The sequence below is a fragment of the Methylobacterium carpenticola genome (assembly GCF_042748905.1).
GTDB lineage: Bacteria > Pseudomonadota > Alphaproteobacteria > Rhizobiales > Beijerinckiaceae > Methylobacterium > Methylobacterium carpenticola.
The window spans coordinates 6,676,430-6,730,838 of sequence record NZ_JBHZEO010000001.1; the positions used below are offsets into that span (position 1 = coordinate 6,676,430).

Consider the following 54,409-nt stretch of genomic DNA (forward strand, 5'->3'; position numbering starts at 1 on the left):
CTGCGCACCCTGTTCTACGAGACCGAGGTGGTGCTCTCGGGGGGCCATTCCGAGATCGCCCGCACCGACCGCGTCCGCCTGCTGCAGATGCGCCTGCGCGAGCAGCTCGCCGACTGGAGCGCCGAGGAGTTCGACGCCTACGCGACCCGGCTCTACGCGCCCTACTGGCTCAAGGTCGACGCGGCCCGCCAGATCAAGAACGCCCGCTTCATCCGCCAGGCCCTGGCGGAGGAGCGCGAGGTCGCCACCCATTTCGAGACGGACGCCTCGCGGGGCATCACCGAACTCACCGTCTACTCGCCGGACCACCCGCGGCTGCTCGCCATCCTCACCGGGGCCTGCGCGGCGGCGGGCGGCAACATCGTGGACGCGCAGATCTTCACCACCGCCGACGGCTTCGTCCTCGACACGATCACCCTCTCGCGCGCCTTCGACCAGGACGAGGACGAGATGCGCCGGGCCGGCCGCATCGCCACGGCGATCGAACGGGCGCTCAAGGGCGAGATCCGCATCGCCGACCTCGTCGCCGACCGCCATCCGCGCAAGGACCGGCCGCGCACCTTCCAGGTCGCGCCCGACCTCTCGATCGACAACGCCCTGTCCTCCCGCGAGACGGTGCTGGAGATCTCGGGCCTCGACCGGCCGGGCCTGCTCTACGACCTCACCACGGTGCTGAGCCGGCTCAACCTCAACATCACCTCGGCGCATGTGGCGACCTTCGGCGAGCGGGCGGTGGACGTGTTCTACGTGACCGACCTCACCGGCACCAAGATCACCCAGCCCGACCGGCAGGCGACGATCCGACGGGCGGTGATGGGCGTGTTCGAGGGCGATGGCGCCTCCGGCCGGACGCCGCAGAAGCGGGCCGGACCGGCCCGCCCGAAGGCCGCGGCCGGCGGCGAAGCTTGATTTCGGGCTTGCCAGACCTGATATCAGCGCCTTCCCAATCCCTCGTTGTGGAACGACGATGACGCCGAACGACACGGAGACTGCCGCGCGCCCGCTGCCCGAGGGGGCCGCGGACCCGGCCCAGGATGCGGCCGGCGCGCCCGACACCCCTGCCCGCTCCTCGCAGGCGGATGCGCTGGCGGCCCTCGAAGCCGAGAAGCTCGACCTCAAGGACAAGCTTCTGCGCACGCTCGCCGACATGGAGAACCTGCGCCGCCGCACGGAGCGCGAGGTGGCGGATGCCCGCACCTACGCGGTGACGAACTTCGCCCGCGACATGCTCAACGTGGCCGACAACGTGCGCCGCGCCCTCGACAGCGTGCCGGCCGACCAGCGCGAGACGGCCGAGGGCGCCCTGAAGGCGCTCCTCGACGGGATCGAGCTCACCGGCCGCGACCTCGCCAAGTCCCTGGAGCGCCACGGCGTGCGCCCGGTGGAGCCGCAGGGCCAGCGCTTCGACCCGAACCTGCATCAGGCGATGTTCGAGGTGCCCAACCCCGACGTCGCCAACGGCACCGTCGTCCAGGTGGTGCAGACCGGCTACGTGATCGGCGACCGCGTGCTGCGACCGGCCCTGGTCGGCGTCTCGAAGGGCGGCCCCAAGGAAACCGCCAAGGACGGTCCGAAGCCCGCCGAGGCGTGAGCCCCGCCGGCGCGGCCGGTGGCCGCGCTTCGGCGCCGCGTTGCGGCCGGTCGGCCGGTCCGCTAACACCCGGTCGATCATCGGTGAGGCCGCTCGGGGCGGAGAGGCCGGCACGGTGGAAGCGAGAGAGCGCCCCGTTTGACGTCGTCCTCCGTCCTGCCGCCCCGGGCCGAATCGGTCCCGGTCTTCTCCCGGTTGGCGCGCCTGTTCGGCCGCGCCCGACCGCGGCCGGCCGTGGACGGGACCGCCGAGGCCCTCGGCGGCGCCGGCATCCTGGCGGTCCACGGCCTGCGCAAGAGCTACGGCGCCCGCACCGTGGTGCACGAGGCGGGCCTGTCCGTCCAGACCGGCGAGGCGGTGGGGCTGCTCGGGCCGAACGGCGCGGGCAAGACCACGATCTTCTACATGATCACCGGCCTCGTCTCGGCGGACCGGGGCATCATCAGCCTCGATGGGCGCGAGATCACGCGCCTGCCGATGTATCAGCGGGCGCGGCTCGGCATCGGCTACCTGCCGCAGGAGGCCTCGATCTTCCGCGGCCTCAACGTCGAGGACAACATCCGGGCGGTGCTGGAGGTGGTGGAGCCCGACCGCAAGACCCGCGAGCGGCGCCTCGACGCGCTGCTCGAGGAATTCACCATCACCCGACTGCGCAAGTCGCCCGCGATCGCCCTGTCGGGCGGCGAGCGGCGGCGGCTCGAGATCGCCCGGGCGCTGGCCTCCTCGCCCTCCTTCGTGCTGCTCGACGAGCCCTTCGCGGGCATCGACCCGATCGCGGTGGGCGACATCCAGGATCTCGTGATGCACCTCAAGGGCCGCGGCATCGGGGTGCTGATCACCGACCACAACGTGCGCGAGACGCTGGGCCTCATCGACCGCGCCTATATCGTCCATTCCGGACGCATCCTCACCGAGGGCACGCCCGACGAGATCGTCGCCAACGACGATGTCCGCCGCCTGTATCTCGGCGAGGATTTCCGCCTGTAATCCCCTGCCTTAACGTCATCATCGGCATGGTGACGGTGGCGCCCCGCCGCGGGCGGGCGCATTCTCGCGTCGTGCGATCGGCGGTGGATGGGGAAAACCGTCTGCTTTGACGGACACGCACGATCGGTTTAAACCTGCATAGACGAATCGAAGCAAAAATCGTGCCGAACCCGGATGTAACCCGGGGCGCACCACCGGGGCAGGCAGATGGGATTGTTGCAACGGCTCGAGATGCGTCAGGGCCAGGCCCTGGTGATGACGCCGCAGCTCCTGCAGGCGATCAAGCTGTTGCAGCTCTCCCACCTCGACCTCGCCGCCTACGTCGATGCCGAACTCGAACGCAATCCGCTCCTGGAGCGGGCGGAGGTCGAGGAGTCCCGGGGCGAGGCGACCGAGGCGCCGGCCGCGGAATCCTTCGACGGCGAAGGCGGGTTCGAGGGCGAGGCGGCGGAGAGCTGGCTGGCTCAGGACCTCAACCCGAGCCGGGGGGAGATCGAGAGCGACCTCGGCACCCGTCTCGACAACGTCTTTCCCGACGACGGCCCGGCGGCCCGCGAATTGCCCTCCGGCGACAGCCTATCGCTCACCCCGGCGCCCTGGGGCAATGCGGGCGGCAGCTTCGACGGGGAGAGCCCGGATTTCGAGGCGACGCTCACCAGCGAATCGTCCCTGCACGACCACCTCGCCTCCCAGCTCGACCTCGCGACGCGCGATCCGGTGGAGCGTCTGGTCGGCGGCTTCCTGATCGACGCCGTGGACGAGGCCGGCTACCTGCGCGAGGATCTCGGCGGTCTCGCCGAGCGGCTCGGCGTCGGGCTCGCCTTGGTCGAGCGGGTGCTCGGCATCGTGCAGGGCTTCGATCCCTCGGGCATCTGCGCCCGCGACCTCGCCGAGTGCCTGAGCATCCAGCTGCGCGAGCGCGACCGCTTCGACCCGGCCATGCAGGCGCTGGTCTCGCGCCTCGACCTCGTGGCCAAGCGCGACCTCGCGGCCCTGCGGCGCCTCTGCGGCGTCGACGACGAGGATCTCGCCGAGATGCTCGCCGAGCTGCGCCAGCTCGACCCGAAGCCCGGCCGGGCCTTCGGCGGCGGACCCGTCGAGGTGCTGGTGCCGGACGTGTTCGTGCGGCCGGCCCCGGACGGGTCCTGGCTGGTGGAGCTGAACAGCGAGGCGCTGCCGCGCGTCCTCGTCAACCAGAGCTACTACGCCACCGTGTCGCGCGGGGCGAAGAACGACACCGACAAGGCCTTCCTGTCGGATTGCCTGCAGACCGCCAACTGGCTCACCCGCAGCCTGGAGCAGCGCGCCCGCACCATCCTGAAGGTGGCGAGCGAGATCGTGCGCCAGCAGGACGGGTTCTTCCTCAACGGGGTGGCGCATCTGCGCCCGCTCAACCTGAAGACGGTGGCCGACGCGATCGGCATGCACGAATCCACGGTCTCGCGGGTGACCTCGAACAAGTCGATCGGCACCAGCCGCGGCACCTTCGAGATGAAGTACTTCTTCACCGCGGCGATTCCCGGCGCGGCCGGCGCGGCGGCCCATTCCTCGGAGGCGGTGCGCCACCGCATCAAGCAGCTCATCGACGCGGAGGCGGACGACGTGCTGTCGGACGACGCGCTCGTGCAGCGCCTGCGCGGCGAGGGCGTCGACATCGCCCGCCGCACGGTGGCGAAGTACCGGGAATCCCTGCGCATTCCCTCCTCCATCGAGCGCCGCCGCGAGCGGGCCGCGATGGCGCGCTGAGGCGGGCCCCGGAGGCGGCGGGCTGACGCCGGCGAGATGGTCGTGGTCCCCGTCCCGGCCTGCCCCCCGGCGCAGAAGCCCGCGACGACACCCGGACCATCCGCCGGACGTGAGGAGGGCGGTCCCCGAGGATCAGAGCACGGCCGCGGCCGGGGGCTGCGTCCGGGCGTTGCGGGCCGCCTCGGCGGTGTCGAGCAGATGCGCGAGTTCCGTCGCCGCCGCCGTCACCCGGGCGGCGACGCGCTCGTCCGTCACCACGCCGTCCTGGATCTCCGCCTCGCCCGCATAGACCGCGGTCGGCGCCACGTGGGCGGTGAAGAAGCCGAAGAGCGGGCGCAGCTGGTGCTCCACCATCAGCGCGTGGCGCGGACCACCGCCGGTCGCGGCGATCGCCACCGGCTTGCCGGCCAGGGCCTCGGGCGCCAGGAAATCGACCACGTGCTTGAACAGGCCCGAATAGGAGCCCTTGTAGACCGGCGAGCCCATGATCAGCCCGTCCGCGCCCTCGATCGCCTCGATGATCCGGGCGGCCGGCAGGGGCAGCGCGTCGCGACTCGTCACGCCGATGCCGGGGCCGGCATCCACGAGGTCGAAGACCTTGAGGTCGATGCGCCGCTGGCGCGCGAGATCCGCGGCGATCGCTTCGACCAGCACCCGGGTCCGGGACGGGCGGCCGGTATTGCCGGAGAAGGCGACGATGCGGGGAAGTCTCACGGCGTGGCTCCGTTCGCCGGGCGAGCCGGCGCTGGCAGGACAGGGGGCAACACGGCCCGGCCCCTCGGGTTCGGCAATCTGGACCGTCACGCCCCTCCCCGATGGCCTCGGGCCCGGCGGGGAGCGGGTGGCGCTGATGCCGAGATGTTGACGGCGGCCCGTTAAGTCAACCGGACCGCCGCGCCGACGCCCGGGGGCATGGAGAACGGATCCTTGCGGCAGGGCATGGTATCCGGCGCGTCAGGCCGCGATGAGATCCGGCAGGCGCCGGAAATCCTCGAAGACGAGGGCGGCGCCCGCCGCCAGGAGATCCGCCGCCGCGCGGTCGTGCCGCCAGTGCCCACCGCCGGAGAAGCCGAGCACCCGCATGCCCGCCGCCCGCGCCGCGCGCACGCCCGGCACGCTGTCCTCCACGACGAGGCAGGCGGCGGGATCCGCCCCCATCCGCTCGGCCGCGTAGAGGAAGAGGTCCGGGAACGGCTTGCCCCGCGCCACCATGCTGGCGCTGAACACGTGGCCGCCGAAGAGCGGCAGGAGCCCGGTGAGGGTCAGGGCGTGCGACAGCCGGGCCGGATCGCTGCTCGACGCCACGCAGCGCCGGTCCGGCAGGATCGCGAGCACCTCCGCGGCCCCCGCGATCGCGGTGAGTTCCGCCTCGAAGGCCCGCAGGGTGTCGGCCCGGACCTCGTCCACGAAGCCGGACGGCGCCGTCACGCCGTAATCGGTGGCGACATGGGCCATGATCGAGGTCATGCTGGTGCCGGTGAAGCGGCGCGCCACCGTGTCGAGGTCGATCGGCACCCCGATCCGGTTGAGGTTGTCCGTCAGCCGCGCGAGGCTGATCGGCTCGCTGTCGATCAGCACCCCGTCGCAATCGAAGATCACCAGGTCCGGCCGCCCGGCCGGCCTCTCGCCATCGCTCATGCGCGCTCCCGGCTCGGCCCCGCTTCGCGGCCTGCCCTGGCACGCGCGGGCGGTGCCGATCAAGGCCGCGCGGCGTCACGCTTGCGCGCCGCGCGTCGGCTCACTACTCCGGTTCGCGCCAGACGAGAGCCGTGCATGATCCGCTTCCTGGCCCGTATCCTCGGGCTCCTGTTCCTCGCCGCGGGCTTCGTCGGCTGCGTCTATGACGGGGCGCGGTCGATCGCCAACAACGCGCTGCTCGTCACCTCGGTGAGCGACCTCGCCCTCGCCCTGCTGAAGGACCGGGCCGCGAGCCTCCAGGCGGCGGCGGAGGGCAGCCAGCCGGCCCTGTGGAAGATGCTCGGCCTGCCGCTCACCCTCTCCCCGGCCGCCCCCATCGCGCTCGCGATCGGGCTGATGTTCCTGTGGCTCGGCCAGCCGCGGCGCACCGGGATCGGGACGCTGGTGCGGCCCTGATGGTTTAGCCCCGGCCCTGGAGCCGCAGCGCCCGCGTAACCATATCCCGTCCGTTGCCGAACATGACGACACACGTTCGAGACGGAGCGAGCCGATGCTGTTCTTCCGCAAGCGCGCCGAGATGCCGGCGCCCGACCAGATCCTGCCCGGCCGCCCGACGCCGCTCCCGACCGCCGAGCGCCACTTCGTCAACGGGCGCCCGCTGAAGGGCCCCTATCCGGAGGGGATCGAGACCGTCGTGTTCGGCCTCGGCTGCTTCTGGGGCGCCGAGCGCAAGTTCTGGCAGCGCGGCGACGGGATCTGGGTCACGGCGGTGGGCTATGCCGCCGGCACGACCCCGAACCCGACCTACGAGGAGGTCTGCACCGGCCTCACCGGTCACAACGAGGTGGTGCTCGTCGCCTACGATCCGGCCACGCTGCCCTTCGCCGAGCTGCTCAAGACCTTCTGGGAGAGCCACGACCCGACGCAGGGCATGCGCCAGGGCAACGATGTCGGCACGCAATACCGCTCGGGGATCTACCTCGCCGATGCGGAGCGCCGGGCGCAGGCCGAGGCCTCGCGCGACGCCTACGCGGAAGCCCTGCGGGCGCAGGGCTACGGGCCGATCACCACCGAGATCCGCGATCCCGGCCCGTTCTACTTCGCGGAGGCCTACCATCAGCAATACCTCGCCAAGAACCCGGCGGGCTATTGCGGCCTCGGCGGCACCGGCGTCGCCTGCCCGGTCGGCACCGGCGTGCGCAGCGCCGCGGAGTAAATCCCCTCCCCCGCTCGGCGAACGATGCTCAGCGCGCCTTCAGCACCGCCCGGCAGGCATCCGGCAGGGCCGCCAGGGTCATCGGCGGGCGCGGCTTGCCCTTCGGGCCCGGCTTGGGGTTCAGCACTGCGTCGCTGAACCAGTAATCGAGCTCGGACCCGCAGCCGTCGCCCGCGGGCGGCGGGTCCTGGTCCTTGCAGGCATGCTCGCCCGAGGGGCATTCGAGCCGGATATGGAAGTGGTAGTTGTGGCCGTACATCGGCCGCACCTTGGTGAGCCAGCGCCGGTCCGATCCCGCCTCGCGGCAGAGGGCGAGCTTGATCGCCGGGTTGACGAAGATCCGGGCCACCTCCGGCTGCTCGGCCACCATCCGGATCAGCCGGCCGTGCTCGGGCCGCCAGACCGACGGGTCGATGTCGCGCCGATCCGTCCGCACCACGTTGGTCGCCGACATCTCCTCGCGCTCGGCCCGGGTCAGGCGGCGGTCCGGCATCGGGGTGAGCCAGACATCGGCGTCGAGGCCGAGCTGGTGCGAGGCGTGGCCGGTGAGCATCGGGCCGCCCCGCGGCTGCGACATGTCGCCGACGAGGAGGCCGGGCCAGCCCGCGCGGGCCGGGGCCTTGGCGGCGACCCGCTCGAGGAAGGCGACGAGGCGCGGGTGCCCCCAGTTCCGGTTGCGGGACAGGCGCATCACCTGCCAGCTCGGCCCGTCGATCGGCAGCGCCTCGGCGCCCGCCACGCAGCCGCGGGCGTAGGAGCCGATCGATTGCGGCGGCAGGCTCGCCGGCGTGGTGGCGCGCCCGAACAGGGCCTTGGCGGGCGTCGACGGATCGTCGGGATTGGCGAGCGGCGGCAGCGGCTTGGGGTCGAGGGTGCCGCGATCCTGGGCGCGGGCGGGCAGAGCCAAGAGGGCGAGGGACGCCGGGGCGAGGTGCGCCAGGGCGAGGGCCGTCAGGGCGAGGGCGAGCGGGCGAATCGGCATGGGAGAAGGCTAGACCGGGGCGCGCGGCGGCGAAACCGGCGGGACGTCGCGGCCAAGCAGCCGGGAACCGGCCCGGCCCGGAACAGCCCGGCCGGCGCGGCGTTGCTCGGGCAATGATGGAGACCCCGAGGAGACTCCCGATGACCACCGTTGCACCGACCGTGGGCGACCGCTCCGACATGGGCAGCACCACCACCAACGAGACGAGCACGCTGATCGCGAGCGACCGCGTCGAGGGCACCGCCGTGCGCCGCCCCAACGGCGACAGCCTCGGGCGGATCGAGCGCCTGATGATCGAGAAGACCTCCGGCCGCGTCGTCTACGCGGTGATGAGCTTCGGAGGCTTCCTGGGGATCGGCGAGGGCTACTACACGATCCCGTGGAGCGCCCTGCACTTCAACCCGGAGATGGACGCCTACCAGATCGACCTCAGCGAGGAGCAGCTGCGGGGCGCCCCCCAGCGCTCGGCCGAGGGGCAGGACCCGTCCTCCGACCGCGCCTGGGAGGAGCACGTGCACCGCTATTACAACGCGCATCCCTACTGGATGGCCTGAGACTTCAGCGCTCCTCCGTCCAGCGGCAGACGCTGCTGTCCTTGACCTTCAGGCAGAGATAGGGCGTGCCGCCGATCGTGACCCGGTCGTCCACGCCCGCGATGCGGTCGGCAGGAGTCATCGCGCAGCCGAGGTGATCGGCCTGCGGCTGCGCGAACAGGGCGGCCACGAGGGCGGGATCGCCCTTGGTGTCGTGCAGGAGGATGCGCAGATTGGCGAGCGCGAGGCAGGTCAGCACCGGCTCGGCCGTGCGGCGCGGCGCGGGCTTCGCCTTCTGGGCGAGCGCTCCGGGCGACAGGCCGATGGCGAGAAGCACCGCCACGGCCGCACGGCGCAGGGACCCGCTCGCCCTCACAATCCCCCCATCGCCCGGATCAGGGCCCATTCGCCGTCGGTCACCGGCTGCACCGAGAGCCGGGAATTGTTCACCAGCACCATGTCCTTGAGGCGCGGCTCGGCCTTGATGGCGTCGAGCGTCACGGGCCGCGGCAGGGCCTCCACGGCCTTCACGTCGACCATGCCGAAGCGGCCCGACGCGTCGGTATGGTCCGGGTAGTAGCTCCGGATCACCGCGACGATGCCGACGACCGCCTTGCCCTCGTTCGAATGATAGAAGAAGCCCTGCTCGCCGACCTGCATCGCCTGCAGCTGCTTCTTGGCGAGGTGGTTGCGCACCCCGTTCCAGAACGTGCCGGCCTCGCCCGCCGCCACCTGCTGGTCCCAGCTCCAGGTGGACGGCTCGGACTTGAAGAGCCAATGCGCCATCGCGGCCGATCTCCCTGACGATCCTCGATTCGAGCCGACGCTACGCCACCGCCCGTTTCCAGAACGCGACGCTCTCGCGGTTCACGGGGTGGCCGGCCGCCGCATCCCGCGCGAGCACGGCCGCGAGGAAGGCCTCGGCCTCCTCCGGCCCCAGGAGGTCGCCGAGCGCGGTGAGGATGCGGGTGATGCGCAGGTGGTTGTGGTCGCGGGCGGTGAGCCAGCCATCGGTCCTGGCGTAGAACAGCCGCATCCGGTCGCGCGCCGCCGCGAGCCCCGCCCGCGCCGCGGGATCGGCGCGGATCGCATCGGCCTCCCCGGCTCCGAGCACCGGCGCGCCCGGCACCGCCCGGCTGGCCTCGCGGAGCGGGAAGCACCACTGGATGAAGTCGTGCACGGCCTCGATGCGCAGGTCGTCGAAGGCGAGCACCTCGGCGAGGAGGCGCCCGCGCCCGTCGCGGCCCTGCCCGGCGAGGAAGGCGTGGATCGGTCCCATGGAACTCACCCGTCCGAGAGGGGGTGGAGGTCGCGCACCATGCTCTTCAGGCGCTCGTCGAGCACGTGGGTGTAGATCTGCGTCGTCGAGATGTCGGCATGGCCGAGCAGCTCCTGCACCACCCGCAGGTCGGCGCCGTTCTGGAGCAGGTGGCTGGCGAAGGCGTGGCGCAGGACGTGCGGGCTCACCCGGTCCGCCCGGATGCCGGCCGCGGCGGCCACCCCCTTGAGGTCGCGCGCGAAGGCCTGCCGGGTGAGGTGGCCGCTCTCGCTGTCGGCGGGGAACAGCCAGGGGCCGGGCGCCGTGAGATGCGCCAGATGCGCGCTCATCGCCGCGCGCGCCACCTCGGTGAGCGGCACCAGCCGCTCGCGCCCGCCCTTGCCGCGCACCATCAGGTAGCGCTCCTTGGTGAGGGCGGCGCTGCGCGGCAGGGAGACGAGTTCCGAGACGCGCAGGCCCGTGGCGTAGAGGAGTTCGAGCAGGCAGAGCAGGCGCTGGGCCCGGGCCGCCTCGCCGGCATGGGGCGCCTGCGCCACCGCGTCCTTGGCGACGGCGAGCAGCCGGTCGACCTCCGCCACGGAGAGCACCTTGGGCAGGGCCTGCCCGCGCTTCGGCCCCGAGACGGGGGCGGTCGGATCCGTGGGGGCGTAGCCCTCGGCATAGAGGAAGCGGTGGAAGCCGCGGATGCAGGAGAGGCGCCGCGCCGCCGAGGAGGCCTTGAGGCCCCGCGCGTCGAGATCCGCCATGTAGGCCCGCACCACGGGCGGCTCGACCGCGGCCGGATCGAGCCCCTCCGCCCCCAGATGGGCGAGATAGTCGTCGAGGTCGCGTCGGTAGGCCGCCAGGGTGTTCGGCGAGGCGCCGCGCTCGGCCGCCAGCATGTCGAGATAGGGCTGCATCAGCCCCGCGCGGGCTTGCGCGCCCCGGCTCATCGGTTACCGGGCTGGAGCTTCGAACTCGGGATCGTCACGGTGATCTCCCGGGGCGTCGGTTCGACGAAGGTCGCCAGCGCGAACATCGCCGCGAAGACGATCCCGGCCAGGATCGCCACGATGGCCAGGAAACGGAAGAGGGTCGGCACGTCGGGCGGGCCTCGCAGGGTCGGGCGGCGGAGCGCGGGAGATGCGTCTTCGCGGGTGCAGTGCCGCACGGTTCGACCATGCACCCGCCCGCGAGGCAAGGGACGCGGTGGCGCGGCCGGCGGAAACGCGGCGGCTGTTGCGCCCGCGCCCGCGTGCCGGTGGATGACGGCCCAAAATCCATCCGCGGCCGGCCACCTCCCGCGTTTCCCGCCGCATGGAAAACAGGCTAAGAACGCCGCATGATTGACCCTTCTCCCCCGGACGAGACGATCGAGACTCGCGTACGGCGCGGACTCGGCCAGCGCTCCATCGTCCTCGTCGGGCTGATGGGGGCGGGCAAGAGCACGGTCGGGCGGCGGCTCGCCGGCCGTCTCGGCATGATCTTCATGGACGCCGACCACGAGATCGAGGCCGCGGCGGGCCTCACCATCGCGGACATCTTCGCGATCTACGGAGAGACGAGCTTCCGCGACGGCGAGGAGCGGGTGATCGCCCGCCTGCTGCGCGACGGGCCCATGGTGCTGGCGACCGGCGGCGGCGCCTTCATGCGCCCCGAGACGCGCCGCCGGATCGGCGAGCGTGGGGTCTCGGTCTGGCTCAAGGCCGAACTCGACGTGCTGATGCGCCGGGTGCGCAAGCGGCCGGGCCGCCCCCTGCTGCAGAACGAGGATCCCGAAGGAACGATGCGCCGGCTCATGGATATTCGCCACCCCGTCTACGGCAGCGCCGACGTGATGGTGCTGTCCCGGGACGTCTCGCACGACCGGGTCGTGCAGGACGTGCTCGAAGGGCTCGACGGCTACTTCGCCACCGATGCGACGAGCCGGAGCGTCGCCGCCCAATGACCGCGCGCGAGACCGTGCACGTTCCGCTCAACGGCGGGCGCGCCTACGACATCCTGGTCGGCCGGGGCCTCCTGGCCGAGGTGGGGACCCGCTGCGCCGCCCTCGGCGCCCGGGCGGTCGCCGTGGTGAGCGACACCAATGTGGCGGGCCTCTACGGCGAGGCCGTGCTGGGGGCGCTCGGCGCGGCGGGCCTGCGGACCGCCCTCGTCACCGTGCCGCCGGGCGAGGGCTCGAAGAGCTACGCGGCCTTCACGGAGGTCTGCGACGCGCTCCTCGCCCACCGCATTGAGCGGCGCGACCTCGTGCTCGCCCTCGGCGGCGGCGTGGTCGGGGACCTCGCCGGCTTCGCCGCCGCGGTGCTGCGCCGCGGCGTGCGCTTCGTGCAGGCGCCGACGAGCCTGCTCGCCCAGGTCGATTCCTCGGTGGGCGGCAAGACCGGCATCAATTCCCCGCACGGCAAGAACCTGATCGGCGCCTTCCACCAGCCGAGCCTGGTGCTGGCGGACACGGCCGCCCTCGACACCCTGTCCCCGCGCGAGATGCGCGCGGGCTATGCCGAGGTGGCGAAATACGGGCTGATCGACGATCCCGACTTCTTCGCGTGGTGCGAGGCCAACTTCGCCGAGATCTTCTCCGGCGGCCCCGCGCGCGAGCGCGCCGTGGCCTCCTGCTGCCGCGCCAAGGCTGGGGTGGTGGTGCGGGACGAGCGCGAGGACGGGGAACGGGCTTTGCTCAACCTCGGCCACACGTTCGCGCACGCGCTGGAGCGCCTGACGCATTACGATTCGGCGCGGCTCGTGCACGGCGAGGCGGTGGCGATCGGCCTGGCGCTGGCCTTCCGCTTCTCGGCCCGGCTCGGCCTCTGCCCGGGCCAGGATGCGGGCCGGGTCGCCAACCACCTCGCACTCGCCGGCCTGCCGACCAGCCTCGCCCAGGTGCCGGGCGGCAGCGGCGATGCCGACCAACTCCTCGACGCCATGCGGCAGGACAAGAAGGTGCGCGACGGGGCGCTGACCTTCATCCTGGCCCGCGGCATCGGGAGCAGCTTCATCGCCCCGGGGATCGAGGCGGCCTCGGTGCGGGCCTTCCTGGCGGAGGAGCTGGGCTGATCGCCCTCACGGCTCTCTCGTCGGGACCGCGCCGACGAGGGCCGCCTTTCTGATCAGAGCCCGGTCGAGGAAGGCGGAGCAGTGCTCCGCGCGGCCGAGGCGCCGGACGCAGCAGCACGCCGTCCGGCGTGTCCTCGACGAGGAAGCGGGTGCCGACGGATCGCCGTCGGGAGAAGAACCTGCCCGTCCGGCGAGAGCGTCGTGATCCGGTCGTCGGCCTGGGCCGTCGCCTCACCCGTTACCATGAGCCACGACATCAGGCGTGCCGATGCGCAGCCTCAAGCGAGGCGGCCGCGATGCCGCACGCGGCGGCTCGCGGCCGTTCCTCCGTCATACGGTTTCCGGATGATCGCTTCGCGATGCGGAAACCGGCCTCGCTCAGGCGCCGCGCGGGCTCGTGATACGGTTTCCGAAAGTGATCTTCCGGAAACCTTATCACATGTGCAGGGCGCGCTTCTCCACGGCCAGCGCCGCCTCCTTGACCGCCTCGGTCAGGGTCGGGTGGGCGTGGCAGGTGCGGGCGATGTCCTCCGAGGAGGCGCCGAATTCCATCGCCACCGCGACCTCCATGATGAGGTTGCCCGCGTCGGGCCCGACGATGTGCACGCCGAGCACCCGGTCGGTCTTGGCATCCGCCAGCACCTTCACGAAGCCGTCCGTGGTGTGGTTGACCTTGGCGCGGCCATTCGCCGTGAAGGGGAACTTACCCACGTTGTAGGCGATCCCGTCCTTCTTCAGCTCCTCCTCGGTCTTGCCCACCGAGGCGACCTCCGGCGTGGTGTAGACCACGTTCGGGATCACGCCGTAATTCACGTGGCCCGCCTTGCCGGCCAGGACCTCGGCCACCGCGACGCCCTCGTCCTCGGCCTTGTGCGCCAGCATCGGCCCCGCGATCACATCGCCGATGGCGTAGATGCCGGTGACGTTCGTGGCGTAGTGGTTGTCCGTGAGGATCCGGCCCTTGTTGTCGCGCTGCACGCCCACCGTGTCGAGGCCGAGACCAGCCGTGTAGGGCACGCGCCCGATCGCGACCAGCACCACGTCCGCGTCGAGGGTCTCGGCCGCGCCGCCGGCGGCCGGCTCCACCGTCACCTTGGCGCCCGCATTGGTGCGCTCGACGCCCGTGACCTTCGAGGAGAGGCGGAACTTGACGCCCTGCTTCTCCAGGATGCGCTGGAACTGCTTGCCGACCTCGCCGTCCATGCCGGGCAGGACCCGGTCGAGATACTCGACCACCGTCACCTCGGAGCCGAGGCGGCGCCAGACCGAGCCGAGCTCGAGCCCGATCACGCCGGCCCCGATGATCAGGAGCTTGCCGGGCACCGCCTTGAGATCGAGGGCGCCCGTCGAGGACACCACCACCTCCTCGTCGATCGTCACGCCGGGCAGGTTCGCCACGTCCGAGCCCGTCGCGATGACGATGTTCTTGGTCTCCAAGAGGTGGTTGCCGCCGTCCTCCGACTGCACCTCGACCCGGCCCGCGCCCGCGAGGCGGCCGACGCCCTGGAAGCTCTCGACGCCGTTCTTCTTGAGGAGGAAGGCGACGCCCTTGGTGTTGCCGTCCACGCCCTCCTGCTTGAAGGCCATCATCCTGGCGAGGTCGAGCTGCGGCTCGCCCACCGTGATGCCGAGCACCGGCAGGTGCTTGGTGGTCTCCTCGAAGGCCTCGGAGGCGTGGAGCAGCGCCTTGGAGGGGATGCAGCCGACGTTCAGGCAGGTGCCGCCATGGGTCGCGCGCTTCTCGACCACGGCGGTCTTCAGGCCGAGCTGGGCCGCCCGGATGGCGCAGACGTAGCCGCCAGGGCCGGTGCCGATGACGACGAGATCGTAGGACATGGTCGAGAACCCGCGAGTTGGCCGGCGGCGCGGGGGCGCCGGGCCGGCATTCCGATGACGAGAGGGAGGCTCAGCGGCCGCCCGAGACCGTGAGGTTGGCCCCGGTGGCATAGGAGGCTTCGTCCGACAGGAGCCAGACGATGGGGGCGGCGATCTCCTCGGCGGTGCCGGCCCGCTTCATGGGCACCAGGGGGCCGAGGCGCGCGAGCCGGTCCGGCTGGCCGCCGCTGGCATGGATCTCGGTCTCGATCAGGCCGGGCGACACCGCATTGACGCGGATGCCCTCGTCCGCGACCTCGACCGCGAGTCCGGTGGTGAAGGTATCGATGGCGCCCTTCGAGGCCGCGTAATCGACGTACTGGCCCGGGGCGCCGAGCCGGGCGGCCACCGAGGACAGGTTGACGATGACGCCGCCCTGGCCGCCATGCTTGGTCGACATCCGCCGCACCGCCTGGGCCGCGCAGAGGAAGGAGCCGACGATGTTGGTGGTCATCATGCGGGTGAGGCGGGCGGCGGTCATCTCATCGACCCGGGCCGCGTAATCCACGACGCCCGCGTTGTTGACGAGGCCGCCGAGAGGGCCGAGGGCGTCCGCCGCCGTGAACAGGTCGGCAACCTCGCTCTCGACCGCCACGTCGCCCTTCACCGCCAGCGCCTTGCCGCCGCCGGCCTCGATCTCCCGCACCACGGCCTCGGCCGCGTCGCGGTTCGCCACGTAGGAGAGGCAGACGATCCAGCCGCGCTGCGCCGCGAGGAGCGAGACCGCCCGCCCGATGCCGCGGCTCCCGCCGGTGACGACCAAGACCTTGTCCATCGCGCGCCGTCCTCCATCAGAAACGTGTGCTGAACCCCTCCGGCTTAGCGCGGGATCCCCCCTCTCCCGTTCGGGAGAGGGGCGCAGGGGTGAGGGTGGCTCGGCTTCAGGATCAAGCCGGAAGCGTTGAGCCGCCAGCGGGACGGTTCAGGGTCCAGGCGGCGCCGTCTCCACCTTCACCCCGACCCCTCTCCCACCCGGGAGAGGGGATCCCGCGCCGGAGATTTCGAACGATCAGAGGTCGAGGACGAGGCGCGCCGGGTCCTCCAGCGCCTCCTTGACCCGCACCAGGAAGGTGACGGCCTCCTTCCCGTCCACGATCCGGTGATCGTAGGACAGGGCGAGGTACATCATCGGCCGCACCTCGATCTTGCCGGCCCGCACCACCGGCCGCTCCTCGATGCGGTGCATGCCGAGGATGCCCGATTGCGGCGCGTTGAGGATCGGCGTCGACATCAGCGAGCCGTAGATGCCGCCGTTGGTGATCGTGAAGGTGCCGCCCTGCATCTCGTCGATGGAGAGCTTGCCGTCGCGGGCCTTGCGGCCGAAATTCGCGATCGTCTTCTCAACGCCCGCGATCGACAGGTTGTCGGCGTCGCGCACCACCGGCACGACCAAGCCCTTATCGGTGCCGACCGCGATGCCGATGTGATAGTAGTTCTTGTAGACGATGTCCTGGCCGTCGATCTCGGCGTTCACCGCCGGGACGTCCTTCAGGGCCTGGATCACCGCCTTGGTGAAGAAGCCCATGAAGCCGAGCTTCGTGCCGTGCTTCTTCTCGAAGACGTCCTTGTACTGCTGGCGCAGGGCCATCACGGCGCTCATGTCGACGTCGTTGAACGTCGTCAGCATGGCGGCGATGTTCTGCGCGTCCTTGAGGCGCCGGGCGATGGTTTGGCGCAGCTTGGTCATCCGGACGCGCTCCTCGCGGGCGGCATCGTCCGGCGCGGAGGGCGCGCGGGCCACCTGCGGCAGCGGCGCGGGCGCGGAAGCGGGGGCCGGGGCGGAGGCCGCCGCCAGCATGTCGCCCTTGGTCACGCGGCCGTCCTTGCCGCTGCCGTGGAGGGCCGCGGGGTCGACGCCGGTCTCCTGGGCGAGGCGGGCCACGGCCGGGCCGTGGTCCTGGCTCGGGCGGGCACCCGCCGGGGCCGCATCGCCGTGGCTGCCGTAGGAGGCCGAGGAGGTCTGGGCCGGCTTCTCGGCGGGCGCGGGCTTGGTGGCCGGGGCCGGCTCGGCGGCGCCGTTGCCGGCGCCCTCGACGATCGAGCCGAGCAGCGCGCCGGGCTCCACCGTCTCGCCGTCCTTGGCGACGATGTCGCCGAGCTTGCCGGAGGCGGGGGCGTTGACCTCGAGGGTCACCTTGTCGGTCTCGAGTTCGACCAGCGGCTCGTCGGCCTTGACGGTGTCGCCGGGCTTCTTGAACCAGCGGCCGATCGTGGCCTCGTTCACGGACTCGCCCAGGGTCGGGACGCGAATTTCGGTGGCCATGGCATCGCGCCCCGGAGCGGGGCGCCTCCTCTCAATGAGCGGGAACGGATGGGATGGCCGCGGCAGGCGCAAGGCTCAGCTGCGGCATGGGATGGATCTCGTAACGGAAGCCGAGGCCGGCGGCGACGACGGGATCGGCCTGCGTGAAGGCCTGCGCCTCCGCCGCATCGGCGACCGCGAGGAGGCCGAGGCCCCAGGCCCCGGCCGGATCGAGGACGGGACCGAAGGCGAGGACCGTGCGGCCGAGGGCGCCGTGCCAGTGGGCGACATGCGCCCGCATCGCCTCCCCTTCCCGGGGCGTCATGTCCCCGGGAAAGGTCGCCCGGGGGGCGACGAGCCGGCAGAGGAAGAAGGCCATCGCCGCGGCGCCTCAGACGGCCAGGGCCTCGTTGAGGAAGGCCTGGAGCTGCGCCACGTGCTTCGACATCAGGCCCACCGCCGTCGACGCCGAGGCGGGACGCCCGACGTAGCGCGGGCGCTTCGAGGGCACGCCCGCCTGGTTGAGGACCCATTCGAGATAGGGCTCGACGAAGGTCCAGGATCCCATGTTCTTGGGCTCCTCCTGGCACCAGATCACCTCCGCATTGCGGAAGCGTGACACCTCGCCGGCCAGCGACTTCAGCGGGAACGGGTAGAGCTGCTCGACGCGCAGGAGATAGACGTCGTTGATGCCCCGCTTCTCGCGCTCCTCGAAGAGGTCGTAATAGACCTTGCCCGAGCAGAGCACGACGCGGCGGATCTTGTCGTCCTTGACCAGCTTGACGCCGTCCGTCGCCTTCTCGGCGTCGTCCCACAGCACGCGGTGGAAGCTCTCGCCCTCGCTGAGGTCGGAGAGCCGCGACACCGCCCGCTTGTGGCGCAGCAGCGACTTCGGCGTCATCAGCACGAGCGGCTTGCGGAAGTCGCGCTTCAGCTGCCGGCGCAGGATGTGGAAGTAGTTCGCCGGGGTCGAGCAGTTGGCGACCTGCATGTTGTCCTCGGCGCACATCTGGAGGTAGCGCTCCAGGCGGGCGGAGGAATGCTCGGGCCCCTGGCCCTCGTAGCCGTGCGGCAGCAGCAGCACGAGGCCGGACATGCGCAGCCACTTGCGCTCGCCCGAGGAGATGAACTGGTCGATCACCACCTGCGCGCCGTTGGCGAAGTCGCCGAACTGCGCCTCCCACAGCACCAGGGCGTTGGGCTCGGCCAGGGAATAGCCGTACTCGAAGCCGAGCACCGCCTCCTCCGAGAGCATCGAGTTGATGACCTCGTAGCGGGCCTGCCCCTCGCGGATGTGGTTGAGGGGCGTGTAGCGCTCCTCGTTCTCCTGGTCGATCAGCACCGAGTGGCGCTGCGAGAAGGTGCCGCGCTCCACGTCCTGGCCCGAGAGACGGACCCGGTGGTTCTCGAGGAGCAGCGAGCCGAAGGCCAGCGCCTCGGCGGTCGCCCAGTCGATCCCCTCGCCGGTCTCGATCGCCTTGGCGCGGTTGTCGAGGAAGCGCTGGATGGTGCGGTGCAGGCGGAAATTCTCCGGCACCTTGGTGATCCGGTCGGCGATCTCCCGCAGGGTCTCGGCCGGAATGCCGGTGCGGCCGCGGCGCGGATCGTCCTCGTCCTCGCGCACCGACTTCAGGCCCGACCAGCGGCCGTCGAGCCAGTCCGCCTTGTTGGCCTTGTAGGCGTTGGCGACGTCGAACTCGCTGTCGAGGGAGGCGCGGAACTCGGCCTTGCGGGCCTCCAGATCGGCCTCCTTGACGGCGCCGGCCTCGGCCAGGCGCTTGCCGTAGATCTCCAGCGTCGAGGGGTGCTTGCGGATGATCTGGTACATCTTCGGCTGCGTGAACGCGGGCTCGTCGCCCTCGTTGTGGCCGAAGCGGCGGTAGCACAGCATGTCGATCACGACCGGCTTGTGGAACTTCTGCCGGTACTCGGTGGCGACCTTGGCGGCGAAGACCACGGCCTCCGGATCGTCGCCGTTGCAGTGGAAGATCGGCGCCTCGACCATCTTCGCCACGTCGGACGGATAGGGCGAGGAGCGCGAGAAGCGCGGATCGGTGGTGAAGCCGATCTGGTTGTTGATGATGAAGTGGATCGAGCCGCCGGTGCGGTGGCCCTTCAGGCCCGAGAGGCCGAAGCACTCCGCCACCACGCCCTGGCCGGCGAAGGCCGCGTCGCCGTGGATGAGGAGCGGCAGCACGCTGGTGCGCTGGTCGGGGGCGTCGTTGTGCTGGTCCTGCTTGGCGCGCACCTTCCCCAGCACCACCGGATCGACGATCTCGAGATGCGACGGGTTGGCGGTCAGCGACAGGTGCACGTCGTTGCCGTCGAAGCTGCGGTCGCTCGAGGCGCCGAGGTGGTACTTCACGTCGCCCGAGCCCTCGACCTCCGCCGGGGAGGACGAGCCGCCCTTGAACTCGTGGAAGATCGCCCGGAAGGGCTTGCTCATCACGTTGGCGAGCACGTTCAGCCGGCCGCGATGGGCCATGCCGATCACGATCTCCTTCACGCCGAGCGCGCCGCCGCGCTTGATGATCTGCTCCAGCGCCGGGACCATCGCCTCCGAGCCGTCGAGGCCGAAGCGCTTGGTGCCCGTGTACTTGAGATCGAGGAACTTCTCGAAGCCGTCCGCCTCGATGAGCTTGTTGAGGATCGCCCGCCGGCCCTGCTCGGTGAAGGAGATCTCCTTGTCCTTGCCCTCGATGCGCTCCTGGATCCAGGCCTTCTCCTCGGGATCGGAGATGTGCATGAACTCGACGCCGAGCGTCTGGCAGTAGGTGCGCTCCAGGATCGCCACGATCTCGCGGATCGTCGCGAATTCGAGGCCGAGCACGTTGTCGAGGAAGATCGGGCGGTCCCAATCGGATTCCGCGAAACCGTAATGCTGCGGGTGCAGCTCCTCGTGGTCGCTGCGGGGCTGCAGGCCCAGCGGATCGAGCTTGGCGTGCAGGTGGCCGCGCATGCGGTAGGCGCGGATCAGCATGATCGCGCGCACCGAATCCTTCGTCGCCTGCTGCACGTCGGCGGGGGCGACGGGCGCGCCCTTGCTCTCGGTGCGGGCCTTGATCTTCTCGCCGACCGCCTTCTCCAGGGTCGACCAATTGCCGTCGAGCGCCGAGACCAGCTCGCCATTGGCCGCCACCGGCCAGTTCGGCTTCGTCCAGGACGCGCCCTCGGCGTTCTTGACGACGATCGCCTTCTCCTCCTTCAGCCCGGCGAAGAAGGCGCGCCACTCCGGATCGACGGAGTTCGGGTCCTTCGTGTAGGCGGCGTAGAGATCCTCGATGTAGGCGGCGTTCGCGCCGTACAGGAACGAGGTGCCGAGAAGGGTTTCGTTCACGTCCTGGCGTGCCATGGCGACGGTCTACCCACGGTTCGGCCCGCACGGGCTCCGGGGGAGCGGCGGGCGGCGTGTTCGGTGAAGGAGCCCGATATGGGCTCCGGACGCGGACCCCGCGCGGGCATCAGCCCTGCGCGGGGAGCATCGCTGCGGGGCCGGACGGCCCCGCAGCGGTTTCAGCCCCGCAGGACCTCGACCAGGGTCTTGCCGAGGCGGGCCGGCGACGGCGACACGCGGATGCCCGCGGCCTCCATGGCGGCGATCTTGTCCTCGGCGCCGCCCTTGCCGCCCGAGATGATCGCGCCGGCATGGCCCATGCGGCGGCCGGGAGGCGCCGTGCGGCCGGCGATGAAGCCGACCATCGGCTTCTTGCGGCCGCGCTTGGCCTCGTCGGCGATGAACTGCGCCGCCTCTTCCTCGGCCGAGCCGCCGATCTCGCCGATCATCACGATCGACTCGGTCTTGTCATCGGCCAGGAACATCTCGAGCATGTCGATGAACTCGGTGCCCTTGACCGGATCGCCGCCGATGCCGACCGCCGTCGTCTGGCCGAGGCCCTCGTTGGTGGTCTGGAACACCGCCTCGTAGGTCAGCGTGCCGGAGCGCGACACGATGCCGACCGAGCCGGGCTTGAAGATGTTGGCCGGCATGATGCCGATCTTCGACTCGCCCGCCGTGACGATGCCGGGGCAGTTCGGGCCGACGAGGCGCGACTTCGAGCCTTCGAGCGCCCGCTTCACCCGCACCATGTCGAGGACCGGGATGCCCTCGGTGATGCAGACGATGAGTGGGATCTCGGCCTGGATCGCCTCGCAGATCGCGTCCGCGGCGCCCGGCGGCGGCACGTAGACGACGGAGGCGTCGGCGCCGGTGGCCTCGCGGGCCTCCTTCACCGTATCGAAGACCGGCAGGCCGAGATGGGTCGAGCCGCCCTTCCCCGGCGAGGTGCCGCCGACCATCTGCGTGCCGTAGGCGATCGCCTGCTCGGAGTGGAAGGTGCCGTTCTTGCCAGTGAAGCCCTGGCAGATCACCTTGGTATTCTTGTCGATCAGAATGGACACGGGCGTGAGCTCCGGTGCTTTGCGTTCGGGAGGGCGGCGTCAGCGCTGGCGCACGGCCGCGACGATCTTCTGCGCGGCGTCGTCGAGATCGTCCGCCGGGATGACGTTGAGGCCCGACGACCGGATGATCTCCTTGCCCTTCTCCACGTTCGTGCCCTCCAGGCGCACCACCAGGGGCACCTGCAGGCCGACCGCCTTCACCGCCGCGATCACGCCGTTGGCGATCACGTCGCACTTCATGATCCCGCCGAAGATGTTGACGAGGATGCCCTTCACGTTCGGGTCGGCGGTGATGATCTTGAAGGCCGCCGTCACCTTCTCCTCGGAGGCGCCGCCGCCGACATCGAGGAAGTTCGCCGGCTCCTCGCCGTAGAGCTTGATGATGTCGAGCGTCGCCATGGCGAGGCCGGCGCCGTTCACCATGCAGCCGATGGTGCCCTCGAGGGCGATGTAGGCGAGGTCGTACTTCGAGGCCTCGATCTCCTTCTCGTCCTCCTCCGTGGTGTCGCGCAGCTGCACGATCTCGGGGTGGCGGTAGAGGCTGTTCGAGTCGAAGGAGATCTTGGCGTCCAGGCACTTCAGGTGCCCGTCCTTGGTCACGATGAGCGGGTTGATCTCCAGCATGCTCATGTCCTTGGCGGTGAACGCCCGGTAGAGCTTGGTGGTGAGATCCTCCGCCTCCTTGGCGAGCGGGCCGGTGAGGCCGAGCGCCTTGGCGACCGCGCGGCCGTGATGCGGCATCACGCCGGTGGCCGGATCGACCGAGAAGGTCACGATCTTCTCGGGCGTGTCGTGGGCGACCTGCTCGATGTCCATGCCGCCCTCGGTGGAGACCACGTAGGCGACCCGGCCGGTCTCGCGGTCGACCAGCATCGAGAGGTAGAACTCGGTCTCGATGTCCGAGCCGTCCTCGACGTAGAGGCGGTTGACCTGCTTGCCGGCCTCGCCGGTCTGCACCGTCACGAGGGTGCGGCCGAGCATCTGCTCGGCGAAGGTCTTCACCTCCTCCACCGACTTGGCGAGGCGCACGCCGCCCTTCTCGCCGGCCTCGGGCTCCTTGAACTTGCCCTTGCCGCGCCCGCCGGCGTGGATCTGGGACTTCACGACCCAGAGCGGCCCGCCGAGTGCGTTGGCGGCGGCCTCGGCCTCGGCGGCCTTGAAGATGGCCTTGCCGTTGGAGACCGGCAGGCCGAATTCCTTCAGCACCGCCTTGGCTTGGTATTCGTGGATGTTCATGGACGTTTCCGGATGAGGCGAGTGGTGAGTGGCGAATGGCGAATGGCGGGCGGAGCGGGCCGGGGACGCCGGCGGCGCCCCCCTTCGCTGTTCTCCACTCGCCCCCTGGCCTCAGGCCAGGGCGGAGTTGATGCCCTTGCAGGCCTCGACGAGGCCCTTCACCGAGTTGACCGACTTCTCGAACATCGCCTTCTCCTCGGCGGAGAACTCGACCTCGACGATGCGCTCGACGCCGGACTCGCCGATCACGATCGGCACGCCGATGAACAGGCCGTCGACGCCGTACTGGCCGGTGAGGTAGGCGGCGCAGGGCAGGACGCGCTTCTTGTCCTTCAGGTAGCTCTCCGCCATCGCGATGGCGGAGGCCGCCGGGGCGTAGAAGGCCGAGCCGGTCTTGAGCAGGTTGACGATCTCGCCGCCGCCCTTGCGGGTGCGCTCGACCATCGCGTCGAGCTTCTCCTGGGTGGTCCAGCCCATCTTGACGAGGTCGGGCAGCGGCACGCCGGCCACAGTCGAGTAGCGCACCAGCGGCACCATGTCGTCGCCGTGGCCGCCGAGCACGAAGGCGGTGACGTCCTCCACCGAGACGCTGAACTCCTCGGCCAGGAAGTGGCGGAAGCGGGCGGAGTCGAGCACGCCGGCCATGCCGACGATCTTCTTCGGGTCGAGGCCCGAGAACTTCTGCAGCGCCCACACCATCGCGTCGAGCGGGTTGGTGATGCAGATCACGAAGGCGTTCGGCGCATGCGTCTTGATGCCGGTGCCGACCGCTTCCATCACCTTGAGGTTGATGCCGATCAGGTCGTCGCGGCTCATGCCGGGCTTGCGCGGCACGCCGGCCGTCACGATGACGACGTCGGCCCCCGCGATGGCGCTGTAGTCGCTGGCGCCGCTGTACTTGGCGTCGAAGCCGTCGACCGGCGCGGATTCGGCGATGTCCAGGCCCTTGCCCTGCGGAACACCGTCGGCGATGTCGAACAGCACGACGTCGCCGAGTTCCTTGAGGCCGGCGAGGTGCGCGAGGGTGCCGCCGATCTGTCCGGCGCCGATCAGCGCGATCTTCTTGCGTGCCATGTGAAAACCGATCCTTCGGTTAAGGGGAACCGTCAGGGGCCGGGGTCCGCCTCGCGAGGAGCCCCGCGCCGGCGGGGCCTGTTTGGCCGAAAAGCCCATGGCGGACAACCCGAGCGGGCCTGAGGAGGCAGGAATCAGGCCACGCGGCCCCGCTCCGGGGCGCTGCGATGCAGCGATTTCGCGTTCTTCGGCAGCAGCTTAACCGAGCGAACGGCCCTGGTTACATCGGGGCCGGATTGTCATTCCGCTCAGAGCGCGCCGGTGCGCAGGACGCGGAGGATGGCCCGGATCACGGCGCCGAAGCGGGCCTCGATCAGGTCGCGGGGCACCTCGGCATCGAGCTGGATCGAGGCCGGATGCACGAAGCGGTGGCTGGCATCGAAGATGAAGGCGAGCGCCCGCTCCCGGTCGCGCAGCAGGAAGGCGCCGCCGTTGATGCCCTCCTCCACCACGCGCTCGACGAGGGCGCGCAGGCGCCCGCGGTGGCGCCGCGCGATCGGCCGGGACTCGACGGTGGCGTCGCGATGCACGGCGAAGAGGTGCGGATCTCGCACCAGCACCTCGCGCTGGAGGGTCGAGAGGGCGAGGAGCAGGCGCTCCAGCTTGTCGTCGGCCGGATCGGGCGCGTCCGCGATCGCCGCGAGTTCCGTCTCCACCTCGCGCAGCCAGCGCCCGGCCACCGCGTCGACGAGGGCGGTCTTCGAGGGGAAGTAGCGGTAGACGTTGGCGTGCGTCATCCCGGCTTCCGCCGCGACGCCCACCACCGTCACCTGCCGGTGGCCGAGGCGGCGCAGGTGCTCGGTGGCGATGGCCAGGAGCCGCGCATCCGCCGAGGGCGGCGCCGCGCGGGCCCGCAGGGCCGGGCCGACGAGGAGTTGGCCCTCGGGCGAGAGGCGCGCGGCACCGGCCCGGCTGCGTCCGCCGCGCGGGGGATCGGTCTCGTCGCGGGAATCGGCACCGGGGCGGGTGCGGGGCATGCGGACGCTGTCGGAACTCGGGACGGAGAGGACTTCACGCGGCGGCCCGCTCCGTGCCGCGCCCCGAGGTTAGAGCATTTTCCGACGAAGTGGATGCCGGTTCGCCGCAGAAAATGCGGCAGGAACGCAGATCGAGAGCGGGAGGGGCGGGAAGCCCTCCCCGGCGCAGGTTCAGGTCTCGACGAGGCCCTCGCTGCTCCCCGACGCCTCGTCCGGCCGCCCATGCGGCGAGGCGAGGTAGTCCTCCGAGCGCATCTCGATGAGGCGCGAGACGGTGCGCTCGAACTCGAAGGCCTCCCGGCCGGAATCGGCCCGGTAGAGGTCCTGCGCCTCCGCCGCCGCGGAGGCGAGGAGCTTGGTGCGGGTGTCGTAGAGCGCGTCCACCAGGGTGATGAAGCGCTTGGCCTCGTTGCGCTGGGCGAGATCCATCACCGGGATCCCCTCCACGATCAGGGTGTGGAAGCGCTCGGCGAGGGCGAGGTAGTCCGAGGCGCCGAGCGGCCGCGCGCAGAGATCCGCGAAGGTGAAGCGCGCCACCCCGCCCGCCGCCTCGGGGATGAAGACGTCGTGGCCCTTCACCGCGATGGTCGCCGGGCTGCCCTGGCCGCGACCGGTCAGCGCCCGGAAGGCCCGGGTCAGCGCCTCGGCGGCGGTCTCGTCGGCCGGCACGTGGTAGACGGGCGAGCCGCCGAGCTTCTCCAGGCGGAAATCGGTGCGCGAATCGAGCCGCACCACGGCGACCCGCTCCTTGAGGAGCCCGATGAAGGGCAGGAACAGGGCCCGGTTGAGCCCGCCCTCGTAGAGGTGGTCGGGCTCGACGTTCGAGGTCGCCACCATCACGACGCCCTGGCCGAACAGGGCGGTGAAGAGGCGCCCGAGGATCATCGCGTCGGCGATGTCGGTGACCGTGAACTCGTCGAAGCAGAGGAGCCGCGCCTCCTCGGCGAGCGCCGCCGCCACGGGGGCGATCGGATCGTCGCCCTTGGCGGTTCCCGCCTTCACCGCCTGCCGGTGGCGGTGGATGCGCTCGTGCACGTCGGCCATGAAGGCGTGGAAATGCACGCGGCGCTTCGGCCCGGGCGCCGCCTCGTGGAACAGGTCCATCAGCATGGTCTTGCCGCGGCCGACGAGACCCCAGACGTAGAGACCCTTCGGCCCCGGGGCCGGCTCGGGCTTGCGCCCGAACAGGCGCCCGAGGGGGCCGGGCTTGGCCGGCGGCGGCGCCTGCTCCAGCGTCGCGATCAGGGCGTCGAGGTGGCCGACCAGGTGCGCCTGGGCGGGGTCGCGCTCGATGGCGCCCTCCGCGACGAGGGCATCGTAGCGGGCGGCGACGGGGCCGGAGGAAGCGGTGCTGTGCGTCACGCCGCCCCGCTTAGACCGCCTGCCGGACCGACGCAATGCGGTGGTTTCAAGGCGCGACCATGCGCCGGGAGCAGGGCGGCCGGGAGCGGCGCCGGGGAACGGCGCCGCTCCCCGCTGCATTGCACCATCCTGGCCGCTTGGCGGCTCCGGCCGCGTTGCGGCTTCGGCCGCTTGGCGGCTTCGGCCGCTTGGCGGCTTCGGCCGCTTGGCGGCTTGAGCCGCGCGACGGCTTCGGCCGCTCGATGGCCGCGGGGAGGACGTCCGGAGACGGCGATGCGACGCAGTCCTGGAGTTCGAGAGATGATCCAACACGATGCCGGTCCGGTCCTGATCCGCCGCCTGTGGCCTGCGGACCGCGCGGCGGTCGAGGCGCATTTCGCGAGGCTCGATCCCGAGAGCCGCTTCGACCGCTTCATGGGGGTGGTGAGCCGCGAGGGCGTGCGGGCCTACGGCGCCTCGGCGCTCACGCGCGCCGGCCTCGTGGTCGGCGCCTTCCTCGACGGCGAGCTGCGCGGTATCGGCGAGCTGCGGCCGGCCGGGCGCGCCACCCACGGCCTCCCCGGCGAGGGCGAGGCGGCCCTCACGGTGGAGGCGCCCTACCGGCGGCGGGGAATCGGGACGGCGCTCGCGCGGCGTCTGTGCGCGGCCGCACGGCACACCGGGGTGGAGCGGCTCCATCTCCGCACCCTGGCGGGCAACCGGGCGCTGCTCGGGCTCGCCGCCCGGCTCGGGGCGGACCTCTCGGTCGCGGGCCGCGAGGCCCACGCGGTTCTCCGGCTCGCGCCGCCGACCCCGGTTTCGGTCTGGGCCGACACGCTCGACGCGGCTTTCGAGGCGGCGCTCGCCATGCTCAGTCTCCGTCCGGCGCGCATCTGAGGCGCGCCGGACCTCACGATGTCAGGACACGAAGGATCACGATCATGGCAAGGCAGGACAGGTCGGCGCTGATCGTCGGCGCCTCGCGGGGGCTCGGGCTCGGGCTGGTGAAGGCGCTCCTCGCCCGCGGCTGGGACGTCACCGCCACCGCGCGCGGATCGGCCCCGGAGCTGGAAGGGCTCGCCCCGGTGGCGCCCGCGATCGAGCGCGTCGACATCGACGACGACGCGGCGGTCGCGGGTCTGCGGGACCGGCTGGCCGGGCGCAGCTTCGACGTGGTGTTCATCGTCGCGGGCGTCGCCACCGACGCCCATGTCCCGGTGCCGGAGATCGACCGCGCGGTGGCCCTGCGCGTCTACGAGACGAACGCGCTGAGCCCGATCCGCGCCGCCGAGACCCTGGCGCCGCTGGTGGCGCCCGGAGGCCTCGTGGCGCTGATGAGTTCGGTCCTGGGCAGCGTCGGCGCCAACGAGAGCGGCGGCTGGGAGAGCTACCGGGCCAGCAAGGCGGCGCTCAACACCCTGACGCGCAGCTTCGAGCTGCGCCACCGGGCCGATCCCTTCGGTATGGTGCTGATGCATCCGGGCTGGGTGCGCACCGAGATGGGCGGCGCGGACGCCGACATCGACGTGGCGACCAGCACCGAGGGCATGGCGGACGTGCTGGAACGGCAGCTCGGCCGCAAGGGCTGCGTGTACCTCGACTACCGGGGCGAGACGCTGCCCTGGTGAGGCCTCACACGGTTTCCGGGCGATCGCTGCGCAATCGCTGGGCGATCGCTTTCGCGCTGCGGAAACCGGCTTCGCTCACGGGCCGCGGGGTTCTGAGACGGTTTCCGGACGCGATCGTCCGGAGCGCGTCTCACAGCCCCAGCGCCCGGCCCGCCGCCACCACGGCGAGCCCGGCCGCGATCGCCGCGAGTTCGAAGCGCGTCAGCGCCATCACGGCCGTGGCGGTGACGAGCCCCGCGATACCGGGCAGGCCCGCCGCGAGCCCGGTCGGCACCGCCGTCGCGACCACGATCGAGCCGGGCAGCGCCCGCAGGGCCCGCTCCACCCGCGGGGTGAGCCGCACGCGGCTCATCGCCACGACGCCCGAGGCCCGGCACAGATAGGTGACCACGGCCAGAGCGAGGATCGCCAGGGCCGAGCCGGCCGGGCCGGCGAGGAGGTCCCGGATCATCGCGGCGCCCCGTCATCCACGAGGGCGCCCGTGATCAGCCCCGCGACCGCGCCGGCGGCGATGAAGCCGTAGCCCGGCACGAGGCGCTGCACCGCGAGCGCCACCGCACCGGAGACCAGCCAGGGCAGGGCCGGGCGGACGCCGCGCCAGAGCGGCGCCAGCATGGCGGCGAAGAAGACCGGCATGATCATGTCGAGGGCGTAGACCTGCGGCGCCGTCACCAGGGCCCCCGCGAGATGGCCGGCGGCGGTGGTGGCGACCCAGAGCGGCCACATCCCGAGCCCGGCCCCGACCAGCACCCCGAGATCGCGCCCGCCTTCCGAGCGGTGGCGCATGCCGATGAGCCAGCCGGCATCCACCAGGAAGAACAGGCTGAGCGCCGTGCGCCAGGGCGGGGAGCCGCGCATCCAGGGCTGCACGGTGGCGCCCATCAGGATCATGCGGGCGTTGATCAGGGCCGTCACCGTCATCGCGGCGAGGAGGGCGCGCAAGGTCCAGGGCTGGCTCCACACCTCCAGAGTCACCATCTGGGCCGCCCCGGCAAACACGAAGGCGCTCATGGCGGTCGCCTCCCAGAGGCTCAGGCCCCGCTGGGCGGCCGCGGCCCCGAAGGCGGCGGCGAAGACCGCGAGACTCGGCCAGACCGGCATGCCGAGGCGCACCCCCGTCAGGACGCCCGCGAGGGTGAAGGGAGCGGCTTGCATCGTCATCGTCTCGGAGGATCGGGGCCGTGCGGGATCAGCGCGCCGCGCGGAGGCGCCGGATCGTCGTGACCGGCCCGGCGCCCGCGGCGCGGATGCGCGCCTCCGCCTCCGCGAGCGGCTCGATCGCCACCGCCATGTGATGGCCGTTGGCATGGACGAGGCGCACGGCGTCGAGCATCAGGCCGACATGGCCGCGCCAGAAGACGAGATCGCCCCGCTCCAGGCCGGTGAGGCCGGGCGTGACCGGGATCGGCTCGCCCAGCGCCCGCTCCTGCATGTCCGCGTCGCGCGGGGCGGCGATCCCGGCCGCGTCGAGGGCCGTCTGCACCAGGCCGGAGCAGTCGAGGCCGAGGCTGGAGCGCCCGCCCCAGAGATAGGGCGTGCCGAGGAAGCGCGCGGCGGTCCCCGCGACATCGGGCTCGCGCGCCGCGAGGCCGGCGAGATGGGCCGCGTAGACGAAGCCGCCCCCGGCGAGGCGGGCATAGGCCCCCTCCGCGCCGACGACGGCGACCCGGGCGCCGAAGCTCAGATGCGCCAGCGGCGGGCGCTTCAGGTCCGGAGCGGGGAAGACGAAGCTGCGCAGGGCCGCCACTCGATGGGTCGGTGCCGGCCCCGGCGCTCCGAGGCTGGCCGCCGGCAGGTAGCCGACATAGCCGTCCCGGTCGAGCTGCACGAAGGCCCAGCCGCCGGCCACCTCGTAGACGGTCACGGCCTCGCCGTGCAGCGCCTCGGTATCGAGGGCGGCCTCCTCGCGGGGGGCCCGCCGGAGCGGAGCGAGCGGCGCGGTCACCTGCCGCGCCGAGCCCGGGACGAAGCGATCGGCCACCACGAGGCCGCGCAGGCGTTCGTCGGCGAGATCGGGGCGGGCCGGCGTCAGGCGCGGGTCCCGGATGGGGGGAGGAGAAGCCGAAACGGTCACGGGCGCGACTCTTGCAACGTCGTCGCGTCCGGACAAGGGCGGCCGGCGGGAGATTCGACGGACCATGCGGCGACCTCATCCACCTGCGACAGAATGCCCGAACCCCGGTCGCGGCGCCCGCCCGTTGCCAGGAAGACGGATTTGCAAGTCCTTCTTGGCTGATAGACCCGCTCAGGCCCGCCGCGGAGAGCCATGCGGCACCCGTCCCGGAATCGTCGTGCTGCACTGCAACAATCAGTGCGGATGCGCTATAACCTCCCCATGACGATAGGCCGCCCCGTGAAGAAGTCGCCCGACAAGACCCGCCCCCTGCCGCCGATCCGCGTCCGGCGCGAGCCGCCGACGGTCGCCGAAGCCGTGGCCGCCGCCCAGGATCTCGCCGACGATCTCGAGCAGCAGGTGGAGATCGCCGCCGGCCTAATCGGCCTGCCGCCGGACGAGGTCCGCCCCCACGTGCTGAAGGCCGTCAAGCCGAAGGCCGACCGGGCGCCGGAGCGGATCATCAGCACCGGCAGCGGGCTGCGCGGCCCGCGCACGGTGGTGGTGGAGCGCAAGATCGCCCGGCCGGTGATCGTGGAACGCCGGATCCGCCCCCTCGACGGGCGCCGCTGAACGCTCCCGCCCGGCATCCTGCGGGCAACGCGATTCGTCCCGGTGCGGTGCAGGGCGCCCGAGCGCTGCCGGCATCGGCGCCCTGGAATGGGTGGAGGCGCAGGCGATCCATCGCATGATGGAGGCGCACGGCTTGCTTCCGGGCGGGTCCGTGGAAGGTCGGCCCTCGCCCGCCTCAGCCGGTGCCGCCCGATGGATGTGATCCTCGACCACAACCCGGCCTGCGCCACCTCGCGCACCGTGCTGGCGCTGATCCGCAATGCCGGCATCGAGCCGCACATCATCGAAGACCTGAAGACCCCGCCGACGCGCCTGCTGCTGCGCCAGCTCGCCGCGCGGGCCGGGCTCCCGGTTCGCGGCCTCCTGCGTCGGCGGGGAACGCCCCTCGCCGAACTCGGCCTCGACAACCCCGCCCCGGCCGACGATCAGCTCATCGACGCCATGGTCGCCCATCCGGTCCTGATCGAGCGGCCCCTCGTGGTGACGCCGCGAGGGGTGCGGCTCTGCCGCCCGGCCGAGACGGTGATCGATCTGCTGCCGCCGCAACAGGGCGAGTTCGTGAAGGAGAAGGGCCAGCGCGTCGTGGACGAGCACGGCCGCCGCATCGCCACCGCCTGATCCCCCGGCCGGCATGCGCGCAGCGGAGGATCGATCGGCCGCCTGACCTGCGGGGAGGTGGCGACGAACGCCGCCACTGGCGCGTATCGGTGCGACTTGCGCAGGTTCGGTGATGAGGCGGCGCCCGATCATCAGATTCGCCTCACCCGGATCCGACAGGATGCAGCAGCCCAGGCTATAGGTTTCGCGGTGTGCAGAACCGGCATGCGGTTCTGTTCGCGTCGATTTTGTGGTATGCGGCTCCTTTGTGTCAGTGGGGTTCTTCATGGCGCGATCGGCTGTCCGGCGCCCGCGTGCAGAAGGGTATGGTGCGACGAATGACGTCTCTTGAGCCCATCGGATCGGGTGTGGATGCGCTTCGCCTCGACAACCAGCTCTGCTACGCCCTCTACGCCGCCTCGCACCGGATGACGAAGTGCTACAGGCCGCTCCTGGAGCGCCTGGGCCTCACCTACCCGCAATACCTCGTCCTGATCGTGCTCTGGGAGACGGATTCGCTCACCGTCTCGGAGATCGGCCGCCGCCTGCGCCTCGATTCCGGCACCCTCACGCCCGTGCTCAAGCGCCTCGAGAGCGCCGGCTTCGTGCGCCGCACCCGCCGCCAGGAAGACGAGCGCGAGGTCGAGATCAGCCTGACGCACGAGGGCCTCGCCCTGCGCGACGAGGCCGTGGATGTCCGCCGGGCGATCGTTCATCAGCTCAAGATGTCCGAGGCGGAGATCGCCGAGCTGCGCGTGCGCCTTGATGACCTCATCGCCACTCTTAGCAGCGAGGGCTGACGCCGTCCGTCACGTCCACGTTGAAGTTTTGCTGGCAAACGATTGCCACTTGAGCGGCGCGCGCCGAACGCCTAAGTCTGGACGACATCCCGGCCGTTCCCCACGGCGAGCGCGCCAGACCCGAGCGTCAGACGTGATCCCCTTTCTCCAGTCGGCCGGCTCCGCGGCTGCGGAACCTCACGTCGCGGCGATGGTCGTCGCGGGATGAAGAGCCTGCGCAACCTGACGGGTTTGCTCGCCGGATGGGCCGAGGAGACCGAGCTTCCGCGCCGCCAAGTGGGCGTGCTCCCGCTGCGCCGGAGCCCGGATGGCGGGCTGCAGGTGATGCTGATCACCTCGCGGGAGACGCGGCGCTGGGTCATCCCCAAGGGCTGGCCCATGAAGGGACTCAAGAACCATGAGGCGGCGGCCCGGGAAGCCTACGAGGAGGCCGGACTGATCGGCCGGGTCGGCAAGCACGCCATCGGCAGCTATCTCTACCGGAAGCGCCTCAAGAGCCGCGACACGGTTCCCTGCCAAGTGCAGGTCTACCGCCTCGACGTGCGCAAGCAGCTCAAGGCCTGGCCCGAGCAGCACGAGCGCGAGGGGCGGTGGTTCCCCGCCTCGGAGGCCGCCGAAGCGGTCACGGAGGCCGGGCTGGCGGCCTTGATCCGCGCCGTGGCCAGCCGCGAGACGAAGCGCAACCGGCGACGGCCCACGACCGCGGCCGAGGCCTGAACTCGGCGTTTGGCTCCGGCGGGCTGCGGCTCATACGGTTTCCGGTTGATCGCTTCGCGATGCGGAAACCGGCCTCGCTCAGGCGCCGCGCGGGCTCGTGATACGGTTTCCGAAAGTGATCGTCCGGAAACCGTATCAGGAGGTGGAAAAGAGGTCCCGGGCGGCGCGTCCATGCGCCTCGCGCAGGCTCTCCGGATCGACCCCGAGCGGCCGCCCGTCGATCACGCGCCACGCACCCGCCACCATCACCCGATCGGCCCGGCTCGCGCCGCAGAGCACCAGGGCGGCGAGCGGATCGTGGCTGCCGGAGAAGCGCAGCTCATCGAGCGTGAACAGCGCGAGATCGGCCTCCCGCCCCTCCGCGATCCGGCCGATATCGTCGCGCCCGAGGCAGCGGGCGGAGCCCTCGGTGGCCCAGCGCAGGGCGTCGCGATGCGTGATCGCCTCCGCCCCATAGGTCAGCCGGTTCAGCATCAGGGCGTGGCGCACCTCCTCCATCAGGTTCGAGGCGTCGTTCGAGGCCGAGCCGTCGACGCCGAGCCCGACCGGGCTCCCGGCCGCTTCGAGTTCGCAGGTCCGGCAGAAGCCCGAGGCGAGCACCATGTTCGAGGTCGCGCAATGGCAGATGCCGACACCCGCGCGGCCGAGGCGCGCCACCTCCCCGTCGTCGAAGTGGATGCCGTGGGCGAGCCAGGTGCGGGAAGTCAGCCAGCCCACCTCCTCCAGGTAGTCGAGCGGGCGCTGCCCGAAGACGGACAGGCAGTAATCGGTCTCGTCGCGGGTCTCCGCGAGATGGGTATGTAGCCGGCAATCATGCGCCGCCGCCAGGGCCGCGCTCTCGCGCATCAGCCGCTTCGTCACCGCGAAGGGCGAGCAGGGGCTCAGCGCCACCTGCACCATCGCGCCGGGCCCGGGATCGTGGAACAGGCCGAGCACCCGCTCGCAATCGGCCAGGATCGCCTCGTCGTCCTGGGTCACGCTCTCGGGAGGCAGGCCGCCATCCTTCTGCGACAGGCTCATCGAGCCGCGGGTGACGCAGGCGCGGATGCCGAGGGCGCGCGCCTCCGCCACCTGGATGTCCACCGCCTCCTCCAGCCCCCGCGGATAGAGGTAGTGGTGATCGGCCGCGGTGGTGCAGCCGGAGAGGAGCAGCTCGGTATAGGCGAGCCGCGTCGCCAGCCGGAAGGCCTCCGGGGTGAGCCGGGCCCAGTACGGGTAGAGCGCCCGCAGCCAGGGAAACAGCGGCTTGTTGATCGCCGCCGGATGCGCCCGGGTGAGGGTCTGGAAGACGTGATGATGCGTGTTGACGAGACCCGGCACGACGACGTGGCGCGAGACGTCCACGATCTCGTCCACCGGCGCGGCCGGCGCCCCGCCGACGGGCACGCGCTCGGCGATGCGGCTGCCCTGCACCACGAGGCCGCCGCCCGCTCCCTCGGCCAGGATGGCGAGGGGGTTGCGCAGCCACAGCCGCCGGGCAGCCGGGGTCTCGTCCTGCCGCATGACAATCTCCGGGGGCTTCGCTCAGCCCGACGATGCCGGACCGTCCGGCTCCGGGATCACGCTGACATGCGCCGCGACGACCTTCCAGCCCTCCGCGAACCGGCGCCAGGTCTGGCTCTGCCGGCCGACCAGGCCTGGCTGGCCGTCGCGGTGGAACAGAGTCATGGCCGTGGCGAGGTCGCGCCCATGGGTCGTGATGACGGTGCGCGCGAGCCTCCGGGCGAGGCCCGCCGGCGAGCGGGCGCGCCGGAAGGCGCGGATCGCCTCCATGCCGTAGAGATTCTCGGCCCCGCCGTACCGGATGGTGCGGGGATCGTCCCAGAACAGGGCCTCGAGGGTGGCGACGTCGTTGGTGACGAGGGCCGTCTCGTAGGCCGCGAAGGCCGCCTCAACCTCGGCCAGGACGGCCGGATCGTCGGTTTCCATGGGGGATACTCCGGGTCTCGGTGCTGCGGATCCCAGCGAACATGACGCTCAGAACGAGGCGACCGGCGCCGTGGCCACGCCGGCCGCTTCGAGCGCCCGCGCCACCCGCAGGGCGCGGTCCTCCCGCCAGGGCGCCGCGATGACCTGGACGCCGAGCGGCAGCCCGCCGTCGAGCCGGATCGGCACCGCCGCGACCGGGAGCCCGATGAACGAGATCGGCTGCGTGAACACGCCGAGATTCGGCCGCAACGGCATCGCCACCCCGTCGAGCACCAGCGTGGTCTCGCCGCCGCGGGGGGCCCGGCAGGGCGTCGCCGGGGCGAGGATCACGTCGACGCGGTCGAAGATCTCGGCCACCGCCCCGGCATACCAGCGCCGGAACTTCTGCGCCCGCTCGACCAGCGCGGCCGGGATCAGCGCACCGGCGAGCAGGCGGTCGCGCACCGCCGGGTCGAAATCGGCGGCGCGGCGGCGCAGGCGGTCGAGATGGAGGGAGGCCCCCTCGGCCGCGGAGATCAGGTAGGCCGCCGCCCGGGCGCGCGCCGCCTCCGGGATCTCCACCGTCGCGCCGACGCCGAGGGCGGCGGCGGCCCGGGCGACCGCCGCGAAGGCCTCCGGGTCGCCGCCGGTCGCGAAGTAGCCGCCCGCCACCGCGATGCGCAGGCCGCCGGTCCCGGAATCGAGTTCCGGCGTCACCGGCTCGGGAGGACGCGCCGTCGCGACGGAATCGTCCGGATCGGGCCCCTGCATGGCGTCGTAGGCGAGCGCGAGGTCGGCGGTGCTGCGCGCCATCGGCCCGAGATGGTCCAGGCTGCCGACGAAGGGGAAGCTGCCCGCGCGGGTCAGGCGCCCGTAGGTGGGCTTCAGCCCGAACACCCCGCAGAAGGCGCTCGGCACCCGGATCGACCCGTTGGTGTCCGAGCCGAGGGTGAGCGGCACGAGGCCCGCGGCGAGGGCCGCGCCCGAGCCGCCCGAGGAGCCGCCGCTCATGTGGCGCAGGTCGTGCGGGTTGCGGCTCGGCCCGTCATGGACGTTCTCGCCGGTGAAGTCGTAGGCGTATTCGCCCATGTTGAGGGCACCGACCAGGATGGCGCCGGCCGCTTCGAGGCGCCGGACCAGGGCGGCGTCCCGGGTCGCAGGCGCCCGCTCGCGGTTGATCCGCGATCCCGCCCGGGTGGGCAGGCCCGCGACGTCGAACAGGTTCTTGACCGCGAAGGGCACCCCCGCGAGGGGCGGGGCCGCCTCGCCGCGGCCGAGACGTGCGTCGAGGGCCTCCGCCGCCGCGAGCGCCCGCGGGCCGAGGACATCCGTGAAGGCGCCGACGCGCGGGTCGAGGGCGGCGATGCGCGCGAGCGCGGCGGCGACGGCCGCGCGGGCGGTGAGATCGCGCCGGGCGACCCGGGCCGCGATGGCACCGGCGGTGAGATCCGGATTCACGGAGCGGCCTCGAAGACGGGGGCGGCCTCGGTCTCGTCCGGCAGCGGGTGGCCGAGCACCCGCCCGGCGGCGCCGAGCAGGGTCGCGAGATGCCCGATCACGCCGTCGCGCCATTCCGGCTCGACCGTCAGGCCGAGCAGGGGCGCCGCGGCATCCAGGTAGGCGGCAAGGGCTTCGGGAGAGGGCGGGGCTTCGGGAGCGGGCGGGGCTTCGGACATCGGCATCTCCGGGCGGCGGGTCCGCGGGGCAGAGCAAGGCCCGGACCAGCCGGCCGCGGCCCTGCCGACTAGCTCGGATCACGAGGAATCGCGGCCCTCGACTATGGACGATGGCCCCATCCTCCTCCTAAAACCGTTCAAGGAGATGAAAGACGCGAGCATGGTTCAGCAGACGGCCCCTGTAGCCCTGATCGCGGACGACGATGAATTCTTTCGTCTTGCGATGGTCGCGATCCTCAACCGGAGCCTCGGGTTCGGCGAGGTCGTGGAGACGGGATCGCTCGATGCCGCGCTCGATCAGCTCGCCCAGCGGGCCAACGGCATCGCCCTGGCGCTATTCGACCTCGCGATGCCCGGCATGGAAGGCCCCGGCAGCCTCAGCGCGGTGCGCGAGTGCTTCCCCTGGGTGAAGGTCGCGGTGGTCTCCGGATCGAGCGAGCGCCACAAGATCCTCGCGGCCCTCGAAGTCGGCGTGCACGGCTACGTCCCGAAGGGGCTCGGCTCCTCCGAGCTGACCCGGGCGGTGGGCATGATCCTCGACGGCCAGATCTACGTGCCCCCCTCCCTCGCGGTGCTCGACAGCCCGCCCCGCCCCGCCTCCGTCCGCTCCGGGCCGGAGCCGGCCGACGCGGGCCTGCGCGGCGGGCGCTCGGTGGAACTCACGCCGCGCCAGCGCGACGTGCTCGCACTCCTGGTCGAGGGCAAGTCGAACAAGGAGATCGCCCGCCAGCTGCAGCTCGGCGAGGGCACCGTGAAGGTGCACATGGCCGCGCTCCTGCGCAGCCTCGGGGTGCAGAACCGTGCGGCGGCGGCGGTGGTCGGCGCGCGACTTCTCGCCGGCTGAGTCCGGGGCCGGCTCGCCATCCTCTCGGGAAACGCGTCGACAACTCTGTCGCGACACCGGGATGGCCTCGCAACATGGCGGCGCAACACTGCGTAAAAGTGTGTGTTCCGTCACGCCGCAACTCTGACATGCATCATTCCGGTTGTTCCGCCGGTTCGCGCGTGGGACAACGGGGGCGGCCCGGTCCTCCGCAACCGGGCTGGGCGCGGCGCCCGTCTGCCGGCTCACGCAGGACGGAGGCACCGGACCCACGCGATGGAACGGGATGCGATCGGACCCGAGGTCGTCCGCGACGCTCTCGCCGAGTTGCTCCGGCAGCCCCCGCTCAAGAAGTCGCCGCAGCTCTCGGCCTTCCTCTCCTACGTCGTCGAGGAGAGCCTCGGCGGCCGGGGCGGCCTGCTGAAATCCTACACGATCGCCACCGATGCGCTCGGCCGGGCCCCCAGTTTCGATCCGGCCACGGATGCCATCGTGCGGGTGGAGGCGCGCCGCCTGCGGCAGGTCCTCCAGCAGATCTACGATCAGCCCACCTGCGCCCTCACCGTCCGCATCGACCTGCCGCTCGGGCGCTACGAGCCGACCTTCACGCGGGTCGCGGCCCCGGGCGCCCTCGGGCCGGCCTCCGATCCGGCGGCGAGCCTGCTGCGCGAAAGCGAGCAGCGCTATCGCGCGCTGGTGGAGGCGAGCGCCGCCGTGGAGTGGCGGGCGAGCCCGGACGGGCACCTGCTCCGGGGCTTCGGCTGGACCGCCTGCACCGGGGAATCCGAGGACGGGGTGAGCGACCAGGACTGGCTCGACGCGCTGCATCCGGCCGACCGCTCCCGGGCGGCGGGGGCCTGGACCGAGGCGCTCGCCGCCGGGGTGCCCCTGGAGATCACGGTCCGCGTGCGCCACCGCGGCGGCGCGTACCGCTGGATGCTCGCCCGCGGGCTGCCGCTGCAGAACCTCGACGGGAGCGTCCGCGAGTGGGTCGGCACCCTGACGGACATCCACGATCAGGTAACGGCGGAGGAGATCCGTCGCGCGCGCGACGAGAGCCTGCGCCTCGCGGTCGAAGCGGCCGGCCTCGCGGTCTTCGAGATCGACCCCGCCACGCGGGCGGTGCTGTGGTCGCCGGGTGCCTCCGAGCTGATCGGGGTGAGCGCCGGGACGCTCGAAGCCTGGACCGGGCCCATCGATCCCGCCGATGCGCCGGAGGTGACCGCCGCCTTCGAGCGGGTGCTGCGGGGCGAAGGCGCCGTCGACGTCGTCTACCGGCTCGCCGCGCCGGGCGGCCGGCCACGGTGGATCGCCTGCCGCGGGAACCGCATGGCCACCGCCGCTGGCGAGATCCGGGTCTTCGGCGTCGCCTGCGACGTCACCGGCGCCAAGGTCCTGCCGCGGAGCCTGCCGCGGGATCCGGCCGGAGGGCCGCCTTGACCGGACGAGCGCGGCGCGCCAGGGGAGGCCCGGCGGAGGGCCGGACGTGAACGCGGGAATGGTGCATGAGGGGCGCGACGGCTGGCTGTTCCTCATCGGCGGCAACAACGACGTGCTCACCCAGTACCGGCGGTCCTGGCGGACGTGGCTCCACGACTGGCGCTGGCGGCGGGTGGTCGTCGCGCGGGCGGACCGCTGCCGGCGGCTCGGCATCCGCTACCTGCACCTCGTCGTCCCGGAGAAGCTGACGGTCTACGACAACCTCACCGACGGGCTCGCCGTCGACGTCTCGGCCTCGCCCGCGCACCGGCTGCGGCGCTGGCTGCGCGGATCGGGCGCGGCGGGGGCCTATATCGATCTCGTCGCGCCGATGCGCGCCCGGCGGGACGAGCAGGACCTCTATTTCCGCACCGACACGCACTGGACGCATGAGGGCTGCTTCATCGCCTACGAGGCGATCTGCCGCCGCCTCGGCGCGGTGCCGCGGGAGGATCTGCGCAGCGGCCGTGCCCTGCCCGCCTGGCGGCTCAGCGGCGACCTCGGCCAGAAATTCGACCCGCCGCGCAGCGAGCCCTACATCCCGCAGGCGCTGCAGCGGGATGCGGTGCGCGTCTACGCCAACGATCTCGTGCGGGACTTCGAGGCGGCGGACCGCATCGGCGAGCTGCATCTCGGAACCCATGTGGTGTACCGCAACGAGGCGCCCGGGGCCGATCCGCGCCGCATCGTGCTCTTCGGCGATTCCTGCTCGCATTTCCGCTGGGGGGTCTATAGCGGCCACCTCACGGGCCTCCTCGCCGAGACCTTCAGCGAGGTGCATTTCCTGTGGAGCCCCGGCATCGACTGGGACTACGTCGCCCAGGTCCGCCCGGATGCGGTGATCGGCGAGTTCGCGGAGCGCTTCCTCGCCCGGCTGCCGCCCAAGACCTTCCGGCGCGCCGCCCTCGCCCGCCTCGTGCGCGAGCGCAAGGGCATGCTGCAACCCGCCCCCGCCTGACGGATCCCGGCCGGGACCGGCTCACGCCGCGGCGCGGGCCGCCTTGGCGGCGCGCGGCGCGCGGGGCGGGGCCGCCCGCTTCTTCGGGGCCGGCACCGCCGCCGGCGCGGCGGGACGCGGCCCGTGCCACCATCCCTGCCAGCTCCAGGCGCCCGGACCGACGACCGCCATCAGCATCAGGCCGCCCGCCAAGCCCGCCTGTGCCAGGAACAGCTCGCGCTCGACGAGGGCGCTCGCGCCGGAGAAATCCCAGAACCGGTGCAGCAGCAGCCCCATCACCAGCGTGTGCGCGGCGAGCGTCCAGCCGATGAGGCGCGGCAGGACGCCGAGGGCGAGGGCGAGGGGCGCGAAGATCGTGACGACCACCGAGACGGTCGCGACCGCATGCGGATAGGGCATGCCGGTCGCCGCCAGGGTCAGCGCGAAGCCCGACGGATTGAGCGCGCGGGCGATGCCCGCGGGCATGAGCGCCGCGGCCAGCAGCAGCCGGCCCGCCAGCAGGATCCCGTCGCGGCCCCGCCCCTCGATCGCCATGTCACCGCCCCTCCGTGGCGCCCCTCGCCCGGAGCGACCCTGCCGCCTCCCCCTCAAGGCGCGGTTAATGCCCCGGTGCGCCCGCCTCCGGCATCCACACCTCCGCCTTTACCGGCCGTTCACGCACCGGCCCCATACTGACCCAAGGTCAGTGAAGGATACCAACCGGGCAAGGGTCATGTCGTCTTTCACCTTCATGAAGAAAACGGGAGCGATCCAGCTCGGTCCCGAGCATCAGGTAACGGTGGAGCTGGAATCCCTCACCGGATCTGGGGCCATCATCCTGATCGATGCGCCCTTCTCGTTGCCGGAGACGTTCGACATGACGATCCGGCACCAGCGGAAGGCGTGCCGGGTGATGTGGCGCATGCCGAACCAGGTCGGCGTCCGCTTCGACGAGGCGTGAGCGGCCGCGCGGCCCGCCCTCAGCGCTCGCGCGCGGGATCGCCCCCCATCGCCGGATGGGTCACCACGCCGGAGCCGAACAGGCGGCCGCGCTCCGTCCAGACCACGACCGCGAGGGCGCCCCCGCTGAGCAGGCAATAGCCGATGCCGAGCGGGATCACGGTGCCGTCGAAGGACTGGCCGACCAGCAGGCCGCAGAAGGCCGCGAGCAGCGTCGTGTAGAAGCCGATGAAGGACGAGGCCGTGCCGGCGATCGCCGCGAGCGGCTCCATGGCGATGGCGTTGAAGTTCGGCATCGCGAAGCTCAGGAGGAACTGGCAGGCCGCGAGCGTGACGACGAGGAGGACGAGCGGGGGACGCCCCGCGAAGGCGAGCATCAGCCCGAGCTGGACGAAGGCCATCACGCAGAGGCCGACGAGCCCGCCATGCGACATCCGCCGCATGCCGAAGCGGCGCACCAGCCGGGCATTGATCAGGGTCGCCACCCCCATCGCTCCGGCGATCAGCCCGAAGGCCACCGGGAAGAGGCGGCCGAGCTGGTAGATGCCGGTGTCGAAGATCGCCTGCGCCGAGCCGACATAGGCCATGATGCAGCCGGTCAGCAGCCCGAGCGCCGTGGCGTAGCCGAGGGAGGCCCGCGTCGCCGCCACGGTGGCGATGCCCCCCGCCACGGCCCGCACGTTCATCGGGCGCCGGTAGGCCGGGTGCAGCGTCTCGGGCATGCGCCACGAGAACCAGACCAGCGCCACCACCGCGAGGAGCAGCATCGCCCCGAAGATCAGCCGCCAGTGCCCGACGGCGAGGATCAGGCCGCCCATGGCGGGCGCCAGGATCGGCACGATCAGGAACACCATCATGCAGAAGGACATCACACGGGCCATGTCGCGGCCCTCGAAGCGGTCGCGCACGATGGCCACCGCGAGGATGCGCCCGGCCGCGCCGCCGATGCCCTGCACCGCCCGGGCGAGGAGGAGCAACTCGAAGCTCGGGGCCATCATGGCGAGCACGCTGCCCGCGAGGTAGATCGCCGTGCCCCCGATCAGTGCCGGCCGGCGGCCGACCGCGTCGGACAGGGGCCCGTAGACGATCTGCGCCAGCCCGAAGCCCAGCATATAGACGTAGACGAGGAGTTGCGGCCGGTTCGGGTCGGCGAGGGCGAAGTCGTGGCTGATCGCCGGGAAGGCCGGCAGGAAGCTGTCGATCGTGACGGCGGTGAGGCCCATCACGAACGCCGTGAGGGCCACGAACTCGACGAAGCCCGGCCCCGCCCAGGGCCTGGGCGCGAGGATCTGCGCCCGAGGGGATGTCGTCCGTGTATCGGCCTCGCGCGTCATGCTGCTCCTCGCCGCCAGCCGGGACCGGGCCGGCGGCCGGACCAGTGCCGGAGGGGCCGCGCCGCCGCAAGGCGGCAGCGCACATGCCTCCCCTGCGGCCGCACGCCGGGGCCGCATCCCGGCGTCTCACCCCACCGCGTCGACCACCCCACCGATGAGATTGCGGCCGAGCAGGAATTCCGACGGGAAGTCCCGGCGGATCAGCGGCTCCAGGGCGATCGGCGGCGCCAGCGCCTCGGCCTCGGCGCGCCGCGCCGCCACCGCCTGCGCGACCGAGACCGCCGCGAAGCGCAGGCGGGTGCCGGCCTGCGCCTGGGCGAGCCGGCCGAGATCGGGACCGATCACCGTGGCGATCTTCGGGTAGCCGCCCGTCGATTGGCGGTCGCCCATCAGGATGATCGGCCTCCCCTCCCCCGGCACCTGGATCGCGCCCATGGCGATGCCGTCCGAGACGATGTTGTAGCCGCGCGCGTGGGTCAGCGGCGTCCCGTCGAGGAAGCAGGCCATGCGGTCGCCCCGGGGCGTCACCGTCCAGGGCCCCGCCAGGAAGGCGGCGATCTGGTCCTCGGCGAAGTAGTCGTCCTGGGGCCCCAGCACCACCCGGATCACCTCCGGCGGCCGGTCGAGCCAGGGCGCCGCGAGGGCGTGGACCTCGTCGGGCCCGGGCCGGGCGCCGCGGATCGGGAGCAGGTCGCCCGCCTGCAGGGCGCGGCCGTCGAGGCCGCCGATTCCGGAGCGGGTGTGGGTCGCGGTCGAGCCGAGCACCGGCTCCACGGCGATGAGGCCGGCCACCGCGAGGTAGCACCACGCCCCCGCCTTGCCGGCCCGCACCGCCAGGGTCGATCCGGGCTTGAGCGTCAGCGCGGCGGCGGCCGGCACCGGCTCGCCGTCGAGGCCGATGCGGAAGGCCCCGCCCGCGAGCGCCACCCCGACCGGGCCGCCCTCCGCGGTCAGTTCGATCCCGGCGAGGGAGATCTCGATCGCGGTGGCGCCGAGCGGGGCGCCGAGGGCGCGGTTGGCGGTGGCGTGGGCGAGCGGGTCCATCGGCCCGGCCGCCGTGAAACCGTAGCGCAGGTAGCCGTGCCGGCCGGCATCCTGCAGGGTCGCGCCGGGCCCGGCCGCGGTGATGCGCAGACCCGTGCTCATGCGGCCTCCCGGCGCCCGACGCTCTCGCCCGCCGCCGCCCGGGCGTCGAGTGCCGCGAAGGTCGCGGCATCGACCGGCTCGAAGCGCAACGTGTCGCCCACCGCGACCGGGAAGGGGTTCTCCCGCGCCGGGGCGTAGAGCCGCTCGGGCGTGCGGCCGATCACGTACCAGCCGGTCGGCATCGGCATGTTGGCGACGCCCGCGAGCCCGCCGGCGATCATCACGGCATTCGCCGGATGGGGCGGGCGCGGCGTCGCCCGGCGCGAGATCCCGAGTTCCTCCGGCAGGCCGCCGAGATAGGCGAAGCCCGGCGCGAAGCCGTACATGTAGACCCGGTACTCGGCCCCGGCATGAAGGCGCGCCACGTCCTCGGGGCTGCGCCCGAGCGCCTCCGCGACGGCCCCGAGATCCTCGGCGCAGACCGGGTCGTAGCAGCAGGGCAGGACCCAGCGGGCGCCCGCGTGCCGGTTCGCACCGGGCCCGGCCGCGTCGAGGCCCGCGACCGTGCGGCGGACCCGGTCCGCGAGGGCCTCCCGGTCGAGGATCAGGGGATCGTAGTGGATCATCAGCGAGCGGTAGGTCGGCACCGTCTCGCGCAGGCCCTCGGGCGGGTCGCCGCGCAGCGCGTCGTCGAGGGCGAGCACCCGGTCGCTGATCGCCGGGTCGACCCGGTCGCCGTACTCGACGACCAGGGCCGCCTCGCCGGCATCGAGAAGGCGCGGCGCGCTCATGCGGTGGGCCGGAACGGGGCGAGGGTGAGGCCGGCCGCTTCGAGCCGCGTGCGCACCGCGCGGGCGGTGGCGATGGCGTTCGGGGAATCGCCGTGCACGCAGATGGAGCGGATCGGCGTCGGCAGGCGCTTGCCGCTCGCCGCGATGATCGCGCCCTCCTGCACCATGGCGAGGACGCGGTCGGCCGCCTCCTGCGCATCCTCGATCAGGGCGCCGGGCCGGCCGCGCGGGATGAGCTGGCCCTCCTCGGTGTAGCCGCGATCGGCGAAGATCTCCTGGTGGATGTCGAGGCCGAGCGCCTCGCCGGCCCGCACCTGCGCGGTCAGGGCGATGGCGAGCAGCGACAGGCCCGGATCGACCGCCTTGACGGCCCGGGCGATGGCGGTGGCGAACTCCTCGTGGGCGGCGGCGTGGTTGGCGAGCGCCCCGTGGGTCTTCACGTAGGTGAGGCGGTGGCCCGCATAGGCCGCGAGGGCCTGGGCGGCGCCGATCTGGTAGGCGACGATGCGCTCGATCTCGGCGGGCGTGTAGGGCAGGACCCGCCGCCCGAAGCCCCAGAGATCCGGGAAGCCCGGATGCGCCCCCACGGCGACGCCGCGCTCGCGGGCGAGCTCGAAGGTGCGCGCCATGATCTGCGGATCGCCCGCATGCATGCCGCAGGCGACGTTGGCCGAGGTGACGATGGAGAGCATCGCCGCGTCGTCCCCGCAGCGATAGTCGCCGTAGCCTTCGCCGAGATCGGAATTGAGGTCGATGGTGGACATGGTGTCTCCCGGTCTTCTCTCGAGACGGACCGCCTTCGAGCGAATCATGGTCGGCGCGGGGATCCCCTCTCCCGTGCGGGAGAGGGGATCCCCGCGCTTCATGGATCGAGGCCGGCGGCCTCGGCGGCGGTCGCCGGCCGCAAGCCTCTCGCGAACTCGCGCCCCCGCATCAGATCCCCAGATAGGCCCGCCGCACCTCCGGATCGTCGCGCAGGGTCGCGGCCGGTCCCGAGAGCATCAGGCGGCCGGTCTGGAGCACGTAGGCGCGGTCGGCGATCGAGAGCGATTCCGCGAGCCGCTGCTCCACGAGGAGGATCGTCACCCCGGTGGCGCGGATCGTCTCGATGGCGGAGAAGATCTCGTCCACGAGCTTGGGCATGATCCCCTGCGAGGGCTCGTCCAGCATCAGGAGGCGCGGGCGGGTCATCAGGGCGCGGCCGATCGCCAGCATCTGCTGCTCGCCGCCCGAGAGGGTGCCGGCCCGCTGCGGCAGGCGCTCCTTGAGGCGGGGGAACAGCGAGAAGATCTGCTCCAGCGGCCCGTCCGCGTCGGGCTGCCCCCGGTAGAGGTAGCGGCCGAGCCGCAGGTTGTCGGACACCGAGAGGCGCGGGAACAGGCGCTTGTTCTCCGGCACGTAGGCGATGCCCCGGGCCGTGATCAGGTGGCCCGGCAGGCCGTCGATGCGCGCGCCGTCGAACAGCACCTCGCCCGCGCGCGGGCGCTCCATTCCGGCGATCGACTTCAGCAGGGTCGATTTGCCGGCGCCGTTGGCGCCCGCGACGACCACGATCTCGCCCTTGGCCACCTCGATCGAGACGTCCTGAATGGCGAGCAGGCCCTGATAGGCCGTCGAGAGCGAGCGGACCTCAAGCAGCACGGTGACGCTCCCCCAGATAGGCGGTGATGACGGCCTCGTCGCGCACGACCGCCTGGGGCGATCCCTCCGCCAGGACCTTGCCGAGATGCAGCACCACCGCCCGGTCGACCAGCGGCATCACCACCTCCATGACGTGCTCGACCATGATCACGGTGACGCCGCGCTCGGCGACCCGCCGGATCAGTTCGACCCCGGCCTTGGCCTCGCTGGGGGTCAGCCCGGTCAGCACCTCGTCGAGGAGGAGCAGGCGCGGCTCGGTGGCGAGCGCCCGCGCCACCTCCAGCCGCCGCTTCTCGGGCGGCGTGAGTTCGCCCGCCACCGCCTCGGCGCGATGGGCGAGGCCCACCATGTCGAGGGTGGCGAGCGCCGCCGCCCGGGCCTGGGCGGCCCGGGCATGGCGGACGAAGCCGCCGACCACCACGTTCTCGACCACGTTCATCGAGTCGAAGGAGCGCGGCACCTGGAAGGTGCGGGCGATGCCTGCCCGGCAGCGCTCGGGCGCCGGGAGCCCGGTGATGTCCCGGCCCTCGAACAGGATGCGCCCGCTCGTCGGCTTGTAGGCGCCCGAGATCAGGTTGAAGAGCGTCGACTTGCCGGCGCCGTTCGGGCCGATCAGGCCGAGGATCTCGCCCCGCCGCACGTCGAGGCAGACGTCGGAATTGGCCACCAGCCCGCCGAAGCGCAGGGTCGCGTGGTCGACGCGCAGGATCGGCGCGTCCGGGGGGGTCGGATCGGCGCTCACGGCGTGACCTCCTGGTTGCGGGCGGTGCGGGTGCGGCGGAAGAGGCTGAGCACGCCCTCGGGCCGGGCCAGCGCCACCGCCATGACGAGGATGCCGTAGAGGATCAGGTCGAGGCCCGAGCCGCTGCCGCCGAGATAGGAGCGGCTGATCTCGGTGAGCGGGATCAGGATCGCAGCGCCGACCAGCGCCCCCCACAGGGTGCCGATGCCGCCGAGCACCGCCGGCAGGGCGAAGAGCAGCGAGAAGCGGAAGCTCATCACGCTCTCGGGATCGATGTAGGAGACGAAGGCCGCGTAGAAGCCGCCGCCGATCGCCGTGAAGAAGGCCGAGACCGCCGCCGCCGCCATCTTGGAGCGGAACACCTCGACGCCCAGGCTCTCGGCCGCCTGCGCGTCGTCCTTCACCGCACGCCACCAGTAGCCCCAGCGGGATTCCTGGATCAGGTAGGTGACGAACCACGTCACCGCGAAGAGCCCGAGGACGAAGTGGAAGTACGGGACCTTGTCGCGGGCGAATTGCAGGGTCCACCACGAATCCGGGTTGAAGGGCCACTGGATGCCGAGCGCGCCGCCGACGAAGTCCCAGTTGTGGACCAGCAGCAGGCCGATCTCCGCGATCACGATGGTGGCGATCGAGAAGTAGTGGCCGGCGAGCCGGAAGCAGGGATAGCCGAGGATGAGCGCCACCAGCGCCGAGGCGATGCCGCCCGCCAGCATCCCGCCCCAGGGCAGCACGCCGTAATTCACGAACAGCACGGTGGTGAAGTAGGCGCCGATGCCGAAATAGAGGGCGTGGCCGAGGGAGACCTGGCCGCAATAGCCCCCCAGGATGTTCCAGCTCTGCGAGAGGGCCGCGTACATCACCGTGAGGATGAGCACGTTCTGCAGGTAGACGTCGCGCACGAGGTAGGGCAGGCCGGCCATGGCCGCGAAGACGACGAGGCCGGTGAGCAGGGTGCGGCGGCGCTTGGCGGCGTGGCTCGTCATGGCCGGCGCGGGCACCGAGGCGGCGGGGAGCGTGGTCGATGTCATCAGAGCCTCCCGAACAGGCCCTGCGGGCGCACGAACACGACCGCGAGGTAGAGGGCGTAGACACCCACCGACTTGAGGGCCGGGGGCAGGATCACAGCCGTGAAGGCCTCGACGAGGCCGACGATGATGCCCGCGACGAGGGCCCCCGCGACGCTGCCGAAGCCGCCGAGCGCCACCGTGACGTAGGCGATGAGGGCGAAGCTCGCCCCGACCTGCGGGTGGATGTAGTAGAAGATCGCCAGCACCGTCCCGGCGAGGCCGACGAGGGCCGCGCCGAGCCCCCAGCCGAGCGCGAAGACCCGGTTGCGGTCGATGCCGACCAGGGCGACGGCGCCCTGGTCCTCGCGGGTGGCCTCCAGCGCCCGCCCGAAATCGGTCCGGCTCATCAGCAGATGCAGGCCGCCGAAGGCGGCGAGCGAGACCGCCGCGCCGAAGATCTGCGGCCAGGGCAGGAAGACGCCGCCGAGATCGAGGGTGCGCCCGCCGAGCCACGTGTTCTGCACGTTGCGGTAATCGGGGGTGAAGAGGTACTGCGCGGCGCCCTGGAGCAGGATCGCGAGGCCGAAGGTCGCGAAGATCTGCACCATGCCCTGGTTGGCCTTGGCCCGCATGGCGAACCGCACCACCCCCAGATAGGCGGTGGCGCCCAGCGCGAAGAGCAGGGCCGCCACGAGCGGCATCAGCACCACCGGGTCGAGATGCGTCGCCACGACCAGGAAGAAGGTCGCGTACATGGCGATCATCAGGAACTCGCCGTGGGCGAAGTTCACCACGTCCATCAGGCCGAAGATCAGCGAGAGGCCGACCGCGATCAGGGCATAGATCAGGCCCATCAAAAGGCCGCTCGCCAGCACCTGGGCCAGCGCTTGCGTCGTCATCGGGGGACCTCCCGGGAGTGAGGGGGGAAGCGGAGCGGCCCGGGCCCTCTCCCGCGGGAGGGCGCCCGGGCCGTCACCCGCCGGTCAGGCTTTCATCGGCCACAGCGCGGGGGCGACCGCCGCCGATTCGGGAAAGACCGTGACGAACGTCTCGCCCACCCACTGGAGCAGGACCGGATCGGCGTCGGTGTTCTGGCCGTCCGGCCCGAAGGCGACGCGCTTCCAGGGCATGATCGTCTGCGCGCCGGGAATGTCGGTGGCGGCGAGCGCGGTCCGGATCTTCTGCCCGTCGGCCGAGCCGGCGCGGTTCACCGCCTCGGCGAGCACGATGAGCCCCATGAGCTGGCGGGAGGTGTTGTCGTTGAGGTCGCGGCCGGCGCGCGCCTTGTAGAGGGCGTTCACGGCCCCCACCGAGGGCCGCTTGGCCGCGAGGTCGAGGGAGAAGCTGCCGCGCGTGATCAGGCCCTGGAGCTTGTCGCCGACCGTGTCGTAGGTGACCTTCTCGGAGAAGCCCGCCGCCTGGGCGATGATGCTCTTCGGCTTGTAGCCGAGTTCGGCCATGGTCTTGGTGAGCAGGATCGCGTCGGTGGTGTAGGTCGTCGGCAGCAACACGTCCGCGTTGGCGGTCTTGAGCTGCTGAACCTCGGCGGTGAGCGAGGGCGAATTGCTCTTGTACTTGATGTCGGCGGCGATCTTGTAGCCGCGCTCGGCGGCGAGCTTGCGCTGCACCGTGGCGGAATCGACGCCGTAGATCGTGTCCTCGAAGAACAGGGCGACCGTCTCGATCGTCTGCCCCTTGCCGCGCTGGGCATCGAGGAAATCGAACATCGCGGCCGAGAACATCTCGTCGTGGGCGGCCGGGCGGAAGAAGAACTTCAGCCCCTTGCGGTGCAGGCTCGGCGAGGAGGAATCCGCGCACAGGAAGGGCACGCCGTAGCGCTCGGCCGTGGCGCTGACGGTGGCGGAGACCGCCGAGTGATAGCAGCCGAGCAGGGCCGAGACCTTGGACTGGGTGATCAGGCGCTCGGCCTCGGCGCGGCCCTTCTGCGGGTCGCCCTGGTGATCGGCGAAGACGAGCCGGATCTTGGCCCCGCCGAGGCCGGGCAGGCCGGCGCCCTTGGCGAGCGGCAGGTCGAGATCGTGGCTCGCGTTGATGACGTCGAGGGCCGTCTCGATGGCGTGACGGGCATCGACCCCGACCTGCGCGCTCGCCCCCGACATGGCGTAGAGGACGCCCACGACGACCTCGTCCGCGGCGCGGGCGGGCGACAGGCCCAGGCCGGAGAGGGCGAGGGCGCCCGCGCCCCCGGCGAGAAGGTCCCGACGACGGATCATGGCAAGGTCTCCAGGGTTGCGGGGCAGGTCAGATCACCGCGAATTCGGTGTTGCGGCGGTCGGTGATGAGCATGGCGCCCGGCGCGTGGGTGATCGCGAAGGCGGGCTTCGAGGCGGCGATCACCGATTGCGGGGTGACGCCGCAGGCCCAGAAGACCGGAATCTCGTCCGCGCCGATGCGGACCGGATCGCCGTAATCGGGCTTGGCGAGGTCGTGGATGCCGATCGCCTCGGGCAGGCCGAGATGGACCGGGGCCCCGTGCACGGCGGGAAAGCGCGAGGTGATCTGCACCGCGCGGATCGCGTCGGCGGGCTTGAGCGGGCGCATCGACACCACCATCGGGCCGCCGAAGGGACCGGCCGGCCGGCAGGGGATGGTGGTGCGGTACATCGGCACCCGCACGCCCATCTCGACGTGGCGCAGCGGCAGGCCGTCCTCGACCATGGCGGCCTCGAAGGAGAAGGAGCAGCCAATCACGAAGGCCACGAGGTCGTCGGTCCAGAGATCGGCGACGTCGCGGCGTTCCTCCACCAGCTCGCCGTTCCGCCAGACGCGGTAGCCCGGGATGTCGGTGGCGATGTCGAGATCCTCCCCGAGTTCGGGGATCCGCCGCTCGCCGGGCGCCGAGACCCCGATGATCGGGCAGGGCTTCGGGTTGCGCTGCGCGAAGAGGAGGAAGTCGGTGGCGAGGTCCCTGGGCAGCACCGCGAGGTTGGCCTGCACGTGACCGGGGGCGAGGCCCGCGGTGCTGCCGGTGATCTCGCCGCGACGGCAGGCGAGCCGCGCCTCGTGCGCGGTCAGGAGGGAGCGGTCGGGTCGGGAGGTCTGCATCGGCGCGTCCATTGCCCAGGAATGAGGCATGGTCATCTTATGTGCGCTTAAGCGCCAATCGTGATTTCTCATCAGGATCGATAAGCTGACCTTATTGCAAACCCGTGCCCCCGGCCACCGCGCAGGCGAGGCGGGCGGCGGGGGCGGCGAGCCCGCAATCGGGCGTGTTGGCGTAGGCGGCCGAGAAGGCGATGTCCGGCAGGAGGACCTCCGTCGGGAGGACGCGCAGCTCCCCGCTCTCGATCTCGCGGGAGACGACCTCCGGCGGGATCACGCAGACGCCGATCCCCTCGACCGTCATGCGCACGATCGTGGACAGGGAGGCGTTGCTGTAGAGCCGCGGCGGCGGCAGGTTCGAGCGCGCGAGCAGGTCGTGGAGCTGGACGTAGGGGTTGGTGTTCTTCGGGTAGGTGATGATGGGATGGCGCACGAGGTCGGCGAGCGTCACCTCGCCGGGCCCGAGATCGAGCCGCGGCGAGGCGATCCAGGCCACCGAGTAGCTGCACAGGGGCAGGTTCACGAGGCTCGGGATGGTGATCGGCCCGACCAGGAAGGCGAGGTCGAGGTCGCGGGACAGGAGCGCCTCGCGCATGTTGGGCGAGATATCGACCGACAGGTCGACGGTGACGCCCGGATAGGTCTGGCTCATCGCCTCGATGAAGCGCATCAGCCAGGTGTGCACGATGGTCTCGGAGACCCCGAGCCGCAGCACGCCCTTCATGGTGTCGGAACTGGCGATCGCGCTCATCATCTCGGTGCGCAGGCGCAGGAAGCGCTCGGCATAGACGAGGAGCTCCCGCCCCTTGGCGGTGAGGCAGACCGAACGGGCGCGGCGCTCGAACAGCTTGAGGCCGAACGTCTCCTCCAGGGCGGCGATCCGTTGGGACACCGCCGGCTGCGTCGTGTTCAGCCGCTCTGCCGCCCGGCGGAAGCTGCACAGCGTCGCCGTCCAGTAGAAGACTTCGAGGCTCCTGAGATCCACCATACTCCGTCCCGGCATCGCCCGTCGCGGATCCTGCAGCAAGGTCCGTACCGGACGCCAGGGGTGGCGTGCCTGCTTTCAGAGTCTTCCCGGCCCACCACCGTGCGGATGGCGAAGCTCGACTGGATGCGGGCGACCCCGGGCAGGCGCGAGAGCACCTCCTTGTGCAGGCGCTCGTAATCGCCCGCATCCTTCACCTCGATGCGCATCAGGTAATCGGACAGGCCGGTCATCAGGTAGCAATCGCGCACCTCGGGGCAGCGGCGCACCGCCGCCTCGAAGCGGTTGAGGAATTCCTCGGTCTGCCGGTCGAGGGTGATCTGGGTCAGCACCACGAGCGGCGCGGCCCCGTCCGGCTCGTCGATGAGGGCGGCGTAGCCGCGGATGACGCCGCCGCGCTCCAGGAGCCGCAGCCGCCGCAGGGTGGCGGAGGGGGAGAGACCCACCGCCGCGGCGAGGTCCGCATTGCTGATGCGCCCGTCGTGGCGCAGCACCCGCAGGATGCGCGCGTCGATCTCGTCCCGCACCATGGCAGATCCTTTCATCCGGCGCTCGAAGGTTGCGTTCGGCGCCCTTGTATCGCAGATCCTGCGCCAGACAGGCGAGATATTCGACGATCCTTGCGCGAGACTCCGGGCCTCGGACTTTTTCGGATCGATGGGGCGGTTGCGATGCGCGTTCTCGTGCTGGGCGGCGGCGTGGTGGGTGTGACCTCGGCCTATTATCTCGCCCGGGCCGGGCACGACGTGACGGTGATCGACCGCCAGCCCGGCGCCGGGCTGGAGACGAGCTTCGCCAATGCGGGGCAGGTCTCGCCGGGCTACTCCGCCCCCTGGGCGGCCCCCGGCATCCCCGTGAAGGCGATGAAGTGGCTGCTGATGCGCCACCGGCCCCTGGTGCTGTGGCCGCGCCTGGAGCCGCGCCTCTACGGCTGGCTCGCGCAGATGCTCGCCAACTGCACCGAGGACGCCTACCGGCGCAACAAGGGCCGCATGGTCCGCCTCGCCGAGTTCAGCCGCGACGCTCTGCGGGAGCTGCGCGCGGAGACGGGCATCACCTACGACCATCGCGAGAAGGGCACCCTCCAGCTCTTCCGCACGCAGAAGCAGCTCGACCACGTCTCCGAGGACACCGATGTCCTCGACGAGTACGGCGTCGGCTACGAGGTGCTGGATCCGGCCGGCTGCATCGCCGCCGAGCCGGCTCTGGCGCGGGTGAAGGGCCTGTTCGTCGGCGGCCTGCGGCTCCCGGGCGACGAGACCGGCGACGCGCATCTCTTCACGCAGCGGCTCGCCGCCCTCTGCGCGCGGCGCGGCGTGAACTTCCGCTACGGCGTCGCCATCGCGGGGCTGCGCCACGAGGGCGGGCGGATCACCGGCGTCGAGACCGGCACGGGCGAGGTGCTCACCGCCGACAGCTACGTGGCGGCCATGGGCAGCTACACGCCGGCCCTGCTGCGTCCGCTGGGCGTCGCGGTGCCGGTCTATCCGGTGAAGGGCTACTCGCTGACGCTGCCGGTCACCGACGAGAGCGCCGCTCCCGTCTCGACCGTGATGGACGAGACCTTCAAGGTGGCGATCACCCGCCTCGGCGACCGCATCCGGGTCGGCGGCACGGCGGAACTCGCGGGTTTCAGCCAGACCCTGCGCGGCCCGCGGCGCGCCACGCTGGAGCGCTCGCTCCTCGACCTGTTCCCGGCCGGCGGCGACGCCGCCCAGGCGCAGTTCTGGACCGGCCTGCGGCCGATGACGCCGGACGGCACGCCGGTGGTCGGCCCGACCGCCTACGCCAACCTCTACACCAATACCGGCCACGGCACCCTCGGCTGGACCATGGCCTGCGGCTCCGGCCGCCTGCTCGCCGATCTGATGACCGGCCGCGCTCCCGAGATCGCGCACGAGGATCTCTCGGGCGAGCGCTACCGCAAGGCGGCCTGAGGCGCGGCGCCCGGAACTCGGCTATAGGAGGCGGGACCCTGCCGTCGCCCCCCGAGGGGCGGCCGGCGAGCCGTGCCACAGGACCCGAGCCCGTGCCCCACCCCGCTCCCCTCCCCCGCGCCACCCGCGTGGTGCGCCGGGACGACCTCGCTTCCGGCGAGATCGTCGACCGCATCGTCCTCGATCACGGCGACCGGCACCGGCGCCGCATCAGCCTGCGGGGCCTCGGCGGGCTCGCCTTCCTGCTCGACCTCCCCGAGCCGACGGTGCTGGAGGATGGCGACGCCCTGCGCCTGGAGGACGGGCGCCTCGTCTGGATCGAGGCCGCGCCGGAGCGCCTTCTCGAAATCCGGGCGCCCGATGCCCGCGCCCTCAAGCGCCTGATCTGGCACATCGGCAACCGGCACATCCCGGCCGAGATCGGCGACGACGCCGTCTTCATCGCCGAGGATCACGTGCTCGCCGCGATGGTCGAGGGGCTCGGCGGCACCGCGACGCCGATCCTCCGCCCCTTCCGTCCCGAGGGCGGCGCCTATGCGGGCGGTCATTCCCACGGGCACGGCCACCACCATCACGATCACGCCCATCACGACCATGGCTGAGGGCGCGGCCCGCGACGCGCTGCTGCTGCTGTCCTGGCTCTCTCCGGGCTATCCGGTGGGGGCCTACGCCTACTCGCACGGGCTCGAATGGGCGGCGGAGGCCGGCGACGTGCGCGACGAGACGAGCCTGCGGGACTGGCTCGCCGACGTGCTGGCGCACGGGGCCGCGCGCAACGACGCGATCCTGGCCGCGCATGCCCACGACGCCGGATCGCGCGGCGATGCCGACGCCGCGGAGGCACTGAACGACCTCGCGCTGGCCCTCGCCCCCTCGCGGGAGCTGCACCTGGAGACCAGCCAGCAGGGCCGCTCCTTCCTCGACGCCACCCGCGCGGCCTGGCCCGCCCCCGGGCTCGCGGCCGTCGCCGAGCGCCTCGCGGGGCCGGTCGCCTATCCGGTCGCGGTCGGGGTCGCGGCCGGGGCGCACGGGATCGCGCGCCCGACGCTCCTCACCGGCTATCTCACGGCCTTCCTGCAGAACCTCGTCTCAGCGGCCCTGCGCCTCGCGCCGGTCGGCCAGAGCGCGGGCACGCGGGTCGTGGCGGCCCTGAGCCCCGCCGTGGCGGCGGTCGCGGCGGAGGCGGGGGCCGCGCCCCTCGACGCCATCGGCGCCGCCACCGTGCGGCTCGACCTCGGCAGCTTCCGCCACGAGACGCAGTACAGCCGCATCTTCCGCTCCTGACGGAGAACCGCGGGGCGATCCAGCAACCGCCTCCCCCTTTCCCGCACGACCGGAGCGAAGCGGAAGGAGATCCGGGACAGGGTGGGGGTACAGGCCGCGGTGTGGGCCCTCGCAGTCGCGCCGGACAGCGAACGCCGCATCCCCGATTGACAAGCTCCCCCGAGTGCCGCTTCA

Annotated in this window: 59 protein-coding genes and 1 pseudogene (1 of these 60 only partly in view); 22 read left to right on the forward strand and 38 right to left on the reverse strand. The window is 71.9% G+C overall.

Annotated elements, in window-relative coordinates; all coding sequences use genetic code 11:
- The 4 genes from ACE101_RS30885 to rpoN all read left to right on the forward strand — a co-directional run.
- Window positions 1–909, forward strand: partial view of a [protein-PII] uridylyltransferase gene (locus ACE101_RS30885; RefSeq protein WP_502361939.1) — the 3' portion only. It extends 1,935 nt beyond the left edge of the window; 909 of the gene's 2,844 nt are visible here — the last part of the coding sequence; its start codon lies off the left edge, out of view; its stop codon occupies window positions 907–909.
- 58 nt (window positions 910–967) lie between these two features.
- Window positions 968–1,591 (forward strand): nucleotide exchange factor GrpE, encoded by a 624-nt coding sequence (grpE, locus tag ACE101_RS30890; protein ID WP_379138218.1) that lies wholly within the window; start codon window positions 968–970, stop codon window positions 1,589–1,591.
- 138 nt (window positions 1,592–1,729) lie between these two features.
- A complete protein-coding gene (gene lptB / locus ACE101_RS30895; protein ID WP_379138219.1) occupies window positions 1,730–2,578 on the forward strand; it encodes an LPS export ABC transporter ATP-binding protein in 849 nt (282 codons plus the stop codon).
- 207 nt (window positions 2,579–2,785) lie between these two features.
- On the forward strand, window positions 2,786–4,324 hold the full coding sequence (gene rpoN / locus ACE101_RS30900) for an RNA polymerase factor sigma-54 (RefSeq protein ID WP_379138222.1): 1,539 nt from the start codon (window positions 2,786–2,788) through the stop codon (window positions 4,322–4,324).
- A gap of 132 nt (window positions 4,325–4,456) precedes the next feature.
- On the opposite strand, the gene msuE is transcribed toward rpoN, so the two are convergent.
- Both msuE and ACE101_RS30910 read right to left on the reverse strand, forming a co-directional pair.
- Window positions 4,457–5,038, reverse strand: coding sequence for an FMN reductase (msuE, locus tag ACE101_RS30905; RefSeq protein ID WP_379138224.1), 582 nt, complete (start codon window positions 5,036–5,038; stop codon window positions 4,457–4,459).
- 240 nt (window positions 5,039–5,278) lie between these two features.
- Window positions 5,279–5,962, reverse strand: coding sequence for an HAD family hydrolase (locus ACE101_RS30910; protein ID WP_379138225.1), 684 nt, complete (start codon window positions 5,960–5,962; stop codon window positions 5,279–5,281).
- Window positions 5,963–6,097: 135 nt separating this feature from the next.
- On the opposite strand from ACE101_RS30910, the gene ACE101_RS30915 reads away from it, so the two are divergent.
- Both ACE101_RS30915 and msrA read left to right on the forward strand, forming a co-directional pair.
- Window positions 6,098–6,418, forward strand: coding sequence for a PetM family of cytochrome b6f complex subunit 7 (locus ACE101_RS30915; RefSeq protein WP_379138228.1), 321 nt, complete (start codon window positions 6,098–6,100; stop codon window positions 6,416–6,418).
- Window positions 6,419–6,512: 94 nt separating this feature from the next.
- Window positions 6,513–7,178 (forward strand): peptide-methionine (S)-S-oxide reductase MsrA, encoded by a 666-nt coding sequence (msrA, locus tag ACE101_RS30920; protein WP_379138231.1) that lies wholly within the window; start codon window positions 6,513–6,515, stop codon window positions 7,176–7,178.
- Window positions 7,179–7,206: 28 nt separating this feature from the next.
- On the opposite strand, the gene mepA is transcribed toward msrA, so the two are convergent.
- Entirely contained in the window at window positions 7,207–8,160 is a 954-nt protein-coding gene (gene mepA, locus ACE101_RS30925) for a penicillin-insensitive murein endopeptidase (protein WP_379138234.1), read from the reverse strand.
- A 179-nt stretch (window positions 8,161–8,339) separates the two neighbouring features.
- Between mepA and ACE101_RS30930 the strand changes: the two genes are divergently transcribed.
- Window positions 8,340–8,714 (forward strand): PRC-barrel domain-containing protein, encoded by a 375-nt coding sequence (locus ACE101_RS30930; RefSeq protein ID WP_379139059.1) that lies wholly within the window; start codon window positions 8,340–8,342, stop codon window positions 8,712–8,714.
- Window positions 8,715–8,718: 4 nt separating this feature from the next.
- Here the strand turns inward: ACE101_RS30930 and ACE101_RS30935 are convergent, their stop codons facing one another.
- From ACE101_RS30935 to ACE101_RS30955, 5 genes are read right to left on the reverse strand one after another with little or no spacing between them, the layout of a single operon-like run.
- On the reverse strand, window positions 8,719–9,036 hold the full coding sequence (locus ACE101_RS30935; protein WP_379138236.1) for a hypothetical protein: 318 nt from the start codon (window positions 9,034–9,036) through the stop codon (window positions 8,719–8,721).
- 29 nt (window positions 9,037–9,065) lie between these two features.
- Entirely contained in the window at window positions 9,066–9,479 is a 414-nt protein-coding gene (locus tag ACE101_RS30940) for an EVE domain-containing protein (protein WP_379138239.1), read from the reverse strand.
- A gap of 40 nt (window positions 9,480–9,519) precedes the next feature.
- Entirely contained in the window at window positions 9,520–9,972 is a 453-nt protein-coding gene (locus ACE101_RS30945; protein ID WP_379138240.1) for an opioid growth factor receptor-related protein, read from the reverse strand.
- Between the two features lie 5 nt (window positions 9,973–9,977).
- Window positions 9,978–10,904, reverse strand: coding sequence for a site-specific tyrosine recombinase XerD (locus ACE101_RS30950; protein WP_379138243.1), 927 nt, complete (start codon window positions 10,902–10,904; stop codon window positions 9,978–9,980).
- Window positions 10,901–11,053 (reverse strand): histidine kinase, encoded by a 153-nt coding sequence (locus tag ACE101_RS30955; RefSeq protein WP_379138246.1) that lies wholly within the window; start codon window positions 11,051–11,053, stop codon window positions 10,901–10,903. The genes ACE101_RS30950 and ACE101_RS30955 overlap by 4 nt, the downstream gene beginning before the upstream one ends.
- Window positions 11,054–11,293: 240 nt before the next feature.
- Between ACE101_RS30955 and ACE101_RS30960 the strand changes: the two genes are divergently transcribed.
- A complete protein-coding gene (locus tag ACE101_RS30960) occupies window positions 11,294–11,899 on the forward strand; it encodes a shikimate kinase (RefSeq protein WP_379138248.1) in 606 nt (201 codons plus the stop codon).
- Window positions 11,896–13,008, forward strand: a complete 1,113-nt coding sequence (gene aroB / locus ACE101_RS30965) for a 3-dehydroquinate synthase (RefSeq protein WP_379138252.1) — start codon at window positions 11,896–11,898, stop codon at window positions 13,006–13,008. Before ACE101_RS30960 ends, aroB begins: the two co-directional genes overlap by 4 nt.
- Window positions 13,009–13,443: 435 nt before the next feature.
- Here aroB and lpdA read toward each other — a convergent pair whose 3' ends face one another.
- The 10 genes from lpdA to zapE form a co-directional block, all read right to left on the reverse strand.
- On the reverse strand, window positions 13,444–14,844 hold the full coding sequence (gene lpdA / locus ACE101_RS30970) for a dihydrolipoyl dehydrogenase (RefSeq protein ID WP_379138254.1): 1,401 nt from the start codon (window positions 14,842–14,844) through the stop codon (window positions 13,444–13,446).
- 70 nt (window positions 14,845–14,914) lie between these two features.
- Window positions 14,915–15,658 carry an SDR family oxidoreductase gene (locus ACE101_RS30975; protein ID WP_379138257.1) on the reverse strand — a complete coding sequence of 248 codons (744 nt, stop codon included), beginning with the start codon at window positions 15,656–15,658 and terminating at the stop codon, window positions 14,915–14,917.
- Between the two features lie 234 nt (window positions 15,659–15,892).
- Entirely contained in the window at window positions 15,893–17,146 is a 1,254-nt protein-coding gene (odhB, locus tag ACE101_RS30980; protein WP_379138260.1) for a 2-oxoglutarate dehydrogenase complex dihydrolipoyllysine-residue succinyltransferase, read from the reverse strand.
- 31 nt (window positions 17,147–17,177) lie between these two features.
- The gene (locus ACE101_RS30985; RefSeq protein WP_379138263.1) at window positions 17,178–17,504 is read right to left on the reverse strand and encodes a YciI family protein; all 327 of its coding nucleotides are present in this window, start codon (window positions 17,502–17,504) and stop codon (window positions 17,178–17,180) included.
- 12 nt (window positions 17,505–17,516) lie between these two features.
- A complete protein-coding gene (locus ACE101_RS30990) occupies window positions 17,517–20,477 on the reverse strand; it encodes a 2-oxoglutarate dehydrogenase E1 component (protein ID WP_379138266.1) in 2,961 nt (986 codons plus the stop codon).
- Between the two features lie 161 nt (window positions 20,478–20,638).
- Window positions 20,639–21,523: a succinate--CoA ligase subunit alpha gene (gene sucD / locus ACE101_RS30995; protein ID WP_379138269.1), complete on the reverse strand. Its 885-nt coding sequence runs from the start codon at window positions 21,521–21,523 to the stop codon at window positions 20,639–20,641.
- A gap of 39 nt (window positions 21,524–21,562) precedes the next feature.
- Complete coding sequence (gene sucC / locus ACE101_RS31000; RefSeq protein ID WP_379138272.1) at window positions 21,563–22,759, reverse strand: ADP-forming succinate--CoA ligase subunit beta; 1,197 nt, start codon at window positions 22,757–22,759, stop codon at window positions 21,563–21,565.
- Window positions 22,760–22,870: 111 nt separating this feature from the next.
- Window positions 22,871–23,833, reverse strand: coding sequence for a malate dehydrogenase (gene mdh / locus ACE101_RS31005; protein ID WP_379138275.1), 963 nt, complete (start codon window positions 23,831–23,833; stop codon window positions 22,871–22,873).
- A gap of 248 nt (window positions 23,834–24,081) precedes the next feature.
- Window positions 24,082–24,810, reverse strand: a complete 729-nt coding sequence (locus ACE101_RS31010) for a TetR/AcrR family transcriptional regulator (protein ID WP_379138278.1) — start codon at window positions 24,808–24,810, stop codon at window positions 24,082–24,084.
- Between the two features lie 171 nt (window positions 24,811–24,981).
- The gene (gene zapE, locus ACE101_RS31015) at window positions 24,982–26,172 is read right to left on the reverse strand and encodes a cell division protein ZapE (RefSeq protein ID WP_379138281.1); all 1,191 of its coding nucleotides are present in this window, start codon (window positions 26,170–26,172) and stop codon (window positions 24,982–24,984) included.
- A gap of 300 nt (window positions 26,173–26,472) precedes the next feature.
- Between zapE and ACE101_RS31020 the strand changes: the two genes are divergently transcribed.
- Both ACE101_RS31020 and ACE101_RS31025 read left to right on the forward strand, forming a co-directional pair.
- Window positions 26,473–27,048: a GNAT family N-acetyltransferase gene (locus ACE101_RS31020; protein ID WP_379138283.1), complete on the forward strand. Its 576-nt coding sequence runs from the start codon at window positions 26,473–26,475 to the stop codon at window positions 27,046–27,048.
- Window positions 27,049–27,092: 44 nt separating this feature from the next.
- Entirely contained in the window at window positions 27,093–27,779 is a 687-nt protein-coding gene (locus tag ACE101_RS31025) for an SDR family NAD(P)-dependent oxidoreductase (RefSeq protein WP_379138286.1), read from the forward strand.
- 130 nt (window positions 27,780–27,909) lie between these two features.
- Here the strand turns inward: ACE101_RS31025 and ACE101_RS31030 are convergent, their stop codons facing one another.
- From ACE101_RS31030 to ACE101_RS31040, 3 genes are read right to left on the reverse strand one after another with little or no spacing between them, the layout of a single operon-like run.
- A complete protein-coding gene (locus ACE101_RS31030; protein ID WP_379138289.1) occupies window positions 27,910–28,230 on the reverse strand; it encodes an AzlD family protein in 321 nt (106 codons plus the stop codon).
- On the reverse strand, window positions 28,227–28,934 hold the full coding sequence (locus ACE101_RS31035) for an AzlC family ABC transporter permease (protein ID WP_379138291.1): 708 nt from the start codon (window positions 28,932–28,934) through the stop codon (window positions 28,227–28,229). The genes ACE101_RS31030 and ACE101_RS31035 overlap by 4 nt, the downstream gene beginning before the upstream one ends.
- Before the next feature lie 34 nt (window positions 28,935–28,968).
- Window positions 28,969–29,853, reverse strand: coding sequence for a C40 family peptidase (locus tag ACE101_RS31040; RefSeq protein ID WP_379138293.1), 885 nt, complete (start codon window positions 29,851–29,853; stop codon window positions 28,969–28,971).
- 261 nt (window positions 29,854–30,114) lie between these two features.
- Between ACE101_RS31040 and ACE101_RS31045 the strand changes: the two genes are divergently transcribed.
- The 4 genes from ACE101_RS31045 (at window position 30,115) to ACE101_RS31060 (ending at window position 32,579) form a co-directional block, all read left to right on the forward strand.
- On the forward strand, window positions 30,115–30,465 hold the full coding sequence (locus ACE101_RS31045) for a hypothetical protein (protein WP_379138295.1): 351 nt from the start codon (window positions 30,115–30,117) through the stop codon (window positions 30,463–30,465).
- Window positions 30,466–30,657: 192 nt separating this feature from the next.
- On the forward strand, window positions 30,658–31,083 hold the full coding sequence (gene arsC / locus ACE101_RS31050) for an arsenate reductase (glutaredoxin) (RefSeq protein WP_379138298.1): 426 nt from the start codon (window positions 30,658–30,660) through the stop codon (window positions 31,081–31,083).
- A 317-nt stretch (window positions 31,084–31,400) separates the two neighbouring features.
- Entirely contained in the window at window positions 31,401–31,862 is a 462-nt protein-coding gene (locus ACE101_RS31055; protein ID WP_379138300.1) for a MarR family winged helix-turn-helix transcriptional regulator, read from the forward strand.
- A gap of 204 nt (window positions 31,863–32,066) precedes the next feature.
- Window positions 32,067–32,579 (forward strand): NUDIX hydrolase, encoded by a 513-nt coding sequence (locus ACE101_RS31060; protein WP_379138303.1) that lies wholly within the window; start codon window positions 32,067–32,069, stop codon window positions 32,577–32,579.
- A 135-nt stretch (window positions 32,580–32,714) separates the two neighbouring features.
- Here the strand turns inward: ACE101_RS31060 and ACE101_RS31065 are convergent, their stop codons facing one another.
- Genes ACE101_RS31065 through ACE101_RS31080 form a run of 4 tightly spaced genes read right to left on the reverse strand, consistent with a single transcriptional unit; the run spans window position 32,715 to window position 36,163 of the window.
- Window positions 32,715–34,082: an 8-oxoguanine deaminase gene (locus ACE101_RS31065; protein ID WP_379138306.1), complete on the reverse strand. Its 1,368-nt coding sequence runs from the start codon at window positions 34,080–34,082 to the stop codon at window positions 32,715–32,717.
- A gap of 21 nt (window positions 34,083–34,103) precedes the next feature.
- Complete coding sequence (gene hpxZ / locus ACE101_RS31070; protein WP_379138308.1) at window positions 34,104–34,508, reverse strand: oxalurate catabolism protein HpxZ; 405 nt, start codon at window positions 34,506–34,508, stop codon at window positions 34,104–34,106.
- A gap of 48 nt (window positions 34,509–34,556) precedes the next feature.
- Window positions 34,557–35,945, reverse strand: coding sequence for an AtzE family amidohydrolase (locus ACE101_RS31075; RefSeq protein WP_379138310.1), 1,389 nt, complete (start codon window positions 35,943–35,945; stop codon window positions 34,557–34,559).
- The gene (locus ACE101_RS31080; RefSeq protein WP_379138312.1) at window positions 35,942–36,163 is read right to left on the reverse strand and encodes a DUF4089 domain-containing protein; all 222 of its coding nucleotides are present in this window, start codon (window positions 36,161–36,163) and stop codon (window positions 35,942–35,944) included. The genes ACE101_RS31075 and ACE101_RS31080 overlap by 4 nt, the downstream gene beginning before the upstream one ends.
- A 160-nt stretch (window positions 36,164–36,323) precedes the next feature.
- On the opposite strand from ACE101_RS31080, the gene ACE101_RS31085 reads away from it, so the two are divergent.
- The 3 genes from ACE101_RS31085 to ACE101_RS31095 all read left to right on the forward strand — a co-directional run bounded on the left by ACE101_RS31085 (window position 36,324) and on the right by ACE101_RS31095 (window position 39,423).
- Window positions 36,324–37,007, forward strand: a complete 684-nt coding sequence (locus tag ACE101_RS31085) for a LuxR C-terminal-related transcriptional regulator (protein WP_379138315.1) — start codon at window positions 36,324–36,326, stop codon at window positions 37,005–37,007.
- 255 nt (window positions 37,008–37,262) lie between these two features.
- Window positions 37,263–38,426: a PAS domain-containing protein gene (locus ACE101_RS31090; RefSeq protein ID WP_379138318.1), complete on the forward strand. Its 1,164-nt coding sequence runs from the start codon at window positions 37,263–37,265 to the stop codon at window positions 38,424–38,426.
- 46 nt (window positions 38,427–38,472) lie between these two features.
- Window positions 38,473–39,423: an alginate O-acetyltransferase AlgX-related protein gene (locus tag ACE101_RS31095; protein WP_379138321.1), complete on the forward strand. Its 951-nt coding sequence runs from the start codon at window positions 38,473–38,475 to the stop codon at window positions 39,421–39,423.
- 21 nt (window positions 39,424–39,444) lie between these two features.
- On the opposite strand, the gene ACE101_RS31100 is transcribed toward ACE101_RS31095, so the two are convergent.
- Window positions 39,445–39,957, reverse strand: a complete 513-nt coding sequence (locus tag ACE101_RS31100) for a DoxX family protein (protein ID WP_379138324.1) — start codon at window positions 39,955–39,957, stop codon at window positions 39,445–39,447.
- A 151-nt stretch (window positions 39,958–40,108) separates the two neighbouring features.
- On the opposite strand from ACE101_RS31100, the gene ACE101_RS31105 reads away from it, so the two are divergent.
- Window positions 40,109–40,363, forward strand: coding sequence for a hypothetical protein (locus ACE101_RS31105; RefSeq protein ID WP_379138327.1), 255 nt, complete (start codon window positions 40,109–40,111; stop codon window positions 40,361–40,363).
- Window positions 40,364–40,382: 19 nt separating this feature from the next.
- Here the strand turns inward: ACE101_RS31105 and ACE101_RS31110 are convergent, their stop codons facing one another.
- The 12 genes and pseudogenes from ACE101_RS31110 to ACE101_RS31165 all read right to left on the reverse strand — a co-directional run.
- A complete protein-coding gene (locus ACE101_RS31110) occupies window positions 40,383–41,696 on the reverse strand; it encodes a multidrug effflux MFS transporter (protein WP_379138329.1) in 1,314 nt (437 codons plus the stop codon).
- Window positions 41,697–41,822: 126 nt separating this feature from the next.
- Window positions 41,823–42,842, reverse strand: coding sequence for a 5-oxoprolinase subunit C family protein (locus tag ACE101_RS31115; RefSeq protein ID WP_379138331.1), 1,020 nt, complete (start codon window positions 42,840–42,842; stop codon window positions 41,823–41,825).
- On the reverse strand, window positions 42,839–43,573 hold the full coding sequence (locus tag ACE101_RS31120) for a 5-oxoprolinase subunit B family protein (RefSeq protein ID WP_379138334.1): 735 nt from the start codon (window positions 43,571–43,573) through the stop codon (window positions 42,839–42,841). The genes ACE101_RS31115 and ACE101_RS31120 overlap by 4 nt, the downstream gene beginning before the upstream one ends.
- Window positions 43,570–44,337, reverse strand: coding sequence for a LamB/YcsF family protein (locus ACE101_RS31125; RefSeq protein ID WP_379138337.1), 768 nt, complete (start codon window positions 44,335–44,337; stop codon window positions 43,570–43,572). The genes ACE101_RS31120 and ACE101_RS31125 overlap by 4 nt, the downstream gene beginning before the upstream one ends.
- Before the next feature lie 169 nt (window positions 44,338–44,506).
- Window positions 44,507–45,211, reverse strand: a complete 705-nt coding sequence (locus ACE101_RS31130; protein WP_379139062.1) for an ABC transporter ATP-binding protein — start codon at window positions 45,209–45,211, stop codon at window positions 44,507–44,509.
- The gene (locus tag ACE101_RS31135; RefSeq protein ID WP_379138339.1) at window positions 45,204–45,956 is read right to left on the reverse strand and encodes an ABC transporter ATP-binding protein; all 753 of its coding nucleotides are present in this window, start codon (window positions 45,954–45,956) and stop codon (window positions 45,204–45,206) included. The genes ACE101_RS31130 and ACE101_RS31135 overlap by 8 nt, the downstream gene beginning before the upstream one ends.
- Entirely contained in the window at window positions 45,953–46,987 is a 1,035-nt protein-coding gene (locus tag ACE101_RS31140; RefSeq protein WP_379138341.1) for a branched-chain amino acid ABC transporter permease, read from the reverse strand. Before ACE101_RS31140 ends, ACE101_RS31135 begins: the two co-directional genes overlap by 4 nt.
- Window positions 46,987–47,865, reverse strand: a complete 879-nt coding sequence (locus ACE101_RS31145; RefSeq protein ID WP_379138344.1) for a branched-chain amino acid ABC transporter permease — start codon at window positions 47,863–47,865, stop codon at window positions 46,987–46,989. The genes ACE101_RS31140 and ACE101_RS31145 overlap by 1 nt, the downstream gene beginning before the upstream one ends.
- 84 nt (window positions 47,866–47,949) lie before the next feature.
- Entirely contained in the window at window positions 47,950–49,200 is a 1,251-nt protein-coding gene (locus ACE101_RS31150; RefSeq protein ID WP_379138346.1) for an ABC transporter substrate-binding protein, read from the reverse strand.
- 28 nt (window positions 49,201–49,228) lie between these two features.
- A complete protein-coding gene (locus ACE101_RS31155) occupies window positions 49,229–50,044 on the reverse strand; it encodes a putative hydro-lyase (protein ID WP_379139065.1) in 816 nt (271 codons plus the stop codon).
- Between the two features lie 79 nt (window positions 50,045–50,123).
- Window positions 50,124–51,017 (reverse strand): LysR family transcriptional regulator, encoded by an 894-nt coding sequence (locus ACE101_RS31160; RefSeq protein ID WP_379138348.1) that lies wholly within the window; start codon window positions 51,015–51,017, stop codon window positions 50,124–50,126.
- A 92-nt stretch (window positions 51,018–51,109) separates the two neighbouring features.
- Window positions 51,110–51,544 (reverse strand): annotated as a pseudogene (locus ACE101_RS31165) (Lrp/AsnC family transcriptional regulator); the annotation flags it as partial.
- 141 nt (window positions 51,545–51,685) lie between these two features.
- On the opposite strand from ACE101_RS31165, the gene ACE101_RS31170 reads away from it, so the two are divergent.
- The 3 genes from ACE101_RS31170 (at window position 51,686) to ACE101_RS31180 (ending at window position 54,235) form a co-directional block, all read left to right on the forward strand.
- A complete protein-coding gene (locus ACE101_RS31170) occupies window positions 51,686–52,951 on the forward strand; it encodes a D-amino acid dehydrogenase (RefSeq protein WP_379138351.1) in 1,266 nt (421 codons plus the stop codon).
- 92 nt (window positions 52,952–53,043) lie between these two features.
- The gene (locus ACE101_RS31175) at window positions 53,044–53,553 is read left to right on the forward strand and encodes an urease accessory protein UreE (protein WP_379138354.1); all 510 of its coding nucleotides are present in this window, start codon (window positions 53,044–53,046) and stop codon (window positions 53,551–53,553) included.
- The gene (locus ACE101_RS31180) at window positions 53,546–54,235 is read left to right on the forward strand and encodes an urease accessory protein UreF (RefSeq protein WP_379138357.1); all 690 of its coding nucleotides are present in this window, start codon (window positions 53,546–53,548) and stop codon (window positions 54,233–54,235) included. Before ACE101_RS31175 ends, ACE101_RS31180 begins: the two co-directional genes overlap by 8 nt.
- Window positions 54,236–54,409: the final 174 nt, after the last annotated feature.

Bases quoted from the DNA above. Each gene is read 5' to 3' on its own strand.
- grpE (WP_379138218.1), top strand. From the start codon at position 968: ATGACGCCGAACGACACGGAGACTGCCGCGCGCCCGCTGCCCGAGGGG.
- rpoN (WP_379138222.1), top strand. From the start codon at position 2,786: ATGGGATTGTTGCAACGGCTCGAGATGCGTCAGGGCCAGGCCCTGGTG.
- ACE101_RS30910 (WP_379138225.1), bottom strand. From the start codon at position 5,962: ATGAGCGATGGCGAGAGGCCGGCCGGGCGGCCGGACCTGGTGATCTTC.
- ACE101_RS30915 (WP_379138228.1), top strand. From the start codon at position 6,098: ATGATCCGCTTCCTGGCCCGTATCCTCGGGCTCCTGTTCCTCGCCGCG.
- msrA (WP_379138231.1), top strand. From the start codon at position 6,513: ATGCTGTTCTTCCGCAAGCGCGCCGAGATGCCGGCGCCCGACCAGATC.
- mepA (WP_379138234.1), bottom strand. From the start codon at position 8,160: ATGCCGATTCGCCCGCTCGCCCTCGCCCTGACGGCCCTCGCCCTGGCG.
- ACE101_RS30930 (WP_379139059.1), top strand. From the start codon at position 8,340: ATGGGCAGCACCACCACCAACGAGACGAGCACGCTGATCGCGAGCGAC.
- ACE101_RS30940 (WP_379138239.1), bottom strand. From the start codon at position 9,479: ATGGCGCATTGGCTCTTCAAGTCCGAGCCGTCCACCTGGAGCTGGGAC.
- ACE101_RS30945 (WP_379138240.1), bottom strand. From the start codon at position 9,972: ATGGGACCGATCCACGCCTTCCTCGCCGGGCAGGGCCGCGACGGGCGC.
- ACE101_RS30950 (WP_379138243.1), bottom strand. From the start codon at position 10,904: ATGAGCCGGGGCGCGCAAGCCCGCGCGGGGCTGATGCAGCCCTATCTC.
- ACE101_RS30960 (WP_379138248.1), top strand. From the start codon at position 11,294: ATGATTGACCCTTCTCCCCCGGACGAGACGATCGAGACTCGCGTACGG.
- aroB (WP_379138252.1), top strand. From the start codon at position 11,896: ATGACCGCGCGCGAGACCGTGCACGTTCCGCTCAACGGCGGGCGCGCC.
- lpdA (WP_379138254.1), bottom strand. From the start codon at position 14,844: ATGTCCTACGATCTCGTCGTCATCGGCACCGGCCCTGGCGGCTACGTC.
- ACE101_RS30975 (WP_379138257.1), bottom strand. From the start codon at position 15,658: ATGGACAAGGTCTTGGTCGTCACCGGCGGGAGCCGCGGCATCGGGCGG.
- odhB (WP_379138260.1), bottom strand. From the start codon at position 17,146: ATGGCCACCGAAATTCGCGTCCCGACCCTGGGCGAGTCCGTGAACGAG.
- ACE101_RS30985 (WP_379138263.1), bottom strand. From the start codon at position 17,504: ATGGCCTTCTTCCTCTGCCGGCTCGTCGCCCCCCGGGCGACCTTTCCC.
- ACE101_RS30990 (WP_379138266.1), bottom strand. From the start codon at position 20,477: ATGGCACGCCAGGACGTGAACGAAACCCTTCTCGGCACCTCGTTCCTG.
- sucC (WP_379138272.1), bottom strand. From the start codon at position 22,759: ATGAACATCCACGAATACCAAGCCAAGGCGGTGCTGAAGGAATTCGGC.
- mdh (WP_379138275.1), bottom strand. From the start codon at position 23,833: ATGGCACGCAAGAAGATCGCGCTGATCGGCGCCGGACAGATCGGCGGC.
- ACE101_RS31010 (WP_379138278.1), bottom strand. From the start codon at position 24,810: ATGCCCCGCACCCGCCCCGGTGCCGATTCCCGCGACGAGACCGATCCC.
- ACE101_RS31020 (WP_379138283.1), top strand. From the start codon at position 26,473: ATGATCCAACACGATGCCGGTCCGGTCCTGATCCGCCGCCTGTGGCCT.
- ACE101_RS31025 (WP_379138286.1), top strand. From the start codon at position 27,093: ATGGCAAGGCAGGACAGGTCGGCGCTGATCGTCGGCGCCTCGCGGGGG.
- ACE101_RS31030 (WP_379138289.1), bottom strand. From the start codon at position 28,230: ATGATCCGGGACCTCCTCGCCGGCCCGGCCGGCTCGGCCCTGGCGATC.
- ACE101_RS31035 (WP_379138291.1), bottom strand. From the start codon at position 28,934: ATGCAAGCCGCTCCCTTCACCCTCGCGGGCGTCCTGACGGGGGTGCGC.
- ACE101_RS31045 (WP_379138295.1), top strand. From the start codon at position 30,115: ATGACGATAGGCCGCCCCGTGAAGAAGTCGCCCGACAAGACCCGCCCC.
- arsC (WP_379138298.1), top strand. From the start codon at position 30,658: ATGGATGTGATCCTCGACCACAACCCGGCCTGCGCCACCTCGCGCACC.
- ACE101_RS31055 (WP_379138300.1), top strand. From the start codon at position 31,401: ATGACGTCTCTTGAGCCCATCGGATCGGGTGTGGATGCGCTTCGCCTC.
- ACE101_RS31060 (WP_379138303.1), top strand. From the start codon at position 32,067: ATGAAGAGCCTGCGCAACCTGACGGGTTTGCTCGCCGGATGGGCCGAG.
- ACE101_RS31065 (WP_379138306.1), bottom strand. From the start codon at position 34,082: ATGCGGCAGGACGAGACCCCGGCTGCCCGGCGGCTGTGGCTGCGCAAC.
- hpxZ (WP_379138308.1), bottom strand. From the start codon at position 34,508: ATGGAAACCGACGATCCGGCCGTCCTGGCCGAGGTTGAGGCGGCCTTC.
- ACE101_RS31080 (WP_379138312.1), bottom strand. From the start codon at position 36,163: ATGTCCGAAGCCCCGCCCGCTCCCGAAGCCCCGCCCTCTCCCGAAGCC.
- ACE101_RS31085 (WP_379138315.1), top strand. From the start codon at position 36,324: ATGGTTCAGCAGACGGCCCCTGTAGCCCTGATCGCGGACGACGATGAA.
- ACE101_RS31090 (WP_379138318.1), top strand. From the start codon at position 37,263: ATGGAACGGGATGCGATCGGACCCGAGGTCGTCCGCGACGCTCTCGCC.
- ACE101_RS31100 (WP_379138324.1), bottom strand. From the start codon at position 39,957: ATGGCGATCGAGGGGCGGGGCCGCGACGGGATCCTGCTGGCGGGCCGG.
- ACE101_RS31110 (WP_379138329.1), bottom strand. From the start codon at position 41,696: ATGACGCGCGAGGCCGATACACGGACGACATCCCCTCGGGCGCAGATC.
- ACE101_RS31115 (WP_379138331.1), bottom strand. From the start codon at position 42,842: ATGAGCACGGGTCTGCGCATCACCGCGGCCGGGCCCGGCGCGACCCTG.
- ACE101_RS31120 (WP_379138334.1), bottom strand. From the start codon at position 43,573: ATGAGCGCGCCGCGCCTTCTCGATGCCGGCGAGGCGGCCCTGGTCGTC.
- ACE101_RS31125 (WP_379138337.1), bottom strand. From the start codon at position 44,337: ATGTCCACCATCGACCTCAATTCCGATCTCGGCGAAGGCTACGGCGAC.
- ACE101_RS31140 (WP_379138341.1), bottom strand. From the start codon at position 46,987: ATGACATCGACCACGCTCCCCGCCGCCTCGGTGCCCGCGCCGGCCATG.
- ACE101_RS31145 (WP_379138344.1), bottom strand. From the start codon at position 47,865: ATGACGACGCAAGCGCTGGCCCAGGTGCTGGCGAGCGGCCTTTTGATG.
- ACE101_RS31150 (WP_379138346.1), bottom strand. From the start codon at position 49,200: ATGATCCGTCGTCGGGACCTTCTCGCCGGGGGCGCGGGCGCCCTCGCC.
- ACE101_RS31155 (WP_379139065.1), bottom strand. From the start codon at position 50,044: ATGGACGCGCCGATGCAGACCTCCCGACCCGACCGCTCCCTCCTGACC.
- ACE101_RS31160 (WP_379138348.1), bottom strand. From the start codon at position 51,017: ATGGTGGATCTCAGGAGCCTCGAAGTCTTCTACTGGACGGCGACGCTG.
- ACE101_RS31170 (WP_379138351.1), top strand. From the start codon at position 51,686: ATGCGCGTTCTCGTGCTGGGCGGCGGCGTGGTGGGTGTGACCTCGGCC.
- ACE101_RS31180 (WP_379138357.1), top strand. From the start codon at position 53,546: ATGGCTGAGGGCGCGGCCCGCGACGCGCTGCTGCTGCTGTCCTGGCTC.